Source organism: Prochlorococcus marinus XMU1406, assembly GCF_017696055.1.
In the GTDB taxonomy this organism is placed as follows: domain Bacteria; phylum Cyanobacteriota; class Cyanobacteriia; order PCC-6307; family Cyanobiaceae; genus Prochlorococcus_A; species Prochlorococcus_A marinus_W.
The window spans coordinates 341896-398425 of sequence record NZ_JAAORG010000001.1 but is presented as its reverse complement, the minus strand read 5'-3'; the positions used below and the strand labels follow the sequence as shown (position 1 = coordinate 398425).

The 56530-nt window shown below is 31.3% G+C and carries 73 protein-coding genes and 2 tRNA genes (2 of these 75 running past the window's edge); 28 read left to right on the top strand and 47 right to left on the bottom strand.

Annotation, left to right across the window (positions count from 1 at the left end):
* Positions 1–1920: the 5' portion of a type I DNA topoisomerase gene (topA, locus tag HA149_RS02290; RefSeq protein ID WP_209112641.1), read on the bottom strand. 687 nt of this gene lie to the left of the window's left edge; 1920 of the gene's 2607 nt are visible here — the first part of the coding sequence; the start codon lies at positions 1918–1920; the stop codon falls past the left edge of the window.
* A gap of 175 nt (positions 1921–2095) precedes the next feature.
* Here topA and HA149_RS02285 point away from each other — a divergent pair, with 175 nt between their 5' ends.
* Both HA149_RS02285 and HA149_RS02280 read left to right on the top strand, forming a co-directional pair.
* Positions 2096–3616: an NAD(P)H-quinone oxidoreductase subunit N gene (locus HA149_RS02285; RefSeq protein WP_209112638.1), complete on the top strand. Its 1521-nt coding sequence runs from the start codon at positions 2096–2098 to the stop codon at positions 3614–3616.
* Positions 3617–3632: 16 nt separating this feature from the next.
* The gene (locus tag HA149_RS02280) at positions 3633–4319 is read left to right on the top strand and encodes an ABC transporter ATP-binding protein (RefSeq protein ID WP_209112636.1); all 687 of its coding nucleotides are present in this window, start codon (positions 3633–3635) and stop codon (positions 4317–4319) included.
* Between the two features lie 2 nt (positions 4320–4321).
* Here HA149_RS02280 and HA149_RS02275 read toward each other — a convergent pair whose 3' ends face one another.
* Positions 4322–5071, bottom strand: a complete 750-nt coding sequence (locus tag HA149_RS02275; protein WP_209112634.1) for a biotin--[acetyl-CoA-carboxylase] ligase — start codon at positions 5069–5071, stop codon at positions 4322–4324.
* A gap of 75 nt (positions 5072–5146) precedes the next feature.
* On the opposite strand from HA149_RS02275, the gene HA149_RS02270 reads away from it, so the two are divergent.
* On the top strand, positions 5147–5632 hold the full coding sequence (locus tag HA149_RS02270) for a DUF721 domain-containing protein (RefSeq protein WP_245154651.1): 486 nt from the start codon (positions 5147–5149) through the stop codon (positions 5630–5632).
* Between the two features lie 5 nt (positions 5633–5637).
* On the opposite strand, the gene HA149_RS02265 is transcribed toward HA149_RS02270, so the two are convergent.
* Together HA149_RS02265 and hisF are read right to left on the bottom strand one after the other, a co-directional pair.
* Positions 5638–6339 (bottom strand): ubiquinone/menaquinone biosynthesis methyltransferase, encoded by a 702-nt coding sequence (locus HA149_RS02265; RefSeq protein ID WP_209112632.1) that lies wholly within the window; start codon positions 6337–6339, stop codon positions 5638–5640.
* A gap of 45 nt (positions 6340–6384) precedes the next feature.
* Complete coding sequence (hisF, locus tag HA149_RS02260) at positions 6385–7155, bottom strand: imidazole glycerol phosphate synthase subunit HisF (RefSeq protein ID WP_209112630.1); 771 nt, start codon at positions 7153–7155, stop codon at positions 6385–6387.
* Between the two features lie 59 nt (positions 7156–7214).
* On the opposite strand from hisF, the gene petP reads away from it, so the two are divergent.
* Genes petP through HA149_RS02245 form a run of 3 tightly spaced genes read left to right on the top strand, consistent with a single transcriptional unit; the run spans position 7215 to position 10166 of the window.
* The gene (gene petP / locus HA149_RS02255; protein WP_011375988.1) at positions 7215–7439 is read left to right on the top strand and encodes a cytochrome b6f subunit PetP; all 225 of its coding nucleotides are present in this window, start codon (positions 7215–7217) and stop codon (positions 7437–7439) included.
* Between the two features lie 8 nt (positions 7440–7447).
* Positions 7448–8395, top strand: coding sequence for a chlorophyll synthase ChlG (gene chlG / locus HA149_RS02250; protein WP_209112627.1), 948 nt, complete (start codon positions 7448–7450; stop codon positions 8393–8395).
* 1 nt (position 8396) lies between these two features.
* Entirely contained in the window at positions 8397–10166 is a 1770-nt protein-coding gene (locus HA149_RS02245; protein WP_209112625.1) for a transglycosylase domain-containing protein, read from the top strand.
* Positions 10167–10175: 9 nt separating this feature from the next.
* Here HA149_RS02245 and HA149_RS02240 read toward each other — a convergent pair whose 3' ends face one another.
* The 7 genes from HA149_RS02240 to HA149_RS02210 form a co-directional block, all read right to left on the bottom strand.
* Positions 10176–11492, bottom strand: a complete 1317-nt coding sequence (locus HA149_RS02240; RefSeq protein WP_209112623.1) for a 16S rRNA (cytosine(967)-C(5))-methyltransferase — start codon at positions 11490–11492, stop codon at positions 10176–10178.
* A gap of 213 nt (positions 11493–11705) precedes the next feature.
* Positions 11706–11885, bottom strand: a complete 180-nt coding sequence (locus HA149_RS02235; protein WP_209112620.1) for a hypothetical protein — start codon at positions 11883–11885, stop codon at positions 11706–11708.
* A gap of 105 nt (positions 11886–11990) precedes the next feature.
* Positions 11991–13481 (bottom strand): cryptochrome/photolyase family protein, encoded by a 1491-nt coding sequence (locus tag HA149_RS02230; RefSeq protein WP_209112618.1) that lies wholly within the window; start codon positions 13479–13481, stop codon positions 11991–11993.
* Positions 13478–13609, bottom strand: a complete 132-nt coding sequence (locus HA149_RS02225) for a DUF2256 domain-containing protein (protein ID WP_209112616.1) — start codon at positions 13607–13609, stop codon at positions 13478–13480. The genes HA149_RS02230 and HA149_RS02225 overlap by 4 nt, the downstream gene beginning before the upstream one ends.
* Before the next feature lie 3 nt (positions 13610–13612).
* Positions 13613–13849 (bottom strand): TIGR03643 family protein, encoded by a 237-nt coding sequence (locus HA149_RS02220; RefSeq protein ID WP_209112613.1) that lies wholly within the window; start codon positions 13847–13849, stop codon positions 13613–13615.
* Positions 13850–13851: 2 nt separating this feature from the next.
* Positions 13852–14244 (bottom strand): thiol-disulfide oxidoreductase DCC family protein, encoded by a 393-nt coding sequence (locus HA149_RS02215; protein ID WP_209112611.1) that lies wholly within the window; start codon positions 14242–14244, stop codon positions 13852–13854.
* Between the two features lie 177 nt (positions 14245–14421).
* On the bottom strand, positions 14422–14625 hold the full coding sequence (locus HA149_RS02210; protein WP_209112609.1) for a hypothetical protein: 204 nt from the start codon (positions 14623–14625) through the stop codon (positions 14422–14424).
* Positions 14626–14722: 97 nt separating this feature from the next.
* Here HA149_RS02210 and trmH point away from each other — a divergent pair, with 97 nt between their 5' ends.
* Positions 14723–15394, top strand: a complete 672-nt coding sequence (gene trmH, locus HA149_RS02205; protein ID WP_209112607.1) for a tRNA (guanosine(18)-2'-O)-methyltransferase TrmH — start codon at positions 14723–14725, stop codon at positions 15392–15394.
* A 2-nt stretch (positions 15395–15396) separates the two neighbouring features.
* Here trmH and HA149_RS02200 read toward each other — a convergent pair whose 3' ends face one another.
* The 3 genes from HA149_RS02200 to HA149_RS02190 form a co-directional block, all read right to left on the bottom strand.
* A complete protein-coding gene (locus HA149_RS02200; protein ID WP_209112605.1) occupies positions 15397–16152 on the bottom strand; it encodes an ABC transporter permease in 756 nt (251 codons plus the stop codon).
* Between the two features lie 169 nt (positions 16153–16321).
* Positions 16322–18130, bottom strand: a complete 1809-nt coding sequence (lepA, locus tag HA149_RS02195; protein ID WP_209112603.1) for a translation elongation factor 4 — start codon at positions 18128–18130, stop codon at positions 16322–16324.
* 55 nt (positions 18131–18185) lie between these two features.
* A complete protein-coding gene (locus tag HA149_RS02190; RefSeq protein WP_209112601.1) occupies positions 18186–19682 on the bottom strand; it encodes a malate:quinone oxidoreductase in 1497 nt (498 codons plus the stop codon).
* A gap of 70 nt (positions 19683–19752) precedes the next feature.
* Between HA149_RS02190 and HA149_RS02185 the strand changes: the two genes are divergently transcribed.
* Positions 19753–19998 (top strand): NifU family protein, encoded by a 246-nt coding sequence (locus tag HA149_RS02185; RefSeq protein WP_002805305.1) that lies wholly within the window; start codon positions 19753–19755, stop codon positions 19996–19998.
* A 20-nt stretch (positions 19999–20018) separates the two neighbouring features.
* Here HA149_RS02185 and HA149_RS02180 read toward each other — a convergent pair whose 3' ends face one another.
* The gene (locus tag HA149_RS02180; protein ID WP_011375974.1) at positions 20019–20276 is read right to left on the bottom strand and encodes a hypothetical protein; all 258 of its coding nucleotides are present in this window, start codon (positions 20274–20276) and stop codon (positions 20019–20021) included.
* A gap of 255 nt (positions 20277–20531) precedes the next feature.
* Here HA149_RS02180 and HA149_RS02175 point away from each other — a divergent pair, with 255 nt between their 5' ends.
* From HA149_RS02175 to HA149_RS02165, 3 genes are all read left to right on the top strand, one after another.
* On the top strand, positions 20532–20705 hold the full coding sequence (locus HA149_RS02175; RefSeq protein WP_071813219.1) for a DUF4278 domain-containing protein: 174 nt from the start codon (positions 20532–20534) through the stop codon (positions 20703–20705).
* Positions 20706–20781: 76 nt separating this feature from the next.
* Complete coding sequence (locus HA149_RS02170; protein WP_209112598.1) at positions 20782–21576, top strand: methyltransferase domain-containing protein; 795 nt, start codon at positions 20782–20784, stop codon at positions 21574–21576.
* 37 nt (positions 21577–21613) lie between these two features.
* Positions 21614–22789: an aminotransferase class V-fold PLP-dependent enzyme gene (locus HA149_RS02165; RefSeq protein WP_209112596.1), complete on the top strand. Its 1176-nt coding sequence runs from the start codon at positions 21614–21616 to the stop codon at positions 22787–22789.
* A 30-nt stretch (positions 22790–22819) separates the two neighbouring features.
* On the opposite strand, the gene HA149_RS02160 is transcribed toward HA149_RS02165, so the two are convergent.
* The 4 genes from HA149_RS02160 to yidD all read right to left on the bottom strand — a co-directional run bounded on the left by HA149_RS02160 (position 22820) and on the right by yidD (position 25694).
* Positions 22820–23524, bottom strand: a complete 705-nt coding sequence (locus HA149_RS02160; protein WP_209112594.1) for an SDR family NAD(P)-dependent oxidoreductase — start codon at positions 23522–23524, stop codon at positions 22820–22822.
* A gap of 81 nt (positions 23525–23605) precedes the next feature.
* Entirely contained in the window at positions 23606–25141 is a 1536-nt protein-coding gene (locus tag HA149_RS02155) for a UDP-N-acetylmuramoyl-L-alanyl-D-glutamate--2,6-diaminopimelate ligase (RefSeq protein WP_209112592.1), read from the bottom strand.
* Positions 25142–25150: 9 nt separating this feature from the next.
* The gene (locus HA149_RS02150; RefSeq protein ID WP_209112590.1) at positions 25151–25453 is read right to left on the bottom strand and encodes a glutaredoxin family protein; all 303 of its coding nucleotides are present in this window, start codon (positions 25451–25453) and stop codon (positions 25151–25153) included.
* Between the two features lie 4 nt (positions 25454–25457).
* Complete coding sequence (gene yidD, locus HA149_RS02145; RefSeq protein ID WP_025928090.1) at positions 25458–25694, bottom strand: membrane protein insertion efficiency factor YidD; 237 nt, start codon at positions 25692–25694, stop codon at positions 25458–25460.
* Positions 25695–25791: 97 nt separating this feature from the next.
* Between yidD and rpsD the strand changes: the two genes are divergently transcribed.
* The 4 genes from rpsD to cysK all read left to right on the top strand — a co-directional run bounded on the left by rpsD (position 25792) and on the right by cysK (position 30184).
* Positions 25792–26400 (top strand): 30S ribosomal protein S4, encoded by a 609-nt coding sequence (gene rpsD, locus HA149_RS02140; RefSeq protein WP_011817920.1) that lies wholly within the window; start codon positions 25792–25794, stop codon positions 26398–26400.
* Between the two features lie 76 nt (positions 26401–26476).
* Positions 26477–27640 carry a trans-sulfuration enzyme family protein gene (locus HA149_RS02135; protein ID WP_209112588.1) on the top strand — a complete coding sequence of 388 codons (1164 nt, stop codon included), beginning with the start codon at positions 26477–26479 and terminating at the stop codon, positions 27638–27640.
* A 3-nt stretch (positions 27641–27643) separates the two neighbouring features.
* Positions 27644–29113, top strand: coding sequence for a PLP-dependent transferase (locus tag HA149_RS02130; protein ID WP_209112586.1), 1470 nt, complete (start codon positions 27644–27646; stop codon positions 29111–29113).
* An 84-nt stretch (positions 29114–29197) separates the two neighbouring features.
* Entirely contained in the window at positions 29198–30184 is a 987-nt protein-coding gene (gene cysK, locus HA149_RS02125) for a cysteine synthase A (RefSeq protein ID WP_002805805.1), read from the top strand.
* Between the two features lie 2 nt (positions 30185–30186).
* Here the strand turns inward: cysK and queA are convergent, their stop codons facing one another.
* The 5 genes from queA to lipB all read right to left on the bottom strand — a co-directional run bounded on the left by queA (position 30187) and on the right by lipB (position 36010).
* A complete protein-coding gene (queA, locus tag HA149_RS02120; protein ID WP_209112584.1) occupies positions 30187–31311 on the bottom strand; it encodes a tRNA preQ1(34) S-adenosylmethionine ribosyltransferase-isomerase QueA in 1125 nt (374 codons plus the stop codon).
* Positions 31312–31317: 6 nt separating this feature from the next.
* The gene (locus HA149_RS02115) at positions 31318–32685 is read right to left on the bottom strand and encodes a dihydrolipoamide acetyltransferase family protein (RefSeq protein ID WP_209112582.1); all 1368 of its coding nucleotides are present in this window, start codon (positions 32683–32685) and stop codon (positions 31318–31320) included.
* Positions 32686–32903: 218 nt separating this feature from the next.
* Complete coding sequence (locus HA149_RS02110) at positions 32904–33347, bottom strand: YlqD family protein (protein WP_209105878.1); 444 nt, start codon at positions 33345–33347, stop codon at positions 32904–32906.
* A gap of 38 nt (positions 33348–33385) precedes the next feature.
* Positions 33386–35332 (bottom strand): AMP-binding protein, encoded by a 1947-nt coding sequence (locus HA149_RS02105; protein ID WP_209112579.1) that lies wholly within the window; start codon positions 35330–35332, stop codon positions 33386–33388.
* Between the two features lie 27 nt (positions 35333–35359).
* Positions 35360–36010, bottom strand: a complete 651-nt coding sequence (gene lipB / locus HA149_RS02100) for a lipoyl(octanoyl) transferase LipB (protein ID WP_209112577.1) — start codon at positions 36008–36010, stop codon at positions 35360–35362.
* Positions 36011–36054: 44 nt separating this feature from the next.
* Here lipB and hpf point away from each other — a divergent pair, with 44 nt between their 5' ends.
* From hpf to HA149_RS02080, 4 genes are all read left to right on the top strand, one after another.
* Positions 36055–36639: a ribosome hibernation-promoting factor, HPF/YfiA family gene (gene hpf / locus HA149_RS02095; protein WP_209112575.1), complete on the top strand. Its 585-nt coding sequence runs from the start codon at positions 36055–36057 to the stop codon at positions 36637–36639.
* Between the two features lie 7 nt (positions 36640–36646).
* Positions 36647–37306, top strand: coding sequence for a 2-deoxyribose-5-phosphate aldolase (locus HA149_RS02090; RefSeq protein WP_209112572.1), 660 nt, complete (start codon positions 36647–36649; stop codon positions 37304–37306).
* Complete coding sequence (gene recO / locus HA149_RS02085; protein ID WP_209112571.1) at positions 37307–38092, top strand: DNA repair protein RecO; 786 nt, start codon at positions 37307–37309, stop codon at positions 38090–38092.
* Positions 38093–38177: 85 nt separating this feature from the next.
* The gene (locus tag HA149_RS02080) at positions 38178–39344 is read left to right on the top strand and encodes a glycosyltransferase family 4 protein (protein WP_209112568.1); all 1167 of its coding nucleotides are present in this window, start codon (positions 38178–38180) and stop codon (positions 39342–39344) included.
* Here HA149_RS02080 and proC read toward each other — a convergent pair.
* From proC to aroQ, 10 genes are all read right to left on the bottom strand, one after another.
* Positions 39341–40153 carry a pyrroline-5-carboxylate reductase gene (proC, locus tag HA149_RS02075; protein ID WP_209112566.1) on the bottom strand — a complete coding sequence of 271 codons (813 nt, stop codon included), beginning with the start codon at positions 40151–40153 and terminating at the stop codon, positions 39341–39343. The two genes, HA149_RS02080 and proC, sit on opposite strands and share 4 nt — an antisense overlap.
* Before the next feature lie 7 nt (positions 40154–40160).
* Complete coding sequence (locus HA149_RS02070) at positions 40161–40736, bottom strand: cell division protein SepF (protein WP_209112564.1); 576 nt, start codon at positions 40734–40736, stop codon at positions 40161–40163.
* A gap of 150 nt (positions 40737–40886) precedes the next feature.
* A complete protein-coding gene (locus HA149_RS02065) occupies positions 40887–41522 on the bottom strand; it encodes a YggS family pyridoxal phosphate-dependent enzyme (RefSeq protein WP_209112562.1) in 636 nt (211 codons plus the stop codon).
* A 3-nt stretch (positions 41523–41525) separates the two neighbouring features.
* Positions 41526–41792 carry a PII-interacting protein PipX family protein gene (locus tag HA149_RS02060; protein WP_079332418.1) on the bottom strand — a complete coding sequence of 89 codons (267 nt, stop codon included), beginning with the start codon at positions 41790–41792 and terminating at the stop codon, positions 41526–41528.
* Between the two features lie 19 nt (positions 41793–41811).
* Positions 41812–42726, bottom strand: a complete 915-nt coding sequence (locus HA149_RS02055) for an energy-coupling factor transporter transmembrane component T family protein (protein ID WP_209112560.1) — start codon at positions 42724–42726, stop codon at positions 41812–41814.
* The gene (gene der / locus HA149_RS02050) at positions 42726–44099 is read right to left on the bottom strand and encodes a ribosome biogenesis GTPase Der (RefSeq protein WP_209112558.1); all 1374 of its coding nucleotides are present in this window, start codon (positions 44097–44099) and stop codon (positions 42726–42728) included. Before der ends, HA149_RS02055 begins: the two co-directional genes overlap by 1 nt.
* Positions 44100–44172: 73 nt before the next feature.
* Positions 44173–44658, bottom strand: coding sequence for a DUF1823 family protein (locus tag HA149_RS02045; protein WP_209112556.1), 486 nt, complete (start codon positions 44656–44658; stop codon positions 44173–44175).
* Positions 44658–45413: a precorrin-2 C(20)-methyltransferase gene (gene cobI, locus HA149_RS02040; RefSeq protein WP_209112553.1), complete on the bottom strand. Its 756-nt coding sequence runs from the start codon at positions 45411–45413 to the stop codon at positions 44658–44660. Before cobI ends, HA149_RS02045 begins: the two co-directional genes overlap by 1 nt.
* 16 nt (positions 45414–45429) lie before the next feature.
* Positions 45430–46038, bottom strand: coding sequence for a tRNA-(ms[2]io[6]A)-hydroxylase (locus tag HA149_RS02035; protein WP_209112551.1), 609 nt, complete (start codon positions 46036–46038; stop codon positions 45430–45432).
* Complete coding sequence (aroQ, locus tag HA149_RS02030) at positions 46039–46479, bottom strand: type II 3-dehydroquinate dehydratase (RefSeq protein WP_209113906.1); 441 nt, start codon at positions 46477–46479, stop codon at positions 46039–46041.
* Positions 46480–46580: 101 nt separating this feature from the next.
* Here aroQ and HA149_RS02025 point away from each other — a divergent pair.
* The 5 genes from HA149_RS02025 to HA149_RS02005 all read left to right on the top strand — a co-directional run bounded on the left by HA149_RS02025 (position 46581) and on the right by HA149_RS02005 (position 47682).
* Positions 46581–46662, top strand: a tRNA-Tyr gene (locus HA149_RS02025).
* A gap of 10 nt (positions 46663–46672) precedes the next feature.
* A tRNA-Thr gene (locus tag HA149_RS02020) sits at positions 46673–46744 on the top strand.
* A 167-nt stretch (positions 46745–46911) separates the two neighbouring features.
* Complete coding sequence (locus HA149_RS02015) at positions 46912–47103, top strand: hypothetical protein (protein WP_209112549.1); 192 nt, start codon at positions 46912–46914, stop codon at positions 47101–47103.
* A 228-nt stretch (positions 47104–47331) separates the two neighbouring features.
* A complete protein-coding gene (locus HA149_RS02010; protein WP_193742620.1) occupies positions 47332–47469 on the top strand; it encodes a hypothetical protein in 138 nt (45 codons plus the stop codon).
* 27 nt (positions 47470–47496) lie between these two features.
* Positions 47497–47682: a hypothetical protein gene (locus tag HA149_RS02005; RefSeq protein ID WP_209112547.1), complete on the top strand. Its 186-nt coding sequence runs from the start codon at positions 47497–47499 to the stop codon at positions 47680–47682.
* Here the strand turns inward: HA149_RS02005 and HA149_RS02000 are convergent.
* The 7 genes from HA149_RS02000 to HA149_RS01970 all read right to left on the bottom strand — a co-directional run bounded on the left by HA149_RS02000 (position 47679) and on the right by HA149_RS01970 (position 50688).
* A complete protein-coding gene (locus HA149_RS02000; protein ID WP_209112545.1) occupies positions 47679–47981 on the bottom strand; it encodes a hypothetical protein in 303 nt (100 codons plus the stop codon). The genes HA149_RS02005 and HA149_RS02000 overlap by 4 nt on opposite strands.
* A 409-nt stretch (positions 47982–48390) precedes the next feature.
* On the bottom strand, positions 48391–48798 hold the full coding sequence (locus HA149_RS01995; protein WP_432421767.1) for a putative quinol monooxygenase: 408 nt from the start codon (positions 48796–48798) through the stop codon (positions 48391–48393).
* Between the two features lie 145 nt (positions 48799–48943).
* Complete coding sequence (locus tag HA149_RS01990; RefSeq protein WP_209112543.1) at positions 48944–49093, bottom strand: hypothetical protein; 150 nt, start codon at positions 49091–49093, stop codon at positions 48944–48946.
* Positions 49090–49479, bottom strand: a complete 390-nt coding sequence (locus tag HA149_RS01985; protein ID WP_245154649.1) for a ribose ABC transporter ATP-binding protein — start codon at positions 49477–49479, stop codon at positions 49090–49092. Before HA149_RS01985 ends, HA149_RS01990 begins: the two co-directional genes overlap by 4 nt.
* A gap of 110 nt (positions 49480–49589) precedes the next feature.
* Positions 49590–49868: a DUF3764 family protein gene (locus tag HA149_RS01980; protein ID WP_209112541.1), complete on the bottom strand. Its 279-nt coding sequence runs from the start codon at positions 49866–49868 to the stop codon at positions 49590–49592.
* Positions 49869–49915: 47 nt separating this feature from the next.
* A complete protein-coding gene (locus tag HA149_RS01975; RefSeq protein WP_209112539.1) occupies positions 49916–50263 on the bottom strand; it encodes a hypothetical protein in 348 nt (115 codons plus the stop codon).
* Positions 50264–50394: 131 nt separating this feature from the next.
* A complete protein-coding gene (locus HA149_RS01970; protein WP_025965370.1) occupies positions 50395–50688 on the bottom strand; it encodes a hypothetical protein in 294 nt (97 codons plus the stop codon).
* 200 nt (positions 50689–50888) lie between these two features.
* Between HA149_RS01970 and HA149_RS01965 the strand changes: the two genes are divergently transcribed.
* The gene (locus tag HA149_RS01965; RefSeq protein WP_209112536.1) at positions 50889–51071 is read left to right on the top strand and encodes a hypothetical protein; all 183 of its coding nucleotides are present in this window, start codon (positions 50889–50891) and stop codon (positions 51069–51071) included.
* Positions 51072–51107: 36 nt separating this feature from the next.
* Here HA149_RS01965 and HA149_RS01960 read toward each other — a convergent pair whose 3' ends face one another.
* The 3 genes from HA149_RS01960 to HA149_RS01950 form a co-directional block, all read right to left on the bottom strand.
* Positions 51108–51485 (bottom strand): hypothetical protein, encoded by a 378-nt coding sequence (locus tag HA149_RS01960; RefSeq protein WP_025927361.1) that lies wholly within the window; start codon positions 51483–51485, stop codon positions 51108–51110.
* A gap of 67 nt (positions 51486–51552) precedes the next feature.
* The gene (locus tag HA149_RS01955; RefSeq protein WP_209112534.1) at positions 51553–52020 is read right to left on the bottom strand and encodes a cupin domain-containing protein; all 468 of its coding nucleotides are present in this window, start codon (positions 52018–52020) and stop codon (positions 51553–51555) included.
* Between the two features lie 82 nt (positions 52021–52102).
* The gene (locus tag HA149_RS01950; protein ID WP_209112532.1) at positions 52103–52246 is read right to left on the bottom strand and encodes a hypothetical protein; all 144 of its coding nucleotides are present in this window, start codon (positions 52244–52246) and stop codon (positions 52103–52105) included.
* Positions 52247–52428: 182 nt separating this feature from the next.
* Here HA149_RS01950 and HA149_RS01945 point away from each other — a divergent pair, with 182 nt between their 5' ends.
* Positions 52429–52614: a hypothetical protein gene (locus HA149_RS01945; protein WP_032515599.1), complete on the top strand. Its 186-nt coding sequence runs from the start codon at positions 52429–52431 to the stop codon at positions 52612–52614.
* Positions 52615–52632: 18 nt separating this feature from the next.
* Here the strand turns inward: HA149_RS01945 and thiD are convergent, their stop codons facing one another.
* Entirely contained in the window at positions 52633–53412 is a 780-nt protein-coding gene (gene thiD / locus HA149_RS01940) for a bifunctional hydroxymethylpyrimidine kinase/phosphomethylpyrimidine kinase (protein WP_209112530.1), read from the bottom strand.
* 49 nt (positions 53413–53461) lie between these two features.
* Positions 53462–54085, bottom strand: a complete 624-nt coding sequence (locus tag HA149_RS01935; RefSeq protein ID WP_209112528.1) for a TenA family protein — start codon at positions 54083–54085, stop codon at positions 53462–53464.
* A gap of 86 nt (positions 54086–54171) precedes the next feature.
* Here HA149_RS01935 and HA149_RS01930 point away from each other — a divergent pair, with 86 nt between their 5' ends.
* Positions 54172–55668, top strand: a complete 1497-nt coding sequence (locus HA149_RS01930) for an FAD-binding domain-containing protein (protein WP_209112526.1) — start codon at positions 54172–54174, stop codon at positions 55666–55668.
* A gap of 127 nt (positions 55669–55795) precedes the next feature.
* A complete protein-coding gene (locus HA149_RS01925) occupies positions 55796–55969 on the top strand; it encodes a hypothetical protein (RefSeq protein ID WP_209112524.1) in 174 nt (57 codons plus the stop codon).
* Between the two features lie 23 nt (positions 55970–55992).
* Here HA149_RS01925 and pip read toward each other — a convergent pair whose 3' ends face one another.
* On the bottom strand, positions 55993–56530 hold the 3' portion of the coding sequence (pip, locus tag HA149_RS01920; protein WP_209112523.1) for a prolyl aminopeptidase. Its footprint extends 413 nt past the window's final position; the window shows 538 of its 951 coding nt (coding positions 414–951); the start codon falls outside the window, past its right edge — the gene reads right to left on this strand; the stop codon is at positions 55993–55995.

The following is a 56530-nucleotide window of genomic DNA, read 5'->3' as shown; positions in this document are numbered from 1 at the left end:
CATTGGAAGATTACCTTTAGCTTGAATTTCATTACCAGATTCATCAATTTTTGTACCCTCTAGCCAAGGTCCGTTAGAGCCTATTCTGACTACGCAAGGAAGGTCTTCGAAATCAACTTGTCTATAAGCTTTACCATCAATACCACCCTCTGTTTTCTGAACTTTTACCTCCAAACCATTTTTACCTTTATAGAAAGTTTCTAGGTATGGTAGCCACTCAAGATTACCAGAAGATATTTCATCCAATGAAGATTCCATTTTTGCAGTAAAAGTAGTATCAACCAGATCAGGAAAATGTTCTTCTAGTAAAGCGGTAACAGCAAAAGCTGTAAACGTTGGAGCCAAAGTATTGGAGGATATATTGGCATAACCTCTATCCACAATTGTCCCTATGATGCTTGCATAGGTAGAAGGTCTTCCAATCCCTTCTTTTTCAAGGACCTTAACTAATGCAGCCTCTGTATATCTTGCAGGAGGTTTAGTTTCATGAAAAGTAGACTCATTATTAGTAACTTGAAGACATGTTCCAGTTGTTAAGTTTGGGAGAATAATTTCTTGTTGTTCAAGGGATGAACTTGGGTCATCACTCCCCTCGACATAAGCTCTGAAGAATCCCGCGAAATCAATACTTTTCCCACTCGATTTAAATATTCCATCTCCCACTCTAATTTCAGCATTAATCATTGTTAGCCTAGCTTCCGCCATTTGACTAGCTACAGTTCTTTTCCAAATTAAATCATAAAGAGATAAGTCTCTACCAGTTAGACTAGTTTCCTTTGGTGTTTTAAATACCTCACCTGCAGGTCTAATAGCTTCGTGTGCTTCTTGAGCATTTCTTGCAGTTGAATTAAATTGTCTTGGTGAGTCAGATAAATATTCTTTCCCATACATAGAACTGACACATTCTCTAGCAGCTCTTGTGGCTTGTTCGGAAAGATGAACTGAATCAGTCCTCATATATGTTATGAAACCTCTCTCATATAGCCCTTGTGCACATCTCATAGTTTCTCTTGCAGACAAACGAAGCTTCCTGTTTGCTTCTTGTTGTAATGTGCTAGTTGTAAATGGAGGGACTGGCTTACGAGTGGAAGGCTTTTTTTCGATTTTTGAGACTAACCAATCCTCTGAGGAAAAAGTCTTCAATAAATAATTTACTTTTTCTTCTCCAATTATTAAAGATTTATTTCCTTGCTTTAATTTGCCGGTCTGTTCATCGAAATCGGAACCATTAGAAATTCTTTGACCGTTTAAACTGAATAATTTAGTTTCGAAAGTAATATTATCTTTTACGAGGGAAGCTTTAATACCCCAGTAACTAGCTTTTTTAAAGGATCTTCTTTCTCTCTCTCTCCTAACAAGAAGCCTTACTGAAACTGATTGAACACGACCAGCAGATAATCGGGGGGCTACCTTCTTCCAAAGTAAAGGAGATAATTCATATCCAAAAAGCCTGTCCAAGATTCTTCTTGTTTCTTGAGCCTGAACAAGTTCCATATCAATTTCTCTAGTTTGGTCTAAAGCTTTATTAATTGCCTTTTTTGTAATTTCATGAAAAACCATTCTCTTAGTTGGTATTTTAGGCTTAAGTATTTGCAGGAGATGCCAACTTATACTCTCTCCCTCTCTATCTTCATCAGTTGCCAGTAATAGCTGGGTTGCACCTTTCAATGCATCTTTCAACTCTTTAACAACCTTTTTCTTATCTTTTGGAACTATATAAAGTGGTTCAAAATCTTCTGTTGTATTAACTCCTATCCTTGACCATTTTTCCTTTTTAACCGCAGCTGGTATTTCAGCAGCTCCTTTTGGAAGATCTCTAACGTGTCCCATTGAAGCGAGAACTTCATAATTTGAAGGCAAAAACTTTCTTATAGTTTTTGCTTTAGTGGGACTTTCAACAATAACGAGTGTGTGATCCAAGGTTTATTTCAAAAATTGGTGTTTTTGTTCAGTTAGGGCATATTATAATTATTTGAAGCTTTTTCAAGTAACTTCTTCTTAAAATTTCAAAAATCATACCCACAAATTATAATCAAATTAAGATTAACTCTTAGACCCTTACAATCAAACATCTAATTTAATCCAATTTAATAAAGTGCCCAACGAAATCTTTACAATTAATTTAAATGCTCAAGCCATTATTCCAGAGGCTTTTATTTTATTAGGCATTGTTGGAACACTTCTTGTAGATTTAGCTGGAGAAAAAACTGCATCAAAATGGGCACCAATAATTTGCTATTTATCAATAGGCAGCTCTCTCGTTAGTTTGGCATTGCAATGGAGTAATCCGGTAGAAATCGCATTCCTTGGGTCCTTTAATTCAGATAATTTGGCAATCGCATTTAGAGCAATAATTTCTTTATCAACCTTAGTATCTTTACTTATAAGTTGGCGGTATACAGAACAAAGCGGTAGCCCAATTGGCGAGTTTGCCGCGATAGTTCTTTCAGCCACCCTTGGAGCAATGCTTTTGTGTGGATCTACTGACCTTATTAGTGTATTTATATCTCTGGAAACTTTATCCGTAGCAAGTTACTTACTTTCTGGTTACCTCAAGAGAGATCCAAGAAGTTCAGAAGCGGCCTTAAAATACCTCCTTGTTGGATCAGCTGCTGCTGCGGTCTATTTGTATGGATCCTCTTTTCTTTATGGATTAAGTGGTTCAACAAACTTAGTGACCATAGGTTTAGAAATTATCAATAAGCCATCCTTTATTACTTCACTAGCTCTCGTATTTGTCTTATCAACAGTTGCCTTTAAAATTGCTGCAGTTCCCTTTCATCAATGGACTCCTGATGTATATGAGGGTTCACCTACACCTGTAGTAGCTTTTTTATCTGTCGGTTCAAAAACAGCGGGCTTTGCATTTGCAATAAGAATATTAAGCACAACTTTCTCTTCTTTTGACGAAGAATGGAAACTTTTATTTACAATTTTGGCCATATTGAGCATGGCTCTAGGAAATATTGTAGCTCTAGCTCAAACCTCTATGAAAAGGATGCTAGCTTACAGTTCTATTGGACAAGCCGGATTTGTAATGATTGGAATAGTATCTGGAACACAAGATGGTTTATCAGCAGCTGTTTTATATTTGGCTGCATATTTGTTTATGAATTTGGGTGCATTTTCTTGTGTAATACTTTTCTCACTACGAACTGGTTCTGACAGAATTCTTGATTACTCAGGACTTTATCAAAAAGATCCTCTAATTACATTAGGCTTAAGCCTTTGTCTTCTATCTCTTGGAGGTTTACCTCCAATGTTAGGATTTTTTGGAAAGATATACTTGTTCTTTGCAGGTTGGGCAAATCATCAATATCTATTAGTAATAGTTGGTTTAGTAACTTCAGTTATATCTATTTATTACTACATTTCAGTGATAAAAATGATGGTAGTTAAAGAACCACAGGAAGCTTCTGAAATAGTCAAATCATATCCTGAAATTAATTGGGGAATTGTAGGATTACCTCCCTTGAGAATTGCACTTTATACTTGTGTCGCAGTAACTGCTCTTGGAGGAATCCTGTCTAATCCTCTTTTTAAATTAGCTAATACAGCAGTTTCAGAAACTCCTTTCTTACAAGATATTATTGCTACAGCAAACAATATTTCCTAGAAGAATTCTTCAATAAATGTCTAAGAAAGTCGCGAGTTTAGAAAATATATCTAAAACATATGGGAAAGAAGATCTAACTGTTAAAGCCTTAGACAGCATAAACTTAGAAATTTTTAAAGGTGATTATTTAGCTGTAATGGGAGCAAGTGGCTCAGGCAAAAGTACAGCTATGAATATTATTGGATGTCTAGATAGACCATCTGAAGGTATTTATAAATTAAATGGTATTCCTGTTGAGAATTTATCTGATGATGAGCTCGCGGAAATACGCAACCAAAAATTAGGCTTCGTTTTTCAACAATTTCATCTTCTTTCAGACGCAACTGCACTTGAAAACGTAATTTTGCCAATGATTTACGCTGGTATTGAGCCTGAGCAAAGATTAGTTCGAGGTAAGAATGCCCTAAAAAAAGTTGGCCTTTCAGAAAGAATGAATAATCGCCCAAACCAATTATCCGGAGGTCAACAACAACGAGTTGCTATTGCAAGAGCTATAATCAATAATCCCGCAATTTTGTTAGCAGACGAACCTACTGGAGCACTAGATTCAAAAACCACTGAAGATGTATTAGATCTTTTTGACAAACTGCATGAATCTGGAATAACTATAGTTTTAGTTACGCATGAAGATGAAGTTGCAAATCGCGCAAAAAAAATAGCCAAATTTAAGGATGGAAGAATAGTTGAATTAAAAGTTAATTAAATTCAAAACCTTCTAATTACCTTCAGTTGAGTTTCATTTTCAATTCTTAAATTCCCATTCGAATCAATATCTTTAATTTTCCATGAATCAGAACAATAACCACTAGGTAAAAAACTTTTAGTAAGATACTTATTTGCAGATTTAATTACATATTCTTTTTTCTTGTTACATTCAATTGAATCATAAAAAGCTTTAAGAACTTTGGCTGTCCAATAATGTTGATTAATATTCTTAGTTTGAAGTACCTTTGATAATGAAATACCTTCTGATGGGGTGTAATTTAAAACATTCATGCCAAGTCCTAACCTTGCATAGATAATTTTTTTGCCTCTTGTTATCACCCTTGGTAAAAATCCAATCAACTTTTTTGAACCAAAAAAAATATCATTTGGCCATTTCAAATAAACATTTATATTCTCTTGTCTAAGCATTTCACATAACTTAATACCTAAAGACAAATTAAATATTTGATATTCAAATTCTTTCGAAAATATTGGGTAAGCTGCACTTAACCAAATCCCGCCTTTTGGAGAAACCCAAGTTTTTGAATTTTGGCCAACCCCTGAGAACTGTTCTCTTGCGATTATCGCTACTGGCTGGTTTTTCTTTATTTCAGAACATTCAAGCAAGTTTGTTAGCTCATTTTCGGTACTTTTACATTTTATTTTGTAATGAAGTGTCCAGGTTGGATATTGACCCTGAATTTTTTTTAAATAAAAAACTGTCTTAGCTGCAGGTCCAATAACTTTCACAAATTCTTTATTAAAACAACGAGCATCTTTTTAAAGATTAGATTAACTTTAGTCTTAATAAGTAAATTTTACAAATTGGACAAAAAGTATTTGCCAATAGTGAATAGAAGGAATCCACAGCCATTAAAAAATTGTCTTGATAATTTCAAAAAATCCTGCGGAGACTTAGATAAACTCACTAAAATCAACGAAAACTGGAAGAACTTAATCGGCTTAGAACTATTTCAAGAATGTAAACCATTAAATATTGAAAAAAAAATACTTACTATTGCAGTAAATCATCCACAATGGCGCCAAGCTTTAATCTACAACAAGCATAAATTAAAAGAGAGAATCGAGAAAATTGGAATAACTTTGAATGAAATAAAAATAATACAAAATTATGAAATTAAAAATAAAAATATCAAAGCTACTAATGCAAAGATAGTTTGGGCAAAGCATCCAAGCAGAATCAATCAAAATAATATGTGCATTTGTACTCTTTGTAATTCCCCTACTCCTGAGGGCGAAATCAAAAGATGGGGAAAGTGTTCTTTTTGTTGGAGAAAAATAAAAAACTAAATTCTTTATTTAGTTAAAATTAGTATTCCCATTTGCCCCCCCCCAATAGTCATATATTCAGCTTTTTTAAATCCAACTTCCTTAGCAATATTTATAAGCACATTTTTCTTTGGAAAATTACTAATACTTTTTTCAATATATGCGTACTCTGGACCTAAATTAAAAAGCCGCGAAATGGTTACTACAATTAATCTCAAATAAATTTTCTGAAAAATATTGGATAAAGAATTTCTTGTTGAGTGATTAAAATCCAAAAATCCTGCCCTTCCCTTATCCTTCAAAAGATCAAAAACTTTTTTTATTCCTCCTTCAACATTATTCAAGTTTCTAAGTCCATATGACATGCAAATCCCATCAAAATTTTTTGAATAATCATTAATTTCTAATACATCTTTAATTTCCCACTTAATAAATTTATTTTTTTTAAGCTCTGATTTTTTTTTTGCAATATTTAAGATATCCTCCGCACTGTCAATCCCAGTAATTGAACCCCTTGGACTAACTCTCTCAGAAATTAAGAATGCTAAATCTCCAGTTCCACAGCATAAATCTGCCCAATCTTCACCATTTAAAGGTTCCAATAAATTAACTAATTTCCTTTTCCATAATCTGTGCAGCCCAAAACTTAATAGATTATTTAAAAAGTCATATTTATAAGAAATTTTATTAAATATATTTTTGACTTCGATAGTTTTTGTGAATTTCATTTTTAAATTTTTAACTTATTTCTTTTTGGTATTAAATTAAATTTTTTATTCATATGGTCTAATAGGAAGTTTTTTCCCAAGGAGGAAAGTCTTTATTTCTCTTAAAGAAAGTTTCTTATCATGAAGTAATGATGCTAAAAGTGCGGCAGATGCCCTGCCTTCATTGAAAACATCATAGATATCTTCTAAACAACCTGCTCCTCCAGAAGCAATCACTGGAATATTAACAATATTGGTAACAGATTCAGTCAGATGTAAATCATATCCATTCTGCGTGCCATCACCATCCATTGAAGTAAGCAAAATTTCCCCTGCGCCTAACTCCTCAACTTTCTTTGCCCAACTTAATACATCTATTCCAGTATTTTCTCTCCCTCCTTTTACATAAACCTCCCATTCATCAGTCTTATTAACTTTTCTTTTAGCATCAATTGCTATCACGATACATTGATTACCAAATTCTCTAGAACTTTTAGAAATTAAATCTGGATTTCTAACAGCAGAAGAATTCAAACTCACTTTGTCCGCTCCAGCTCTTAAAAGATCATTAATTGAAGAAACAGAATCTATTCCTCCACCTACTGTAAATGGGATTTTTACTGATTTTGCGGTCCTAGAAACAAGGTCAACTAATGTATTTCTATTTTCTACACTAGCTCTAATATCTAAGAATACTAATTCATCTGCGCCTTCATCAGAATACCTACAAGCCAATTCAACAGGATCGCCTGAGTCTCTCAAGTTAACAAAATTTACACCTTTAACCACTCTGCCATGGGCGACATCTAAACAAGGAATTAAACGAAGAGCTACCATTTTAGTAAAAATTGTCCAAATGCTGTTAATCTTGCATAATAGCTTCCATTTTACCTCTTATGGCTGAAACAAAATTATTACCCAAAATCGGTAGTAAAATCAAAATTAACATTAACAAAGTAAAAGATAGACTACCAGCTAAATTAATCGATCAAATATCCTCGAATCCTAAAGCCGTAATAACAGGCTATAAAATGACAGACGGCAGAAGTATTGGGATAACCGCAAAATTTCAGAATGGTGAGCAAAATTGGTTTTTCCCAGAAGAAATTGAGAAAGGTTAAAGAGTAAAGTGAATGATCCAAAACAACTATTAGGAATTAAGGGTGCCTCTGAAACATCAAGTATATGGAAACTCCGTATACAGTTAATGAAACCCATAACGTGGATCCCTTTGATATGGGGAGTTATTTGTGGAGCAGCTGCAAGTGGGAATTTTAAATGGACATTTAGTAATGTTCTAGCTTCATTAGCATGTATGTTGATGAGTGGACCACTTCTGGCTGGTTATACCCAAACCATAAATGATTTTTTTGATAAAGAAATTGATGCAATTAATGAACCAAATAGACCAATTCCTTCTGGCAAAATTTCAATTAAAGATGTAAAAATACAAATCTGGGTATTACTTATAGCAGGTTTAATAGTTGCTTTTCTATTAGATTTATATGCGAAGCACAGCTTCCCCTCCGTATTACTTTTGGCATTAGGAGGTTCCTTTGTTAGTTATATATATTCTGCTCCACCACTCAAATTAAAACAGAATGGTTGGCTTGGAAATTATGCATTAGGAGCATCTTATATAGCTTTACCTTGGTGGGCAGGACAAGCCTTGTTTGGGAAATTAACTATCGTGACGGCGATACTAACACTTGCTTATAGCCTCTCAGGACTTGGAATTGCTGTTATTAATGATTTCAAAAGTGTTGAAGGAGACTCAAAGCTAGGCTTAAATTCTTTACCAGTAGTATTTGGAATTAAAAATGCAAGTAGAATAAGTGCAGGACTGATTGACATTTTTCAATTAGCAATGGTTATAGTATTAGTCATTATTGGTCAACATTTAGCCTCTGTAATTTTAGTTTTATTGGTAATTCCACAAATTACATTTCAAGATATGTGGTTACTAAGAGATCCTCTAAAGTTTGATGTCAAATATCAAGCAAGTGCCCAACCGTTCCTTATAACTGGAATGTTAGTTACAGCTTTAGCGATAGGACATAGTTTTTTAGTTGCTTAAGGTGCAAAAGATTAAATTCAAATCTTTTGTTTTAATAATTCCAATATTAATTTTTTCTGGAATATCTTTTTATTTTTTTAGTTTAATATTTAGTACGTTAAAATTTGACGTATCTAAAAATAAAAAGTTTCGGGAAACAAAATATTCTTATGTAATATCATCTTCTGATAATAAGATACTAAGCAAATTAAGCCGCAAATTTGAAATAGATAATAGTTATCATAAAATTCCACTTTTTCTTAAACATTCTTTTATATCTTCTGAGGATAAAAGATTTTATAAACATAATGGAATAGATTTAAAAAGTATTTCTCGTGCCCTTATTCAAAATATTAGAAGTGGTTATGTTAAAGAGGGAGGAAGTACGATTACACAACAAGTTTCTAGATTACTTTTTCTAAATAATGATTTAAGTTTTCAAAGAAAAATCAAAGAAATATTTATATCACTCATACTTGAATTGAGATATAACAAAAATCAAATTTTAAAATTATATTTAAATAATATTTATCTAGGATCAGGAGCATATGGGGTAGACGAGGCTGCCCAAGTTTATTTTGGAAAATTTATAGAAGAATTGACATTATCAGAAATCGCATTAATTGCAGGATTAGCTCCAGCTCCATCAATTTATTCACCTTATCAAAATTTAAAGCTAGCTATTAAAAATAGAAATAAAGTTCTTGAATCAATGTATGTTGATGGATATATTTCTCTTGCAAATAAGAATAAGGCTATTAAAGAAAAAATAAAATTAAATTATCAAACAGCTGATAATTTTTTAGATGATAAATTACTAATAAACTTTATTCTTGAGGAAACAGATAAAAAAATTGGAAGTAAAAATGATTATAAGTTTTTAAGAATTAAATCTTCTATCAATAAAGATTGGCAAGAAAAAGGTCAAAAAATATCAAGATACGCAGGGCCTAAAGAACTTGAATTTGGTCTGTTATCAATCGAATCAAACACAGGACTAATCAGGACAATGATAACCAGCAAAAATCCATCAATTAATGAATACAATAGAGTGATTTCATCTGTAAGACCTTTAGGTTCTACTTTTAAAATTATCCCTTATGCTGCTGCATTAATAGAAGGAATAAAATTAAGCGATGAATTTGAAGACTTACCAATATGCTGGGAAAGTTATTGCCCAAAAAATTTTTCAGAAGACTATAGAGGTTCAATATCTTTGATTGAATCATTTAAAAGTTCATCAAATATCGTTCCAATATCAATAACAAAAAAAATCGGCTTAAAAAATATTATTAATTTAGCGAATTCATTTGGACTAGGTTACAAGCAAGAGTTTGAGGAATTCCCATCATTAGCTATTGGCTCCTATGGAGATAATCTTTTAAACATCACAAATGCATATTCTGCAATAAACAATAATGGGAAGATTCAAAGCCCTGAAATCATAGAAAAAATAGAATCATTTAAAAAACAACCTATTTGGGGAAACAAATCTATTTCAAAGAAAATATTAGATTTAAAAGTAAACAAGAAAATGAATAAACTTCTTGAAAAATCTGTAAAAGAAGGCACTTCAAAAGCAGCCTCTATAAAAGGGAAGAAAATTTATGGGAAAACAGGAACATCTGATGGAAATAAAGATCTCTGGTTTATTGGTTCCATTGATAACCTTACAACAGGGATCTGGATAGGTTACGACGATAACAAGGAATCTGAATTATCTAGTGGGAATGCAGCTTATTTATGGAAGAAGTTCATATCTGAAATTTATAAAATTCCAATAAAAAAATAAATTATATTTTTAAGATTTATAAGAAATTATTGCAGAATAAAATCCATCACCAGGATAATCCAAGCTAGGTAAAATTTGCTTTTGGCTAACCAATTTTAAAGTTTTGTTTTTTTCAATAAATCGTTCAATTAATAGATTATTTTCATCGGGACAAATAGTACAAGTTGAATAAACTAAAGTACCCTCTTTTTTCAAAAGAGGAAAAATACTCTCCAAGAGTTTTTCCTGTAATAAAGTTAAAGATTTTATTTTTTCTTTACTTAAAGACCATCTAGAATCTGGATTTCTGGAAAGAGTTCCAATCCCAGAACAGGGAGCATCTAACAAAATCTTATCAAAATAAGATATAAACTTAGGATTTAATTCAATCAAACTCGTAGCATCAGCCTTAAGGGTATTAACAGATTTCAAATTTAACCTTTCTAAATTTGATTGCAGTATTTTCAATCTTTTTGCTGATCTATCTACGGCAATAATTTCAGCACTATCATTTGTTAATTCTGCAAGGTGGGTAGACTTACTTCCTGGAGCTGCACAAGCGTCTAAAATCTTTTCACCTTCTTTTGGATTTAAGAGAGGTGCTATCCACTGAGAAGATCTATCTTGAATTGTCCAAAGTCCATCACTATATCCTGGTAAATTTTTTATAGATCTTGGATTAGATTTTAAAGTAATTCCATTATGTAAATCTTTAATAATTTCAGCATCAATTTTATTTTCATGAAGTACTTTCAAAAATTTATCTAAATTAGTTTTTAATTGGTTAATTCTCAAATCAATTGATGGTTTTTTATTAAATGCCTTAATGATATTTTCACCCTCGCTATTCCCGACCCATTTATAAAGATCCTTCACAAGCCATAATGGAAATGATTCAAGATATGAAATTCTTTCTTTTCTATCAGAAGATAATTCCGGAAAAATTTTTTGTTCTAATTTTCTTGATGCATTTCTCAATATCGCATTTACAGTTCCCGCTAAACCATTTAAATCTGTTTTTTTAGCCACTTCTACAGTGGTAGAAATAGCAGAAGGAAATGGAATTTTATCCATTTTCAATAGTTGATATAAACCTATATGTAGAAGCCATCTTAACTTTGGAGGCTGCTTTTTATGAGTAATTTTTGATGTATGATCCGTCCAAAGATCAAGAAATTTTCTATACCTTATGCATCCAAAAGATAATTCCGTAATAAAAGCTATATCAAGAGGATTAAATTGATAATTTTTTAAAACCTTTTCAAGTGCATGATCAGAAAAATCACCAGAACTAACTTTTAATAAAATTTCCCAAGCTGCCTTTCTTTGTAAATATCCTATGCTCAAAATATAATTTATTTTTAAAGATAACTTTAATATACAAAAAATTCAAAAATTTAAACTACTTTTTCAATTGCAGTATTAAACAAAATAAAACCTAAGATAGAAATAAGTGACAGATTAAATCCTAAAAAAAGAAAGATATTTAAAGAGTGGATTCTTTCCCGAAAAAATATTTTTTTTTCTTCTTGATACTTCATTATTAAAATAAAAACTTAATCAGGATTTCAAACGGCAACCAATATTTACAGATCCTGAATCAAGCATTCTGCCTAATTTAATAGCTATGAATTCCTCCAACCTTGTGAAGTTAGATTGATGGGTAGTTATCCAATCTAATTCAGAAAAAGTGATAATACCTGTCGAATTACTTCTTAAAAAAAGTGTCCCAATTTCCATTAGATAAATCTAATTTTCCCTAAGCTAACATCCTTACTTAATATTTCGTCATAAAATAATATTCTTTTAATTTTTCAAAGAAAACTGTAGGTTATTACTCTTAATTTATTGAATATCTCTTAAAAACTTATCGGCCGTTTTTAAGTGATTATTTAGTTTTTCTTCTGACATTTTATCAAGATTTCTCGTTAACATTGCCAGACGATATTGCTTTCTAAAAAAGGTTTCATTATCTTTAATAAATTTCCAAAATAAGCCATCCCATATTTCACACCATGGACCACTTTTAAAATTAGACATTTTTTTTACATAATTAGAGCTTGATATATATGGTTTTGTTGAAAAGATACCTCCATCACTAAACTGACTCATTCCGTAAACATTTGGGACCATAACCCAATCATAGGAATCAATAAACATTTCCATAAACCATTTATAAACTTGATTGGGATGAATTCTACATAGAAGCATGAAGTTACCAATAATCATTAACCTCTCAATATGATGACAATAACCATATTTAATAATATTTTTTATAACAACATCTACAGGTTCAATTCCTGTATTTCCTTGATAAAAAGATTCTGGAATTGGCTTATCTTCAAAATTCCAAAAATTACTGTTTCGCATCTTTGTTCCATACTTTTTATAGATGAGACAAATAAATTCTCTCCATCCAATAATTTGACGAATAAAACCCTCTAAAGAGTTAATAGGAACATTATTATTTTTTGCAAAAAGTAATGCTTTATTTACTACTACATCTGGAGTTAATAAGCCGCTATTTAAAAGAGGAGAAAGTAAACTATGCCATAAAACAGAATTTTCTCTAGAAATAGCATCCTCATAATCTCCAAACAAGAAAAATCTATGTTTAAAAAAATCATTTAACCATTCATCTGCCTCTTCAAAATTAGTTGGATATAAAAAGTTATTACTTTCTCCAATAAATTCAATATCAAAATTGGCTAATGACCTTTCTGCATTAAAAACAAATTTATTTTTTGGTAATTTAAGTGTACCAGGTATGCTTATTTTTTTTGGTAATTTTTTTCTATTCATCTCATCGAAACTCCACTTACCGCCTTCTGGTGTGTCATCCGAATTAACTAATATCTTTTGGCTCTTTCTTTGATTTTCATAAAATCTACCCATAAGAGGTTTTTTTGTACTTGCTTCAAATAACTCTTTTAACTCTTCACTACTCATAAACATAGGAGAAGGCAAAATATTTAAAGCTAAATTATTACTTTCAACAAAATTATTAATCCTCTTCATTATTAAAAAATCATGAGGGTCTACAAGATTTATTTTCTGATATTTATCTTTAATAAATTCTGATAAGTAGTCAACTGTAGAAATATTATTCTTGTTTTCGATATATAAAACTTTAAAGCCAGATATTTCTAAATAATTTTTATAAGCGAGCATAGATGCTCTATGAAAAACTAACTTGTTTTTATGGTTAATAAATTTATGAAATTTATCATTTCCAAAAAATAATGAGTCTTCCAAAATCAAAATTTCACAATTTATTTTTAAGATTGGGCTTTCTCTAAAAAGTTGATTCGGGAAAATAATTGATACTTGTTTCATCTTTGCGACTTCCTGTTACTGCATCTTTTTGAACAGTAAATAACATCATCCCAACAGTTTTTCCATTTCTTACGCCACGCGAACGGCCTTTTGCAAACAGGACAAGTTTTAGTAGAAAGATTTTTCAAAATTTATAATTTTCTTTTATGAGTAGATTTAAATCTAGTTGAATCTTTAAGCGCCATATGTTTTGTATTTCTTCCCGAAACTCTCTTTCTCCAGACTTTGAAGGATTTGGGTTTAAGATTTTGACGCATAATTTTTATCGCATCTTCCTCATTTAAACCAAATTGATACTCAATAGCTTCAAAGGGTGTTCTATCTTCCCAACACATTTCTATTATTCTGTCTATATCGATATTTTCCATATTTATTGTTCACATTGGGAGTTACAAAGTTTTTCAATATCGGATCTACCTGTAATTTGAAGTCTATATTTTGCCCAATATCTGTATACCAGTCTTAATATGGGGGATAATAATTTAATCTTTAAGGGATAATAAATCCAACCTAAACCAACTAATTCATAAGAATATGCAAGTACATCTAGTCCCCTAACAATTTCACCATTTTCCATAATCCCATGCAGATTTGACATAGCTTCTGAATATGAGATGTTTTTAAAAAGACTTTGATCATAATCCTTACTATTAATATCTATAAATGAAATTTGATTTGTGATATCTCTCTTTTTTAGAAAATTTGTTTCTCTCAAACAAAGTGGACAACCACCATCGAATAAAAAAGTTAATTTATTTTTCATATTTTTATTCAAATATAGAAATTAAATAACTTTTTTGTGGGATAAAAAATTTTTTTTACAGTACAAGCTTTATAAAGCCTTAATAATTGCCAGTTTTAATTTAGTGAAATTATATTATCTTATAAGTTAATAAGCCATTGATTAAGGGATACATCAATGGTTTAAAAATATTTATGATCAGTCATCTAAGAGATGAACTCCTTCTCCTACGTCAGGAGTAAATTTACAATATTTTTCAAAAACAATTCCAACACCTCTCATTTTTTCTCCTAATTCATCGTTAAATTTATTCCATTCTTCCGATTCACGATCAGGTAAATCCCACCCTTGTTTCTCTACCATACTTGTTATTACTGTATAGTCCCATTCTATGTATGCCATTGATTTAATTCAAACTACTAAAATATTATAAACCAAGAGATTTAATAGGTAATCATTATTTTTTGAATATAATTTAGAAGTGTGAAAAAAATTATAAATGTCAATTTTGCCAAGAAGATTTGAACGAATCAAAAGTGTTTTAGATTGCAGAATGAAAAACTTGACTGTTTTAGTTGAGGATGTCAATAAACCACATAATCTATCCGCGATATTAAGGACATGTGATGCAGCAGGAGTTTTCGAAGCAAATTTTATTGGCAAAACGAATGCCGTTAAGACTTTTAATAGTACTGCTCAAGGAAGTCAAAAATGGGTAAAACTAAATAATCATGAAAACACTATCACAGCAATATCTGATTTAAAGAATAAGGGTTTTAAATTATATGGAACTACTCTTAATACTGAATCAGTAGATTATAGAAATTTTGATTATTCTCAAAATACATGTTTTGTTTTAGGAGCAGAAAAATGGGGACTAAGTAATGAACTTATATCAATGGTTGATCAATCAATTTTTATACCTATGAGAGGTATGGTTCAATCCCTGAATGTTTCAGTTGCTGCTTCCATATTATTATTTGAAGCTATTCGCCAAAGAAAAAATAAAGGTATATTGCCCGATAATGGAGAAGGTTTAAATATAGATGAATATCAAAAAACACTTTTTGAATGGTGTTACCCAGAATTAGCTGCGATGTATAAAAAATCAGCTAAAGAATATCCAAAGTTGAATGAACAAGGAGAACTTGATCCTATTAAAGATAACTAAATTTATTCAGAATTTTGAATATCAAAAATTTCTTCAAGATCCTCTCCTATAAAAGAAAGACCTAAAACTAAAAAAAACATTGCCAAACCTGGGAACAAAGCCGTCCACCATATACCTGTAGGTAAAGCGGCAAGAGCAAGATTTAAATCACTTCCCCACTCTGGGACATCTGCAGGAACACCAAGGCCTAAAAATCCTAAACTTCCTAATACCAAAACAGCATCCGCAGCATTTAGGGTAAGCAGAATAGGCAAAGGTGTTATTACATTTGGGAGAATATATTTAAAAATAATTGTTTTAACATCAGCTCCTGAAACTTGAGCTGCTTCCACAAAAGTTTCGGATTTAACCAATATTGTCTGATTTCTGATTAATCTAAAATACTGAGGAGAGTAAACAATACACAATGCCAAAGCTGCGTTAAGGATACCCTTACCCAATACAAAAGCCACAACAACTGAAAGCAAAATTACAGGTATTGAAAAAATAGTATCCATTATTAGTGATAAACATTTATCAAAAAAACCACCAAAATATCCACTTATTAATCCCAATGGCAAACCCAAACTTAATGAAAAAATAATAGCTAAGAATACAACTTCTATCGCTAAGGATGATCCTTGCAAAGTTCTTAAGCAAACGTCTCTTCCTAATCTATCTGTGCCACAAAAATGATTAAGCGAAGGAGGGGCAAAGATATCATTGCTTAACATTGAAAATGAATAACCAAAAAAATTATTGGCCTCTAAAAATTTCATTATTAAAACAATAAGAAGATAAAAAAGTACAATTAGAAATCCAGCTTTTCTGATATTTGCGCCGACACGATTAAATGAGTTAATATCCAAAATCTTTTTTTACAGATATGACTGAAATATACCCAATTCTTTTAAAAATAAATAGCCATAAATTTTAAATTTGAAAAAATTACTGGTTTAATTTCAGGACTGCCATAAAAGCTTCTTGAGGGACTTCAACTTTACCCATTGCCTTCATCCTCTTTTTACCTTTGGCTTGTTTCTTTAAAAGTTTCTTTTTCCTAGAAATATCTCCTCCATAACATTTAGATAAAACATCTTTTCGCAAAGCACTAATACTTTCACTTGCAATAATCCTGCTACCGATTGATGCTTGAATAGGTATTTTAAATTGTTGTTTTGGAATAAGTTCTTTTAATTTCTCAACTAAACTTCTGCCAATTCCATAAGCCTTATCTTTATGAACAATAGAAGTTAATGGATCTGCTCTTTCTGAATTTATTAGGACATCTAATCTAACAAGGTCATTCTTTCTATAGCCAATCAAATGATATTCCATTGATGCATAACCTTGGGTTCTACTTTTCATTTGATCAAAGAAATCTGTAACTACTTCTGCTAATGGAATTTCATAAATCAAGGTAACTCGATCGGTTGTTATATATTTCATATCTATAAATACTCCCCTTCTTTCCTGACATAAACCCATTAATGTTCCATTAAATTCATTGGGAGCATAAATTTCCATTTTCACATAAGGCTCTTCTATTGATTCTCTAAGTTGTGGATCAGGAATTGTAGAAGGATTATCAATAAAGATATGTTCCTGCTGATTTAAATTAACCTTATAAATAACTGAGGGTGCCGTTACGATTAGATCCAAGTCATATTCTCTTTCTAATCTTTCTTGAACAATCTCCATATGAAGAAGTCCTAGGAATCCGCACCTAAATCCGAAGCCCATTGCGCTACTGGTTTCGGGCTCATATTTTAAAGCTGCATCAGATAATTGTAATTTTTCAAGGGATACTCTTAAATCTGGGAATTGATCAGCATCAGTCGGGAATAAGCCACAAAAAACCATAGGATTTGCTGTCTTATAACCAGGCAAAGGGTCATTTGCAGGGGAATTTAAAAGAGTAATAGTATCTCCCACTCTCGCATCAGCAACTGATTTTATAGAAGCAGCTAAATAACCAACTTCTCCTGCATGTAATTCATCAACTTGCTGCTGATCAGGTGCCATTATACCTATCTCATCCAGTTCATAATTTTTTTTACTCGCCATTAATAATATCTTTTCTCTCTTATTAAGAGACCCAGATATCACCCTGAAATAAACAATAACACCTCGGTAGGGATCATAATAAGAATCAAAAATGAGTGCCTTTGTAGGGAGTTTTATTTCATCTTGAGGAGCAGGTACTCTTCTCACGATTGCTTCCAATATATCTTTAATACCAACTCCAGTTTTTGCTGAACAATTTATTGCATTAGATGTATCAAGTCCAATAATTTCCTCTATTTCTTGTTTTATTTTTTCAGCATCAGCCCCTGGTAAATCAACTTTATTTAAAACAGGAATTATTTCAAGATTATTTTCTAAGGCAAGATAAACATTAGCTAAGGTTTGAGCTTCTACTCCTTGACTTGCATCAACAACTAGTAAAGCGCCTTCACAAGCTTGAAGTGATCTACTGACCTCATAAGAGAAATCAACATGCCCTGGAGTATCTATTAAGTTCAAAACATATTCCTGAGAATCGTCAGCTTTATATTTCATCCTAGCGGCCTGTAACTTAATAGTAATTCCTCTCTCTCTTTCAAGATCCATACTGTCCAAATATTGTTCTTGCATATCCCTTTGTTGCACAGTACCAGTATCTTGAAGCAACCTATCGGCAAGGGTAGATTTACCATGGTCAATATGAGCGATTATGCAGAAATTTCTAATTTTTGAAACCGATATATCAGTCATATAGAAAGAAAAATTCTCCTCTTATTACATCTTGATTAATACTAGCTAATTAGAATTATGGATGGAAACCAAAAATGGAATTATTTCTTTTTTTGATGTCTTTTATGTAGGTACTGTTATTCTCAGATTCCGATAGTTCTGGATAAATTAAGTCATTTATTTTTTTCTGAAGATTATGCTTGTCATTTAAAAATAAAACAGATTTTTTTAGAACCTCAACCATAATTGAAACTGCAGTACTTGCTCCGGGTGATGCTCCTAACAAAGCAGATAATGATCCATCAGATGAATTCACAATCTCCGTTCCAAATTTCAAAGAACCACCACCTTCAGTTTTTTTAATTATTTGGACTCTTTGTCCAGCATTCTTTAAATACCAATCAGAAGGATTAGCTGATGGCATCATATTCTTTAAATTTTCAACTCTTGAATTATGGTTCTTTAATGATTGTGATATTAGGTAATTAATTAAATCGTTGTTCTTGAAACCAACGTCTAACATAGAAAAAATATTATTCTTTTTAATTGAACTAAATAAGTCAAAGTATGAACTTTGCTTTAGAAATTTCGTTGTAAAACCAGCAAAAGGTCCATATAAAAGAAGTTTTTTATTATCAATCCATCTTGTGTCTAAATGAGGCACAGACATTGGTGGAGATCCGATATCAGCTTTACCATAAACTTTTGAGTTATGTTTTTCTGTTAGATCTTTTTTCTCGCAAATAAGCCATTTCCCACTAACAGGAAATCCACCATAACTCTTTGCTTCTGGAATTTTTGATTTTTGCAAATAATTAATTGTTTTTCCACCAGCACCAAGAAAAACATAGCCAGTTCTAATTGAAGTTTTTCTACCCTCTGAACTAATTTCTAGTTCCCATTTTTTTTTATCAATTTTCTTTAAATCTACTAATTCTGTTTTGTATCTAATTTCAGTATTTTTATTTAAAGAAACTAATGACAAATACTCTTTTGTGAGAGCCTCAAAATTAATATCTGTTCCTCTACCTATTTTGGTAGCAGCAATTTTAGTAAATGGATTCCTATCTTTTGTTATTAGAGGAGCCCATGATGAAATTTCATCAAAAGATGTAGAAAATTCCATATCAATAAATTCAGGATTTTCGCTCATTTTCTGAAATCTTTTTTTTAAAAAAGAAATATTATCCTGACCAGACACAAAACTAATGTGAGGAATAAATTTTAAAAAATTTTTAATATCAATTTTCCCTGCTTCATACAATGAGGCCCATAAAGACATGGATCTTTCAAAGGATCGATTTATTGTGAGCGCTTTATCTATTTTTATATTTCCTTTTTCATCTAAAGGTGTATAGTTTAATTCGCAATTAGCAGCATGTCCTGTACCTGCATTATTAAAAGCGCCAGTACTTTCACTTCCTGGAGCATTTAATTTTTCTACAATAAGAATATTTATATCGGGTAAAACTTCTGTAATTAAGAGGGCTAAAGTACTGCTCATTATCCCTGCTCCTACTAAGACTGCATCAAAGTAGCTATTATCGTTAGTGGCATTTTGAAATGAAGTCACAACAGAAAATTATCTTTTTTGCAATTAATCAAATTTCTTTCTAGGCTTATTATAAAGTTAATCCAAAATTATGAGTACTGAAACACTCTCGCTGACAAACGAAAATGTAGAAAAAGTCCTTGACGAGCTAAGACCTTTTTTAATATCTGATGGAGGTAATGTAGAGATTGCAGAAATAGATGGTCCAATTGTCAAAGTCAGACTTCAAGGGGCATGTGGTAGTTGCCCAAGTAGTACTATGACCCTAAAAATGGGTATTGAGAGAAAGTTAAAAGAAATGATTCCTGAAATAAGTGAAGTTGTCCAGGTTTTATGAAAATTTTAAACTGATATATATTATTTAGTTTTTAATTCCTTCAATAAAGATGATTCCATATCAAGGCAATCAATTGGAAGTCCTTGACCAATAGCGATTAAAAGAGGCGCAAGAATTCCTAAAGTAAAAACTAAATTTGATTGGCTTACATCATATTTACTCAAAGTAAAAGTTATCAAATAAATAATTGAAAAATATGCATGTAGTGAAAAAAATTCTTTTGGCTTTAGAACTGGCCACCTTAAAGTATTTCCCAAGAAATATAAAAAACCTGTCATAAATAAATAGTTACATGAAGATTAAATCAAATATAAACATAATCCTTTTTAGAGACTATTTATAAAAAAATTTACCTAAGATAATAATTAAAAAAATATTAAATCTTCGTTTCTATTTGTAAAAGCTAGACATCCATAGGGAAATAGGCTTATAATGATTTGGTAGCAATTGCTACTTTTTCGTTCACCCTCAATTGAGGGCGCAGTTCGAGTCATACCATGGAACGGGGGATGGCCGTGTTGTCACATCGAAACATGACTACTTTAACTTACAGAGGTAAAAACTACGTTCAAAACAAAGAAGCTGCTAAAAAGCAACTTGTTGAACTTACCTACAGAAGAAACGTATACACCAACAGAATGGATGACGCTTCTTCAAGTAATGAAAAAGCAGAATTAAATTACAGAGGTGTTAATTACACTAAATAATTTAATTAAACAAATTAGAAGCCCCTTTTTAAGGGGCTTTTTTTTGGCTATATTTATCAAGAGTTCTTTTAAAAATATGTCTGAAAGTTGCTGTAATACAAACACATCGAATAAAGCACCTAGTCAATTCGATCATAAAGATGCGATTCAAGAAAGATATGGCTCAGCCGCTCAAGAAAAAGAGAGTTGTCTTTGTACACCAGTTGGATTTAATCCCGTTTTACTTGAAGGAATTCCTCAAGAGGTTATAGAAAGAGATTATGGGTGTGGCGATCCAACAAAATATGTTCAAAAAAATGATATAGTCCTAGATCTTGGAAGTGGTAGTGGCAAAAATGCTTTTATTTGTGCCCAAATTGTTGGGAAAGAAGGGAAAGTTATTGGAGTTGATCAGAATCCTGACATGCTTTCTTTATCTAGATCAGCCTCTAAAGAAGTTACAAAAAATATAGGTTTCAACAATACAGAATTTCTAGAAGGTTCAATTGAAAAACTTGATGAATTAGATAAAGATTTAAATCCATTAATCGCAGATAAATCAGTTGATATTATTTTAAGTAATTGCGTTTTAAACTTGGTAAGTCCAGAATCTAGAAATAACCTTCTAAATAATATAAAAAGAGTTTTAAACGATAATGGAAGAATTGCAATTAGCGATATCGTCTCTAACAAAAAAGTTCCTTTAAGGTTGCAAAATGATCATGATCTATGGACAGGATGTATTAGTGGAGCATGGTATGAGCCAGAGTTTATAAGTGATTTTAAAGAACTAGGATTTAAAAATTTAGAATTTGCAGAAAGGAGTGCTGAACCTTGGAAAGTAATTGAGGATATTGAATTTAGAACAGTAACTTTAGTGGGCAATATTTAAAAAAAATTCAAGAGTTGAAAATAAAATATAAATTTCCATGAGAAATAATCTAAGAGATCAAATACCAGCATTAAAAAATAAGTATTATTTCAACTATGGTGGTCAAGGACCATTACCAAAATCTTCTCTAGAAGCAATAGTTAAAACTTGGGAAATTATCCAAGATTTAGGACCATTTACCAATGATATGTGGCCTTTTATTTACAAAGAAATATTGACCACAAAAAGAATCATTGCGCAAAAATTAGGTGTAAATTCAAAGAATGTAGCTTTAACCGAAAATATCTCTTCCGGTATGATTTTGCCCTTTTGGGGAATAAAAGTAGAAGAGGGAGAAGAGATGTTAATAAGTGACTGTGAACATCCTGGAGTAGTGGCTGCAAGTCGAGAATTTTGCAGAAGAAATAAATTAATATTCAAAATTTTGCCAATCCAAAAAATTAAAAATCTAAACGACGAAAATATAATTTTAGAGATTTTGAAAAATCTCAATAGTAAGACTAAGATCCTAATTATTTCTCATATTTTATGGAACTTTGGATATAAAATTCCTTTAAAACAAATTTCTATCGAATTAAAAAATAATCGAGAAAATTCTTATTTACTTGTTGATGGTGCTCAAACCTTTGGGCACATAAATATTGAAAAAGAAGTTTTTTATTCTGATTTATATTCAATAACTTCTCATAAATGGGCATGTGGACCAGAAGGACTTGGAGCCATTTATGTTTCAGATAGATTTATTCATGAAACAGATCCAACAATAATTGGTTGGAAATCATTAAAAAAAGAACAAGGGATTTATGAGCCTTCAGATAATCTTTTTCATGATGATGCAAGGAAATTTGAAATAGCTACCTCTTGTATTCCTTTACTTGCTGGTCTCCGGAATTCTTTAGATCTTTTTGATAAAGACTGCCATGAAAAAGAAAAAAACAAAAATATCAGAAAATTAAGTGGAAAACTTTGGGATGAATTAAATCAATTAAAGGGCGTTGAATTAGTTTTAGAAAAAAAATATTTAAATGGGATTGTTAGTTTTAATATCGAAAATATTAAAGATAAGGATAAATTTGTAAAGAAACTTGGAGAAAATAAAATTTGGATTAGAGTTTTAGAAGATCCAAAATGGTTTAGAGCATGCGTACATCAAATGACTACAGAAGCCGAGATTGATTTACTAGCTAAAGAAATAAAAAAAACATTGACTTAAAGATCTATTGATATAAAGAAAAAATTTAGTTTACCAAGGTATCTCCGAGTTGTCCCATGCAATAAATTTTCCTGTAGATTCTGATGATTGATTTTTAATAATATTGATCAAGAATTGGGAGGATTTTTCTTTACTAAATAATTTATGTTCTGGAACAAATTTATGAAAAGGTCTAGATAAATCAGTATCTACTGTTCCTGGATGAAGCAATGTGATAGTAGCCTTTGGGAAACGTCTAGCCCATTCAATACTTAAAGATTTAAAAAACTGATTTTGCGCAGATTTTGCAGCTCTATATGAATACCAACCTCCAGTTTGATTATCTCCAATACTTCCCACTCTTGCACTTATACTTGCAAAATTAAAATCGAAATCTTTTGGTATAAATTCTTCAATCGCTTTAGCTAATAAAATAGGAGAAAAGGCATTTATTGAAAAACTTTCCATCATATTTTTTTGATCAAGATGTTGTAATCTTTTTTCTGGTTGAAGAGAATCACTATGAAGTCTACCTGTAGCATTAACAACTAGCCTTAATTTTGAAGGATGATTTGATATTTTATTTTTCAACTGCAAAAGGGATTGAGAATCCTCTATATCTAATTCCCAAAAAGAATTAAATTCACTTTTTCTTCCACACAAAACAACATCTAAATCTTTTTCACTTTCATTAAGATCTTTAGCTAGTTGTGTTCCAATTCCACCTGCGCCTACAACTAAGGCTAAGCCTTTCATTTTATTAAAAATAGCTTCATTTATTCTAAGAAACTTATCTTGTGATTTGCGTAAAGATCTTTCTTATTTAATTAAGAAGTTTTATTGAGATTTATTTTTTTCTTTTAATAATTTATAAGCTATTTTTCTATCATCAAAATTAATAACTTTATCATTGAGAATTTGGTAGTCTTCATGTCCTTTTCCTGCAATTAAAACAATATCTTCTTTATTAGCAAATTTAATAGATTCATTTATTGCTTTAAATCTATCAATCTCAATTGTTATTTTTTCTCTTTTTTTTATACCCATCAAAATATCATTTACTATCTTTTGAGGTTCTTCTGATCTTGGATTATCTGAAGTTATAAAAAGTTGATCAGAAAACTCTTCAGCTATTGATCCCATTAAAGGCCTTTTACTACGGTCTCGATCTCCTCCACAGCCAAAAACAGTTATGAGTTTCCCTTCACAAAGTTTTTTAATTGATTGCAAAACTTTTTTTAATCCATCAGGAGTGTGGGCATAATCAACAATTACTGTTGGAAGTGATCTTAAAACGACGTCATTATCAATTTGTATTTTCTCCATTCTCCCAGGAGCACCAGGAAAAGATTTTATTAACTTTGATAGATCTTTTAAAGAAAAATTAAGTTTATACAAAATTGTTATTGCTTGAATCGCATTCATTAAATTAAATTCACCAACAAGTGGAACAAAAAGTTGAATTTTTTCCCTAGGTGTATGAAAAATACAGGTGGATCCACTTTCAGTAAATTTTTTATCTGTTACGAAAAAAAAATCATCATTTTCAAATTCACTTTCAGTAATTTTTGTAGAGACTAATGAAGATCTTTTTTCAAGATCAGATGATAATTTAGATATCCAATGGTCATCATGATTTAATACACAAATTCCATCTTTTTCTTTTAAGTAAGGTGGGAAAAATAATTTTCTTTTTGTTTGAAAATATGATTCCATATCTGAGTGATAATCAAGATGATCTTGAGTTAAATTAGTAAAAATAGCCGCCTCGAATTCGCATCCCGATATCCTGTTTTGAGCAATAGAATGAGAACTTACCTCTAATATCGCGAATTCAGATTCTACCTCAACAGCAGCATATAATTTCTTTTGAAGTTTATCGGCGAAATCAGTTGTATGAGAAGCCACTTCTGAGAAGCCAGGCCATCTATTGAGCAAGGTCCCAAATAATGCAGTTTTTTTCCCTAATTTTTTTAAAAGATATTCCAATAAAAAAGTAGTTGTCGTTTTTCCATTTGTACCAGTAACACCAATAAGTTTAAGTTTTCTTGAAGGCCTATTCCAAAACTCAGCGACTATTTGACCAAAAATATAATCTAAATTATCCTCTATAACCAAAATCCTTTCTCGATCAATAGATCCAATTTTCTCTTTTGCAGCAGACCCAATAATGGCAGCCTCCGCGCCATTTTCAATTGCCTCAATACAATATTTTCCTCCATCAACATTTAAACCAGGGATACCTAAAAATAAAGTTCCTTTTTGAACTTCTTTAGAGTTAAAAGAAATATTATTTATTTCATGATCGATTAAATCTAATGAAGGAATAATTCCTACCAAATCTAAAAGTTTATGTAATTTTATAGATCTCATTTAAAAAAATTATTTCTCCAGAATCGTACTAATATTTTTTTGAAACCAATTCTTTAATTGATCATCTTTTAATCTTGGAGAAATTCGAGGCAATTCTATAATCTCCTCTGACCAAATTCCTTCAACAGCAATAACTGGTACTTCATAATCATATTTTTTATATTTATCTTTATATAAATCGACCCTATCAATATCAATTTCTTTGAGCTCCTCTAGATTAGGGAATAACTCATTAAGATTTATTTTTGCCAGTTTGTTTTTTAATGAATCACAAAGGCAACATCCCTGCCTAACAAAAATAAATATTTTCATTCATTTAGTCAGGCACAGGGTCACATCCACAGGGAGTTAAAGGATGACATCTGCTTAATCTTCTTAAAGTTAACCAGCCTCCCTTCCAAGGGCCATGTCTAGTAATTGCCTCATATCCATAAGAGCTGCAACTTGGAATAAATCTGCATCTTGGTCCGAAAAAAGGAGAAAACCACTTTTGATAAAACGAAATCATAAAAAGAAGTATAGAAGTAATTGATTTATTAATAGTTTTGAACACTTTAATGATGTAAAATAATAGTTCCAGTAGTAAATAGTTTAATTGAATTTAATCAATTATCCAATTTTTATTGCAAATTTCTATTTAATTTAAAATTATGTCAAGATACCGCGGCCCCAGATTAAGGGTTACGCGTCGCTTGGGAGAACTACCAGGTCTCACCAGGAAAGCTTCAAAGAAGTCTAATCCTCCAGGTCAGCACGGCCAAGCCCGTCGCAAGCGATCAGAATATGCAATTCGTCTAGAAGAAAAGCAGAAACTTAGGTTTAATTATGGAGTTTCTGAAAAACAACTAGTACGTTATGTAAAAAAAGCTCGAGCTCAAGAAGGATCTACAGGAACTAACCTACTAAGACTTTTAGAAAACAGGCTTGATAATGTTTGTTTTAGATTAGGTTTTGGAGGTACCATTCCAGGCTCAAGACAATTAGTAAATCATGGCCATGTAACCGTTAATGGAAAGGTTCTTGATATTGCTGGTTATCAATGCAAATCAGGCGATGTAATCGGAATTAAAGAAAACAAAGCAAGCAAAAAACTTGTAGAAGGTAATATAGAATTCCCTGGTTTAGCAAATGTCCCACCTCATCTTGATTTAGACAAACCTAAATTAACGGGGAAAATAAATGGGAAATGCGATAGAGAGTGGGTGGCTCTTGAAATAAACGAACTACTAGTTGTTGAATATTATTCAAGAAAAGTTTAATACTACTTTTCTTTGGATTATTAAATCTCTCATTTTTTAAAAGAGAGATTTAATTTAATTCTTTTTTTTTAAAATAATGGGAAATAAGGAAAATAATATAAAAAAGCCAGGTTTTAAGACCTTATCTATTCACCATGGGGAAACATTTGCAGAAGAAACTGGATGCGTTATGCCTCCTATTTTTTCTACATCTACTTTCAAACATGGAAATAAAGATAATTTCGACTACACAAGATCAGGCAATCCAAACTTTAGAATTCTAGAAAGCGTCCTTAAATCAATAGAAGATTCTAAATACTGCACAGTTTTTGGATCTGGAATTAGCGCGGTAACTGCAATTTCATCAACACTAAAATCAGGTGACAAAATACTCTGCGAGTCAAATCTCTATGGTTGTACAGTGAGGATGTTCGAAAAAGTTTTCAAGAAATTTGGACTAGAAGTTTTATACACAGATTTTACAAACGAAAATAATATCAAAAAGATTTCATACTTCGAGCCAACCTTGATATGGCTAGAAAGTCCAACTAATCCACTTTTGAAGGTACTTGATATTAAGGCGATTTGTGATGAAGCGAATAAACTACAAATCCCAGTGGTTGTGGACAATACTTTTTCAACGGCACTTATTCAAAAACCATTGGACCTTGGTGCAACACTATCACTAGTAAGCACAACAAAATTCATTAATGGACATAGTGATGCGCTTGGTGGAGCAGTACTGACAAATAATGAGGTATGGAATAGTAAGATGCTTTTCTCTCAAAAAGCTCTAGGCCTTCAACCATCTCCTTTTGATAGTTGGCTCATTACAAGAGGAGTAAAAACTCTTCCTTTAAGAATCGAACAACAAACGCAAAGTGCAAAATTAATTTCTGAAGAATTAGAGAATCATAAAATAATTAGTAAAGTAATTTATCCTTTTAATCAAAAACATCCGCAATTTAATTTAGCAAAATCGCAAATGATATCTGGAGGTTCGATGATCACCATAAAATTAAATCTTAAAAAAGAGGATACTTTTAAATTTTGCAAATCTCTCAAATATTTCTCGCTAGCAGAAAGCCTTGGAGGAGTTGAAAGTTTAATTTGTCACCCCGCAACAATGACTCATGCTTCTGTTGATGATGAAACAAAAAATCTTTTAGGGATTGATGATGCTCTTGTCAGATTATCGATTGGATGTGAAGAAACAAACGATTTAATCTCAGACATATTATTTGCTTTAAATAAATTCTGAAAATTGAGAGATTTACTTAAAAACCCTATATGGAAAAATTTAGAATTGGGATATTCTATTCCTGATAGTATTCATGCTGTTTCTGTAGCATTACCAACTTGGAATGATGTAATAAATTACGAAGAAAAAAATCAAGAATGCATGAATTTATTGAAGTCCATTTACCCAAGATTCGGGCTAAACCCAATAGTGAAAAGATTATGCGAAAAAGTAAAAAAAGAAAATCACTACAACAATAAAAGTATCTGGCCATATCCGAATGAAAGTATAGCTTTTAAAGCCAAAAAATTCATTGATAGAAATACTTCTGAACAATTCTCATTAATAGAAAAAAGAGATAATTTAGCTCTCTTAATAACTGAAGAAGAAGGAAGTATTTATGCAAAATCTTTTTGGCAACATACTGGTCTTGGCATATCTTCAAGAGCTGCTGCTATAGAACTAGGTCTTGAAGATTGCCCTCCAAAATCTTACGTAAATGAATGTTCTCAAAGAATAAAAAATAGAATTTCTAAATCTACAAAAATTAACTCTAATGATATTCACTTAACTTCATCTGGGATGTCTGCATTGCATACATCATTAGAAATCATATATAAATTATTTCCAGCTAAACCAACACTCCAAATTGGTTTTCCATATGTAGATGTACTTAAATTACCAATGAATATCTTTCATGGAGCCAAGCTAATTACAGAAGAAAATTGCGAGGATATTGAATTAGAAATCAAAAGCATAAATCCATCAGCATTAATTATTGAACTACCGAGTAATCCAATGCTCAAATGTGTAAACATTAAAAAAATTTCAGAAATAGCAAAAAAATTAAATATTCCTATAATTGTTGACGATACAATTGGTTCAAATTTAAATATAAATTCCCTAGAACATGCAGATATAGTTTTTACTTCACTTACAAAAATTTTTTCAGGTAGTGGTGATATTCTTGCAGGATCATTAATACTAAATCCAAAAAGCAAATGGATTGATCAATTTAGAAATGCATTAAACGAGATTAATCTTCCAACACTTTCCGATGGAGATACAGTTTATCTAGAGAAAGTTAGTAGAGATGTAAATCAAAGAGTTTTTGAACAAAATAAAACATGTTTAGAATTAAAAAAAAGATTAGAGACCCATAGCGAGATTAAAAATATTTTCCATCCTGAAAATTGTCCAAATTTTAATTCTTTACTTACTTCTGATGGAGGATACGGCTGCTTATTATCATTTGAATTAAATGGAGGATTAAACAAAGCTAAGAAATTTTATGATTCTCTACAAGTATCTAAAGGACCTAGTTTAGGTACAAAATTTACTCTAGTTTGTCCTTATGTTTTACTAGCACATTATGACGAGTTGGATTGGGCTGAAAGTTTTGGTATACCCTCGCACCTTATTAGAGTATCAGTTGGATTAGAAGACCAAGATCAATTATGGAAAAACTTTTCTGAAGCACTAAATAATTTCTAAATTCCTAGTATTTACCGTATAGAAACTTATATACTCTTTTTCTGAATAATAGTTAGTATTAATATATATTTTCTCAATATATAAATGGCAAAAATTTATGAGGACAACAGTTTCGCTATTGGAAACACTCCATTAGTAAAATTAAAATCAGTTACTAAAAACGCGAAAGCTACAGTACTTGCAAAAATTGAAGGTAGAAACCCCGCTTATAGTGTCAAATGTAGGATTGGTGCAAACATGATCTGGGATGCAGAGAAAAGTGGGAAACTTACAAAAGACAAAACTATTGTTGAGCCAACTTCTGGAAATACAGGTATTGCCCTAGCTTTTACTGCTTCAGCAAGAGGTTATAAACTGATCCTTACAATGCCAGAATCCATGTCAATTGAAAGAAGAAGGGTTATGGCAGTGTTGGGTGCTGAAATTGTTTTAACAGAGGCATCTAAAGGTATGCCTGGAGCAATAGCTAAGGCTAAAGAAATTGCAGAAAGTAATCCTTCTCAATATTTCATGCCAGGTCAATTTGATAATCCAGCAAACCCTGAAATTCATTTCAAAACTACTGGACCAGAAATCTGGGATGATTGCGATGGTGAAATTGATGTTTTAGTTGCAGGGGTTGGAACTGGCGGCACAATTACAGGAGTTTCAAGATACATTAAGCAAGAGAAGGGTAAAAATATTACTTCTGTAGCTGTAGAACCCTCACATAGTCCTGTTATTACACAGACAATGAATGGAGAAGAGGTTAAATCTGGACCACACAAAATTCAAGGAATTGGAGCAGGATTTATTCCTAAGAACCTTGACTTGTCAATTGTTGATAAGGTTGAACAGGTAACAAATGACGAGTCAATCGAGATGGCTCTTAGATTAGCAAAAGAAGAAGGTCTATTAGTTGGAATATCTTGTGGAGCTGCTGCTGCTGCTGCTGTTAGATTAGCTGAACAAGATGAATATGCGGGGAAAACTATTGTAGTTGTTCTACCTGATTTAGCAGAGAGATATTTATCATCAATTATGTTTACTGAAGTTCCAAGCGGAATCATTCAAGAACCAGTCAAAGCCTAAATCTATTTTTTCTCCAGTAATGAATCTGGTGAAATATACATAGCATCGCCATAAGAGAAAAATCTAAATTTTTCTTTTATGGCTTTTTTATACAAATCTAATAATCTTTCTCTACCAATCATTGCACTTACTAATAGTAATAATGAACTTTTAGGAAGATGAAAATTAGTTAATAATCCATCAACTACCTTAAATTTATAACCTGGCTTAATTACTAAATCCACGTATTTCGCTATAGGAATAAAGTCATTAATTTCGTGAGAATAACAACTTTCAAGAGCTCTCACGCTAGTTGTCCCAATTGCAATTATTCTTCTATCTGTTTTCTTTATTTTTTTTATTTCCCCCACTACTTCCTTATTAACACTTACCCATTCTTTATGCAGTTTTAAGTCACTTAGATCTTCTTGATTAATTGGTTTAAATGTTCCATAGCCTACGTGCAAAGTTATCGGCAAAATTATTACTCCTTTTTTTTTTAGATTGGAAATAAGACTTTTGCTTAAGTGTAAACCAGCAGTTGGAGCGGCAACGGCCCCTGGATTAGTTGCATACTCAGTTTGATAACTATTCTCATGAAAAGATTCTTCTTCGGAATTTTTTATATAAGGCGGGAGAGGTATTTTCCCGTATTTATCAAGAAGGTCATTCATTGAACTAAGATCAATTATATTTTCTGGAAATTTAATAAATCTTCCTCCAGTTTCTTCATCAACCCCATCAACCATCAAATTAATATCTTGTGCAGAAGGAGATTTTAATATTATTTTTCTATTTATTTTTAACTTTTTCGCTGGCTTTGCCAAACATAACCAAACACATTCATGGGATCTTTCTAAGACTAATAATTCGACTAACGTCCTATTTTCTAATTCAACCTTTAACCTTGCCTTCATTACTTTAGTATTATTGACAACCACAAGATCACCTTTTCTAAATTCCTCTAAAAGATTCTTGGTAAATTTGTTAGTTAAGCAATTCTCTTCTAAAACACTATTTCTAACTATCATCAATCTTGATTCATGCCTTATTATAGAAGGCTTACTAGCAATTAATGAAGGATCTAGAAAGTAATCATAAGCTTCAAGCTTATAATCTCTTCCTTCATTATTAATTTGAGAAATCAATTAAATTTAAGATATAAGTGTCTCTGGCTCATTTTCAATCAGGTAGGCCAAGTCTTTCAAGAATGAAGCACCATCAGCTCCATAGATCACTCTGTGATCAGCTGTAAGATTTACTTGCATTATTTTTTTAACAGATATTGCACCATCACTATTAGCTGCAACAGTTGGTTTCGATGATGCTATCGCTAAGATCGCACCGGTCCCTGGGGGTAATATTGCGTCAAATCTATCAACACCAAACATACCAAGGTTAGATAAGGTAAATGTTCCCGTTGAGTATTCATCTGGTTCTAATTGTTTTGATCTCGATCTTTTTACGAGATCTTTCCATTCCCTAGATAATTCAAATAAATCAGTATTGCATGGTTCTTTTAATACTGGAGTTATTAGTCCCCCATCTTCCATCGCAACAGCAACAGCAATATTTATATTTTCTGGATAAGAAATTCCATTTTCTGAAAAGCTTGAGTTAACTTGAGGATGTTTCTTTAGTGTCTTTGCAACTGCCTTTACAAGTAAAGCAGTCATAGTTACTCCGTTCTGTTTTACCTTTTTGTAGAAATTATCTAATTTATCTGTGTTGATTGAGTATCCCACCCTAAAACATGGAACATCTAAACTAGATTCCATATTTTTATTTACCGCTTTTTGAAGAGTATTAAATTGAACTGTTTCTCCAGGATTACCAAAACTATTTCCTGAAGTTTCTGGTTTACTTTCAACTCCCAAAGTTGCACCAGGAATATTTGCGGGAGAACTACCTTCTCCTATCCATGGTATAGAGACAGGTTGGCCATTAGCTTTCAAAATATCATCGGCTTGAATCCTTCCGTGAGGCCCAGATCCATGAACCTTTGCTAAATCAACGCCCATTTGAGAGGCTAGTTTTTTAGCTCTTGGGGATGCAATTATCCTCGAAGAAACATTACTTGTAGCGGCATTAATTTGATCAGTATTAAAAGATGGTACAGGCTTTTCACTCTTTAAGAGGACTTCTTCAGCTTCTTTATTGATACTTTCAGTCTGGACTACTGGTTTTTCTTCAGTTTTATTGCTTACCAATTCAAGTTGGTCAGAAGTAGAGACTTCGGGTTGATTTCCTTTATTTTGTTCTTGAACAGAAGCTATCTCATCCTCATTTTCTACAATGAGTCCAATAGTTTCTCCAACAGGTGCAGTGCTACCGGCAGGCATTAAAACTGCTGCAAGATATCCATCTTGAAAAGATTCAACATCCATATCTGCCTTGTCAGATTCAACAACCAAGACAGATTCGCCTCTTTCAACCTTATCTCCTGGATTTTTCAACCATTCCACAATCTTGCCCTCCGTCATAGTAGAACTCAAGGCAGGCATGAATATTTCGTGAGACATAAGAAAATTGTTATTGCATAAGTTTTAAGGGATTTTTATCAAACTTTCAAAAGTTTTTATGATTAAGAACCCTTTTAACTCTTGATATAATTATACGAAATCATATTCACAGTGGAAACTCTTAAAACTTAAGAAAGTAATAATTTAGATCGATTAGAATTTAAAACTTTTCGCAATTAAGATTTACTTATTTTTATCAAAAATACTAAATGTTTCTTTTAATTATTATCTATAGATTGAATAACTCCATCTTTAACAGTAATTGAGACTTGCATTTTTTCAATAAGATTGTCGCCCACAGTGACATCACAGAAACTATCCACTTGTCCTTGATCAACAATTTCGTCCATTTTTAATTCGCGAACTTGATTCTGTTGTTGAAGTAGATTTCTTTTTTGTTCTTCAATTTCATTTCGTTTTGCTGCAACTTGTTGTTGCACCTGACTAACCTGTTCTTGAACTCTAGGATCTAGAGGGTTAACCGATTGGGATCTAATATTATTTACTATTTGCTGCCCCTCCTGCTCAAGTTGAGATAATTGTTGGTCAATGTTTGAAATTGCTTTACTTAATTCTTTTTCAGCATCTTCCTTCCAAGTAGGAGTAACTACAGCTTTAATAGCTATTGAGCGCTTTATAGATATTGAGTTTTTTGTTTCCATAAAAAATTAAATTACCTTTTCAATATAGAAAGAACAAATCAATTTTTCTTACTAAATTTCTGTTCATACATATTTTCTATTTGTAATGAATATTTTTTTTCTATTTCTTTTCTTTTTTGTTTAAGAGTTTGTGTTAACAAACCATTTTCTAAAGTAAAGGCATCAACAAAATAACAATCTAATATTTGTTCTTCTGATCTTGCTCCTAATCGACTTTTAAGCAAATTATTAATGTGCGATTTAAAAAATGTACCAATATCCCTATTAAGGTTTAATTTTGAAAGGTCTTCTTCCAAAAACTTGTTTTTTACTAATTCGAAATCAGGAACTACAAGGGCAGTTAAACATTTCTTATCTTGTCCTACTAGTTGTATTTGATTAATAAATTCAGAACTAAGGATTTCGGTTTCTAGCGGATTCGGTTCTATATTTTCACCACTTGATAGCACTATTGTATCCTTGGCTCTCCCTGTTATAAAAAGGGAACCATTTGGTATTAGAAAACCTAAATCACCAGTATCAAACCAACCTTCTTTCGATAAAACATCTTTTGTAGCTAATTCATTATTAAGATAACCTTTCATTACTTGTGGTCCCTTAACAAGAATTTTTCCGACTTCTCTGAACTTCAGAATCTTTTTTTTATCATCAGTCACTATTTTGATTTCGGTAAATGCTAGAGGCTGACCAGATGATCCTCTAACATTTAATTCTCTTCTCCTACAAGTTAATACTGGACTAGTTTCTGTGAGTCCATATCCCACCAAAACATCTACACCTAAAGATTCAAAAAAAAGATCCACATGTTCTGGCAATGCACCTCCGCCGTTAATGGGAAATTTCAGTTTTTCTCCGCATAGTTGTCTAAGAATATTCGGCCATAAAAAAATAGTAGACAATTTATGTAAAGGATATCGGCAAATAATAGAACCCAGTAAGGGGATTTTTGATTTAAAGGTTATTTGATTGATATCTAAATTTCTTATCTTTCTAAGACCTCTTTTGAAAACTGAACTATTACTTATCAAAAACTTAATAAGTTTTTGCTTTTTGGAAGGCATTTTTTTCAAAGCCTTAAAAAAACCATCATGTATTGCCTCCCATAGTCTTGGTACAGTAGCCATGACAACAGGTTTTATTTGTGTAATATCATCTTTCAAGAATTTAGGAATTGTATAGTATTGAGAACAACCACATGAAAAAAAGAAGTATTCAGCACTCCTCTCATAAGAATGCCAGATAGGCAAAACGCTTAATACAGAGGTCCCAGGTTTTGGATCAGCGATATAGGCTAAATTGATTATTTGATGTAAAAAATTTGCATGAGTCAAGGGGACGCCTTTAGGTTTTCCTGTTGTCCCAGAAGTGTAAAGAATAGTAGCAACATCATCAATTTTTGGATTAAATGTTGCAATATTAGTTTGTGAATTTTCTTTTTCTGAATCTGATGCTCTTATAAATTGATTCCAACTTATTAAACTTTCAAATTGTTCATCTTCTAAATTAATTATAAATTTCAGTCTTTTTTTTAATTCTTCTTTGTTGTTTAACTTTAGCCAAATCTCCTTAGATTGAACTATTAGGCCTACTGAATCAGAATGCTCAATAATATAGTCTAATTCTACTGAAGGAGAATTAATACCTCTCACTGCATTTATAGCTCCTAAACGCATTAAGCCTTGATCAACTACTAACCATCTTGGAGAATTTTCAGATATTACAGTAACTACATCCCCCTTTACTAAACCATAATTTTTAAAAGAAAAAGAGACTTTTGTTATTAAATCAGCCAGGTCAGAATAAGAAAATTTTTCTTTTTCTTTACCTCTCAAATCGCAAACAGCTAAAGTATCACCACATTTAAATTTTAATTTCTCCCAAATTTGATCTATATGATGAAGGTTCTTAATAAAATCTCTATTTTTAGCAAATTTATCTTTTTTAGAAAGAGGTTTGGCTGAAGGCCAGTATGCTAAATCACGCATATTAAATTGATTTTTAAATTTTAATTTCTATTTTGATACAAAATCAAAATTAAATTCTTCCTGAATGATTTTTTTAACAATTCTCTTGACTTCTTGAATATTTAAATTTTTGTTGTAATCAATCATATTTGCCATAAGACAATTTTCTATTCCGCAAGGAACAATTTTATTAAAATTTTCTAATTCGCAGTCAATATTGATTGAAAATCCATTTATTGTAACCCATCTTTTACAACCAATTCCAATTGAAGCAATTTTCTTATTTCCTATCCAAACTCCAGTGAGCCCCTCTCTTGAATGACAATCTATATTAAAAGTTCCAATAATTTTTATAATAATTTCTTCAATTTTTCTTAAATACCAATTTAAATCTTTATTAAAATTTTTCAAATCTAACACCAAGTAAGTTACTAATTGTCCTGGCATATGACAAGTAACCTCACCACCTCTATCAATCTTAAAAACATCATAATTATCATCATTGAAAGAAAATAATAAATTATCGTAATTAGATCCTCTACCCAAGGTATAACAGAGTTGATGCTCACCTATCCAAATAAAATCAGGGTTAGAGTTATCTAAAATCAATGCCTCCTGATATTCTTTTTGTAATTTATAAACATCATTGAAAAAAGAAATATTATCAGGTTGTTTAATTATTGCTGTTCTATTAACCATATTTAAGTAGATTTAGAAAGTAAGTAAATATTTTTAGATTTTTTATGAAAATTTTAATCCATGGGAAAAATCTTGAGCTCACTGGAGCATTAAAAGAATATACTGAGGCAAAGATAGAAAAAGCAACACATCACTATAAGGATATCGTTAAAGAAGCCGACATACACCTTTCAATAGAAAAAAATCCAAGAGTCTCCTTCCAGACTGCAGAAGTTACTATTTTTGCAAATGGTACTGTAATTAGAGCCGAAGAGAAAACTGAAAATCTATACTCAAGCATTGATTTAGTTTCTAATAAACTTTGTAGAAAATTACGTAAATACAAAGAAAGAAACAATAAAACAATCCATAATAATCAATTTAAAAATAAAGAGTCTTTCCCAATTGAAAATAAAAAATCAAGATTTTTAGATGAAGCTCTACTTAAAGAAGGAATAGAAGCAAGTCTTCCTGAGCCATCTATAAAAAATAAATACTTTGAAATGAATCCAATTTCATCAGAAGAAGCAAGAAAACAATTAGATCTAATTGATCATGATTTTTATGTTTTTCGAAATAAAAAAAATAATGAACTTCAAGTTATATACAAGAGGAATCATGGAGGTTATGGACTGATTCAATCCAAATAACTTTTAAATGCCCAATATTGAATATGAATTAAACGAAAAAATTCATGCAATTATTATTAACCCGTATTTAACTTGGGAAGATTTCTGTGCGAATTGCGATTTAATAAAAAAATATAATATTAAGAATATTTCTACTTCACTTAATTATTTAGATGATTTTAAAAACCGTTTGAGCAATTACAATGCAAACATAAACACACTCATTTCTTACCCTCTAGCAGATTTACCAGTTACATTTATTGAAGAATTAGTTAATTTTGCAAAAGATAAAGGTGCAAACGGAATTGAATATATCCCAAACTTTATCAATTTATCCAAAAGAAACTTAGAAACTTTCGCTGCTGAAATTGAGCAAGTGAAGTTATCTGGATTACCAGTTTCAATAATCATAAATAAATCAAAACTACAAAAAGAAGTTTTGTACAATGCGATAGAAATATCTTTGGAATTAGGAATAAAAAATTTTCAATTCGGGGACGGGTTTGGACCCCCTATTACATTAAATGACATAGCGGAAATATTAAAAATAACGGGCTCCCAAAATCACATCAAAGTTGTAGGTGGTATAAAAAAACTGACACAAGTTATTGATTTGCTTGATAATGGAATTAGTTGCGTAGGGACTTCTAATTTTTGTGAGATTTTTCAAGAAGTCAAGGTTATTTAAATGTCTGGTTCTGGTGAGTGCAGACTAGAAGGTCTCTGCATTAAAGCTTCTCCATTAGGCGAGAATGATAGATTAATAACTATTCTTACTGATGAGCAAGGTATTGTTCGATTAGCGGTACCTGGTGCTAGACGTCCTAAAAGTAGTCTTGCCGCAGCTACTCCATTAACATATTTAAGTCTGCAGATTTTTGGGAAAAGAAATCTTAAATCTGTACGTCAAATTAAAATATTAAAAAGCTATTCTGGTCTAGGGAAAAATATTGAATGTCTTGCAGCCGCGCAAGCAATAACTGAATTAACTTTTTTATTAGTAGGTAATAATGACAAGCAACAAAACTATTTATCTTGTGTTCTTGCACATCTAGATAGGATTTATTTGTATGAAGAATCCAAAGAAGAGGATATTAAAATTCTCTCAATGAGTATTCAATCTTTAATCCATCTATTAGCCATCGGAGGTATAAATTTACCAATTCATCATTGTTGTAAAACTGGAGAACCTATTATTCCGCCTTTAGGGAATTGGGAATGGAGTTGTTATTATTTACCAATTGAAGGGTTTTCATCCGTGGAAGATCCTCAAAGTAATCTAAAAATAAATGCATCCGAAGTTGCTCTATTACAGAGACTCCTTTTCCCCGAATTACCAATAAAATCTAATGGAGAGTTATTGGGACCTAAAAAAGTCTGGCTTAAAATATTATTTATTATTGAAACTTGGATCTCTACTCAACTAGAGAAAGATTTATCTTCACTAAAAATGTTGAGAGAAATATATAGTTAACATTTTCATAAACTATGAATAAATTTAAAAATTATGATCTTGGGTGCTCTGACTGTTAATTTAATAAATAGTTCATTCAATAAATGTGGTTCATGTTGCCTGGTTGGGTAAGAAATCTCCTTTTTGTGGAAATGTAACTTATGGTAATTCAACTACTGAGAAATTAAAGACCAGAGGCCATAAAATTAGTTTCATTCATTTCGACAATCCTTCTAGTTCAAATTCATCAAAGCCATTATTTCTGGCAAATGATCCTGATGTAAGTCTTCCATATTTAATTAAGTCCCAAGTTTATACAATCCCCTCACCAAGAGCAGAAAAAGAGCTAAGGCTATCATTGGAAAGATTAAAGCCTGACTTAGTACATGCAAGCTTAACTTTATCTCCTTTAGACTTTAGACTTCCAGAGATTTGTGATGAAATTAATCTTCCACTAATAGGAACGTTTCACCCACCATTTGATGCAAAAAATAGAAATTTAACTGCTAGTACTCAACAATTAACATACCAACTTTATGCTCCCTCTTTATCAAAGTTCCATAAAATAATCATTTTTTCCGAACTTCAAAAAAATGTTCTTTATAAATTAGGAGTACCTAAAGAAAAACAAATAATTATCCCAAACGGGGTTGATGAGAATATTTGGAAACCTTTTTGCGAAAAAAATAAAAAATATGCTCAGGTAAAAAACAAACTTGGAAATGAAAGAATCTTTTTATATATGGGTAGGATTGCCAATGAGAAAAATATCGAGGCACTTTTACGTTCTTGGCGCCAAACAAAAACTCAAAATTGTAAATTAGTTATTGTCGGAGATGGACCACTGAAGCCAACACTTGAAAATAGTTTTTCTAACCTTGCAAATGAGAAATTAATTTGGTGGGGTCCCGAATTAGATTTAGAAACTAGGGTAGCAATAATGCAAATAGCAGAAGTATTTTTCTTACCAAGCTTAGTAGAAGGTTTATCATTATCACTATTAGAGGCAATGTCTGCTGGTACTGCTTGTGTAGCTACAGATGCAGGAGCTGATGGAGAAGTTTTAGATAACGGCGTAGGAATAGTAATTTCAACTGATAATGTAGCTGCACAATTAAAAACTATAATCCCAATTCTTGTAGAACACCCTTCATTTACAAAAGATCTTGGAGAAAAAGCTAGAGAACGTATACTTGAGAGATACACAATTAATAAAAATATAAATTCACTCGAAAAAGTTTATATGAACTTAAAAGATAATTTTAAAAACTAACGAAACTCTTTACTTCGATTACTAGCTGAAACTATTGATTCAATTAATGCTGACCTTACACTTTTTTTTTCTAAAACTCTTAAAGCAGAAATAGTTGTTCCACCTGGAGAGGTTACTAAATTTTTAAGCTCAGAAGTCGTAAGTTTATTTTCCTTTATTAGACAAATAGTCCCTAGTATCATTTCCATAACAAGTTCCTCTGAAATTATTTTTGGCAATCCCCCGCTTAATCCTCCATCACTTAATGCTTCTATAATTAAAGCAATAATTGCAGGACCTGATGAAGTTAAAGCTAAAAAAATATCAAGGTAATTTTCAGTAAATTCATAAATTTTACTTGTATTTACAAATAATTTTTTTGTAAATTTTTTCTGATTTTCCGTAATTTCTTCTCCCCAAGAAATCCCAGTTAAACCTTTTCCAATAGTTATTGGAATATTTGTAACCACCCTCACACATTTATGATTAGGGAACTTTTGAGTAAGTCTATTTATTGAAACTCCTGCAAGAATTGAAATTATTAAATTTTCCTTGTTTTTTATATGATGGGCCTCGCTTATATCATTAAATTGTTGGGGTTTTATGGAAAGAAGTTTATATTGACAATCCCAAATTATTTTTGACTCTTTAGAACCTGATCTATAAACATTTATATTATGCTTATAATTTTTTTTTATATTTTCTAAACTTTTTTCTGAATTGACAACACAGAAAACATTCTCTGGCTGAATTAATTTTTTATCTAATAGAGGGGTAACTATAGCACTTGCAATATTTCCAAAACCAATAATCGCAATTTTATCTGTCACAGATTAATCATGAATAAGCACTTAATTTAGAATTACCCCACGCTGGTTCAGGAGTAGTATTTTTGCCCAAACTATATTGTGGTGTGTTTTCTGTAGGCAAAGAAGAAGGAGAAGCTTCTTCTGGTGATGAACTAGTTACATTTACACAACTTGGAGCAAAAAGAAAAATACTTTCACCGACTCTTTCTTGATGTCCATCAATTGCATATGTGCCCCCAGCAATAAAATCAACCGCTCTTTGAGCTTGATCAGGATCCATCATAGTTAAATTGAGAATTACGGTTTTTCTCTCTCTTAGTGCTTGTATAGCTTGAGGCATCTCATCAAAACTTCTTGGTTCCATTAAGCTTACTTCTGAGGATGAATTTGCGATCCCAGGCATACCCACTACTTTTGATGATCTGTTGTTATTCATAAAATCGAATGGATTTGAATTTGCAAGGGCATTTGCATTCTTTGGATTTTGTTTGAAATTATTAATATCATTTAATTCATCCTCTGAAGCATAATCCAACTCATCAAAATCATCATCGAGATACTCATCACCGGCAACAACTGCCTTTAATCTAGAAATAAGTGACACCTTTTAAATCCTCTTGAAATTGATTAATAAGGTTTAAGAACCTTAAGTGATAGATTCATTTTTTAAATGAATAAACTACCTATACTTAAATAACGTTAGTTGAACTTTACTGCAAGTTTATAGATAAGATTTTTATAAAAAAATAACTAATTAAGATCTACCTCCAAAAATCAATGATCCTAATCTTAACCAAGTTGATCCAGCATCAATAGCTTCCTCCCAATCACCTGACATCCCCATGGAACAATCTGGTAGTTGCAGTGAATCAGCGAGAGCACGACATTTTTTGAACAACCCTGAATTTTCTTTAGAGCTAAGTCCTTTAGGATTGATAGTCATCAAACCGGTTAATGAAATATTTTTCAACTCTTGAATTTCTCTCCATTTCAATATTAAAAATTCAGGATTAAATCCTCCTTTAGTAGGGTCATCACTGAACTTAACCTGCAACATTATTAATGGATTTTTCTTCTCTTCACGTGAAATATTAGCAATCTTTTGCAACTTTTCAAATGAATCTACTGAATGAATATATTTAAAATTTTGAACTATTTTTCTTATTTTATTACTTTGTATTCTTCCAATAAAGTGCCAATTTATTTGTTTAAGTTCTTTTAAGATTAATTGTTTTTCAAAAGCCTCTTGAACCTTACTTTCACCAAAATCGTTCTGACCTATATTTTGAATGGTCTTGATTTCTTGACTTTTAAATCCTTTACTTACTGCAAGAATATTTACATTTGATGGTATTTTATTTTTTATTTTTAAATAATTTGCAGGGTTCACCTTTTATAAGAAAGTTTGCGTAAATAAATTTTCCCATTTAGATAGTTCTTCAGATCCTTTTCTTCTAGTTTTTTGAAGGTTTAATTCGGCCTGATTTCGGGCATCTAAATAAGGTATAACTTCAAAAAAAACTTCTCTCTGTCGAACTTCTACCAAGAAAAACATTTTTTGAGCGTATAAAGTCGCATAAATATCCCTCCCATCATTCCCAGGAGAAACTTGGTATAACATACCAAATGTTGGATGGTTTAAATAACGCTCAGAACTCAAACCTAAAATATTGTGTTATTTATAATGCACCATACAGTTTTCTAAGAAAAATTGCTATGCAAATAAAACAAATCGATAATGTATTAACAATTACATTGAGAGATTTTGAAGGATAAAGAGTTCTAAATCTATTAGTTTTTATAATAATTTTTTTCTTTGAGAGTAATGATTCTGCTCCATGATCAATTCTCAGAAATATATTTTGAAATAACCTTTCCAATAAGATTAATAAAATATTAAAAGATTTCTTTAATCCTAAATTTCGAAAGTTTATTGATCTAACTGACACTGATTTAATGATATTTTGAAGTTCTTCCTGCACTAGAGGAATAAAACGTAATGCAATTAATAACTGAAAAAGCCACTTACTAGTAGGTAATCCAATCTTTCTTAATGGATACATAAACCAACTTAATCCCCATACAATGTCTTCCTGCAATGTGGTTAAAAGCATCAAATTCACACTATGAATAACGGTAAAGATCAAAGTGGAGGTTTTTATTCCTAGTTCAAAGGCTTTTCTTGATAAGTTATAGGGACCAAAATTAATAAACCATATCTTCTGCGAAGGAATTTGTAAAATATTCCATTCTTTTTGGCTTTCCAGTACTACTTGCAACTCATTGGGATTTCTTAAGTAGCCATCAAGAGATTGAATATCAGACGAGGCAAGTATTGATATACAGCCAATTAATAGTGATAAAAATGAAAGAAAAAATAATGATCGCCACCATACTCTAGATGGCAATAAACTTAAAAAAGTAATTAATAGTAAAAAACCAACTAAACTCAATCTCCATATTGGACCTGCCCAAATTGGAGTGATTAAAAATATCATTACGATAATTATTTTTAATCTACTATCTATAATTCTTAGCCAACTTCTATTACCATGAACGTATTGACCAACAGAAAATTTGGTTAGCAAATTCATTAATCTTTTTGAATTAACTCAATATTTTCTCTTTCGACTTCTTTATTTAAAGCTCTTTGCTGTTTTCCTCTCCAAAGTAAAATGAGGGGTGTGCCTTCAAAGCCTAAATTTACTCTAATTTGTTTTTCAATATATCTTCTATAAGTTATTCCAAATAATTTAGGGTCATTTACAAAAAGAGTAAAGGTGGGAGGTTTGTTCTTTACTTGAGTACCGTAATAAAGCCTACCTTGCTTGCCGCTTCTCTTCGTTGGAGGACTTTTCCAACTGAGTGATTCTTTAAGTACTTCATTAACTACAGATGTTGTAACTCTTCTTCTATGTTGATTTACAGCATTAAGAGCATGCTCAAAAATATTATCAACTCTTTGACCTGTTAATGCAGATATAAAAATCATTTTTGACCAGTGTAAAAAATAAAGTTTAGATCTAAGTTCTTTTTCTACTTGATAAATTGTTGAACTATTTTTTTCTACAAGATCCCATTTATTAACAACAATTATACAAGCTCTGCCTTGTTCTTCTATGCGCCCAGCCAGCTTCTGATCTTGATCAGTTACTCCATCTATAGCATCTATAACTAAAAGACAAACATCACTTCTATCTATAGATTTAAAAGCCCTATTAATACCAAAAAATTCAGTGCCATATTTAACATTTTTCTTTCTTCTAATCCCTGCAGTATCAATAATTTTCCAATGATTATTACCTTTTTTAATAAGCGTATCTATTGAATCAGTTGTCGTACCACTAATATCACTAACTATTGCTCTTTTTTCTCCACAGATTGAATTTAACAAACTAGATTTACCAACATTAGGTCTACCAATAATGGACATCATTATCTTTTCTTCATCATCCTGGATATTATTTTCAGGAAGTTCGCCAATAACGAGATCTAAAAGATCTCCAGTACCTGAACCATGAATAGCCGAAACAGGGTTAGGTTCGCCCAATCCTAATTTCCAGAACTCTGAAGCTAGGGATATTCCTAGAGTAGTCGATTCGCATTTATTAACAGCAACAATTGTTTTACAGCTTGAGTTTCTTAACCATTTTGCTATTGATAAATCACCATCAGTAACGCCTTGATTCCCATCTACCACCAGTAACGCGAGTGAAGCCTCTTCTAGAGCCAAGAAAACTTGGGTCCTTATCTCTGGGAGAAATTCACTATCATCGTCAAAAACTAAACCTCCAGTATCAACTATTTGAAATTCCTTACCTCCCCATGAAGCATTTTGATAAGTTCTATCTCTTGTAACACCAGGCTTATCAAATACTATTGCATCATTACTTTGGCAAAAACGATTAACTAAGGTAGATTTACCAACATTCGGCCTTCCGATAATTGCTATTGTAGGAAGAATCAATTCTTCTCTCCAAAGAAAGTACTATTCATTACAACTATACCTTTAATAGAATCATTTATCTTTTTGAAAAACCTTATTTAATTTCTGGATCGCCAAAATGTCCTTTAACTGGATTAACAGGTGGTGAACTAGGACTTGGCATTAATCCATTATCTTTTGAAAAACAATCATTTTCAATCGCCCAATAAATCAACCAGTTTACTACCGTTGCTCTTCTAGTTCTTCTTGGATAGAGTTCATTAATCTTATAACCTTTAAAATTAAGAAAATTTTTCAATCCCTGTTTATAGTCTTTTGGAATTGATCGAGTCAAATGTACTGAGGCTGGTCGCTCTGAAATAATTTGAGGAGCTTTTTCAAATTTTTCTGACCAATAAGAAGGAGTTAATGCGCTAAAGGTCCAATCATTTATAGATAGTTCTTTAGTATAAAAAAGTCTTTCCCAAACTAATTCACAAACAAATACATCACTAACCTTATCTTCGAGAACAAGAAATAATAGATCCTTACATATTGGCCATGTAAATTGATTTTCAACTAATTTTTCTTTTTTATACATTAATCAAACCTTATCAAAATCAAAGAAAAATAAGGCATAAATCCCTTTTTATATTGTGATGCATATTGAATAATTTGATCAGGCATCCCAACACTTAAAGCTATTAATGTTGTATTGATGATATCCTCTTTTTTTAAAATTTCCCTGACTAAATTCCATCTTTTGCCAACTTTCATAATGGCCAATACCGTTTTATTTGCCTTACTTTCCCTAATTAGGGTTGTTAATTCAGATTCTGAAGAAGAGCATTCTTTGATGATCAATGTCTCGCCTTTTTTTACTAAATCAAAATCATTCAAAGCTGCTGCTGCTGAAATAGAGGAAATACCAGGTATGGTTTTGGTAATAATTTCAGCATGATTATTTTTTATTAACCTCAAAATATTAGAAGAACTTGCAAATAGTGAAGTATCTCCAAGACAAAGTAAAACAACTGATTCGCCATTTTGTATAAATTTAACAATTTTTTCTACAGCATCAGACCATATTTCATCAGGATCAAAATCCTTCCTAGCCATTGGAAAGATGATAGGGATATTTTTTTTAAATTTGGTGTATTTCTTGACTATTTCCGCAGCGAAACTTTTTTTATTATCAGCTGATATTGGGAAAACTATAACTTTCGCTTTTTTTATTGCATCCACAGCAGCAATTGTTAAAAGCGATGGATCTCCAGGGCCTACACCAACTATGGTGAATGTTGGTAAATCAGTTTTATATCGATTAAGTAAACTTAAGAATTTGTTAATTATCATTTTTATTTTATTAACTTTAGCTATGTACCCTTGGCAATATAAAAGTTTCAGCTAGTATTGCTGACTCAATTTCAGACAATTCCTCTAACCTTTTGAAAGTTTGATTTTTAGAGAATTTAGTTTGCGCTAGTTTCCAGTAAACTCCAAAATGTCTTGCCTCACTCTCTAGCAGAGACTTATAAAGGGATTTAAACGATTTATCTTCAGAATTCAGCGCAAGCAAGCTTAATCTTTCATGACTTCTTGCTTCAATAAGTCCTGCTATTAAGAAACTATCAAGCATTCTATTGGGCTCCTCCTTTCTTATATTCTTGGCCAATTCAGCTCCATATGGAGGCGGTTTTAAGGACTCAAGAGAATGACCAAGATCCTTTAAAAAATAAAGTATTTTTTCAAAATGCTCTAATTCCTCTCTCGCTATTGGACTTAGAACTTCTGCCAGATTTGGTTCTGATGGATATCTAAACATCAATTGAATAGCTACTCCTGCTGCTTTTCTTTCACAATGAGCATGGTCAATAAGAATATCTATTGGATTAGATAATGCGAGTTTGATCCACTCATCTGAGGTCAATGACGATAAATATTTAATATGAGAAGTGGGCCTTGTAAAATCGACAAGCATTTAATCTTTAATACTCAAATATCCAATGATTCCTTCAAGAGCTAAGGAATAACTTGATATGCCGAATCCACTAATAATTCCTATAGCTTTATCTGTAAGAAAAGATTCTTTACGAAAATCTTCTCTACTGAAAATATTTGAAATATGTAACTCTACAAAAGGAATTTTTGATCCAATTAAAGCATCACGAATAGAAATCGAGGTATGAGTAAAAGCGCCTGCATTTATAAGAATACCTTGGATACTTTTTACAGACTCCTGAATTTTATCTACTATTTCTCCTTCGTGATTACTTTGAAAACATTCAAGATTAATACTTTTTTCTTGGGCAACTTTAGTTAAATCTTTTTCTATATCACTCAATGTTTTATTACCATATATTTCAGGTTCTCTAGTGCCCAAAAGATTTAGATTTGGTCCATTTATTAATAGTATATTCATCATCAATAAAGTCTTTTCAATTAAATGCTATCTAGAAAGAAACAAAAAAACCAAAACAATTTCACACAAAGTGACCATTAACTGATAAGTTCAAATAGTGGGGGTCGGTGCCCGAGTGGTTAAAGGGGGCGGACTGTAAATCCGCTGGCTCTGCCTACGTTGGTTCAAATCCAACCCGGCCCACTTTAAAATTGCCCTTGTAGCTCAGCGGTAGAGCACTCCCTTGGTAAGGGAGAGGTCTCGGGTTCAAGTCCCGACGAGGGCATGGCCAAAAGTATTGCAACGAGAAAAAAGGTAAGTAGTAAAAAAATATAAATATTGTTTCTTTGATTAGACAGGGGATCCTTGCAGAATTGATCAATATAAATGGGATCTCGTAGATCAGCATTTTATCCAAAATTTAGATATATTTGATAAAACTTTTATTCAGTAATGTCACTATCGTCATACCGTATGCACAGAATTTATCTTGCAGCGGCCATGAATTATGGTCTTGGTTCTAATGATCCTGAAGAGTTGGCCTACTACAATAAAATCAGAAAAGAGATGGATGATATGAAAAAAGAACCTTTTAAAAGAGGGATACCTCTTAATTGGGATAACCCCGAAGAAATATATAAATGAATCTAAATACTTTTTTATTAATTGATGGAAGTCTTATGCTTATTGGTCTGCCTTTACTGATGATTTTTAAAGGGAAAAAAACTAATCGAAATCACCCAAGATTTTAACCATATTCAAATTCAATTGTTGATCCTTTATCCGTATAAGGTAGTTCCTCAAACCGTACATATTTATTAGCCGGATAGCTTGCCTGACTAGTTAGAACATGATTGTAGTCGCCATGAGCAAATGTCTACCAAATCTACTCTAAAAGAAGATCATAAATCTGAGATTGAAGAAAGATCAGAAGAAGAACTTCTTGAGGAAGAAATCAGGAATCAGCAAACATTGGATAGCTTTGTTGAATCTGATAAGAACTGGAGCTGATTAAAACTTATTTATTAGGAGAAAGTTATGAACTTAAAAAGATCACCATTCTCAATCTTGAATAAAGAGAGTAGAGAAATTGACTATATCAAAGGAGTTTACAAGAGAAAAATTCAAACTGAAATTGAATCTTATAAAGATCCCGAAGATGAAGATAAGAGAGATACAATCCAAGCTCAAGATCTATTGATGCTTGATAAGATCTCAATTTAGTTATTCTTTTTTTTCTTCTTCTTATCCTTTTTTTTCTTCTTTACCTTTTCATAAACCTCATCCGCCTTCTGTTCAATATTATCCAGCTTATTTGAAAGTTCCTTTAAGGTTTCTGCTTTTCCTTCTTTAACTAAGGTATTTTTTAGCTCAACAATTTTAACAGGCTCTTCTTTAACTACAGTATCTTTTGTCTCTTCAGTTTTAATTCCAAACTTACCTTTTATAAAATTGGCTATAAAGATAAGAACAGGCACATGGGCTAGACCACCTATTAATATTCTTGTTTCTGAATAAGCCATTTAATAGTTAAAAGTTCTGAGATATTTAAGCATAAATTTAATTTTTAAATTCGTTTTATTAAGCCAATAAATATTCGTAATCATTTCTTGATTCATAGATCAAAAATCTTGCTATTAATTAAGCAGAGACTTTTTTATTAAATGCCATTAGACGTATTTCTAATGAACATGTGTGTTGTAGTTATAGCATTGCTTATCAGAAGAGAAATCAAACTTAAGAAGGCGAGATAAATTATGAAAACAAAAATTTTAAAAGAGCATTACATTCCAAATATCCATGCTATTACTATTTTACTAATACTTCTTCTATGTCTATGGTTACCTCTAGCACTCAGATTATTATTAATAATTTAGTCGAATTAATTAGTTAATACTTTTATCCTTAAACTCTTCTATATCCTAATTTTGTTTAAAAGATCTTATATGGAACTCCTGTTCCCTTCATGGCTTCAATAACTTTATCTCCCACAGTTCCGTAAAATTCAACAGATAAATCAGTTCCTATTTCAGCATGAGCCTCAAGATAAACACCTAATGCTGGATTAGCTAAATGAGCTAGTAAAGCATCATCATTTTTATAAACTTCTGACCATTCGCAACGAAGAGGATCATCAGAATCTTGATCAAAATTATGATGGAGCATTCCTGGTTCGTCAGCTTCAATAGCTTTATCTGTCATATCTGCAATTTCTAAGTATTCTGCAACCTTATCTTCCTTAATTTTTAAGTTTTGCAAGAAGCATAAATGTTGTATCTGATCCAAAACTAGACATAAAAAAAGACTCTTGCGAGCCTGAGTGATGGGGATTTCTATCATGACAAATTAATTAGAAACAAACAACTCCACCAATAGTAAATTTTTATTACTTACAAACACTATATATAGTGCTAGGATTTTAAAAAAGGCCGGGTGATGGGGATTATCCTGCTTTTTGACTGGGGCAAAGCTATCGCCCTTTTTTTTATGGGTATAACTTTCTAATAGCTTCTTGTTGTTCTTGTTTTTTTATTTCTTCAGCATCATAAACAGGACAATTATTCTGATTAAGTGATGAGAAAAAAGCACTTTTTTTAAAACGTTTGAATATAGGAGTCAATAGTAAAAGTTTCATTGCTTATATTTGCTAAATTGCTCAAACATACTTAAATACTGCAGAGGAAACACTCTGGTTAAATTTTCTATTCTCTCTTCATCCAATACAACACCCTCTGGTAATTTCTTAATTAACTTTGGAATAGCTTTTTTTGTTTCCTCTCTGCAGAAATTAATTCTATAAGTAGCTTCTTTTTTGATATTCGTTTTAATTAATCCATCTTTTTCAAGCATTGATTTTAAATCAAGATTATTTCCTTTCAAAAGAGCAATTAAAACAGTATCTGAAATTTTTAAAGCTTCCGCAGGTTCTTTATCTTTATTTATTCCAAATATCCAGGTACAGGCACCAACTCCTAATGCTCTTGCAATAGAATCATCATTTCCAATTTCATCACAAGGCAATCTAAAAGACTCTTCAATTTTTTTAGATCATATCCATTCTCACCTTCTGGAAAACCAGCTTGAGCAGAAAAAGGAAATTATAATATTGCAGGAAGAATTAAGCTTTTCACTTAAAAATAACTGTATATAACCGTTGAATCGTAAATATGACCTGCACTCTCAATTAATGGTTTCACTGCTGGATCTTCAAACATAGCTATTGATTTACCTTCTTCACCCTGCTCAATAAGAATTACACTTGTTGGATCATCTTTCTTTACACCTTTGTATAAGCAAATAATTCCGCGCTCTTTATTCATTTGTATATTTTCTTCGCTGTCATAAACCGCAGCCCATTCTTCAAAAGGGACGCTAATTTTGAATGTGAAAACGGTAGTTTCAAGAGACATAATAAAAAAGAGCTAGTTGCTCCCTATTCTAGATAGACAGTCAATAATCAAGAAAAAACTGGTGGATAAGGTGTTTGTCCATTCATTAATAATGTATCAATTGGTTTACAGATATTCATCAGAGCATCTTGTCCGAAACCTGGACCAGAGGGACCGTCTATAAACTCCTGAAACTCCTCAGCTGAAATACCCTCTTTTACTTCCCAAAAACAATATACAGGACCAGTTTTAGTTACGGCATTTGCAGAATGGTTAAAAAATCCTTTTTCTTTATTAGCTTCTACCGCATCATCCCATCCACCACCTGGTGACATTGCCGCATAAGCTGTTTCCCACCATTTTTCGGCCTTTCCTACCTTAAATTCATGTTGAACAATATAAAAAGTTGATGCCATAAAAATAATATTTGAGCTGATAATAAAGTTACTTGATATAAGTAAAGGGAAGATTAATTTATTTTGAATTCCTAAATAAAAAAGTTGGTTAAAAGCTCCTAGCCATCTACTGTCAATATATACAATCTAAATCAGAATCCAGATATTGCTTCATAGAAATCAGCGTCTGGCAGTATTTCCTTCAAGGGTTCAATCTCCTTGGCAGGGCCTTGGACCTGCACAGTAATATCTGACACTTCAAAAAGCTTGGGAATCATATGTCCCATATTTTTGAGATGAAATAAAGCGGCGGCACCATCTTTATATGCCTCTCTTACATAAGCCTTATCTGAACCGCATGTAGTGATATTAAAAAAAAGGCAGTCAGGTTCATTAGCTTTTGTCAGTACCAAAATTTCTTCTAAAAGAGCTATGCACTGGTCCATCTTCTCATCCTTGATTGTGAAGTGGGGATGGATAGAAACCATGGTTGTATCTAGAGACATTAATTTATAGATATTTCTCCTATCTTATTAGCAACTATTCTTTATGAACAAGTTAAAAATATGGATTATCTAAAAATTAAGAATGTTAATTTGGTATCGCATGTACCGTTTATATGTTTTTTGAAAGCTATTAATTGGATATGAGTTATTTTGCTGAAGCAAACCATATTGAATATGATGCATGGTTCGATGAAAACATCGACCCATTGGATCTTGTGAATTACTCAGATGAAAAGGAGTTCAGTGATTCGGTGCACTTTAAGTTCCATAAGATTTCCACTAGAAATTTAACGATTGGTTCTTCTGATAATTTTCACTGGTAAGTAAAAGATTTTTTACTCCATAAATATTTATGAATCTTAAGCAGAATATGTTCCATCACTTTCTCTTCTTGCCTTAGCTAATACAATTTCATCTACAACTTTTTCAATCATGTAAGCACTTTTTTTACCAAAACATTTTTCTTTTTTAATACTCTCAAAATCATTTGGGATTAAATCATTATATTCACAACAATCGCATTTAATATCAATTTTCTTTCCTCTGAAAACCTCTAAAGCTCTAGAAAAAATCCATTGCTGAACTGAGATACTTTCCCAACTATCAAAATTCGACCATTCATCAAAATCCCTATTAAGGATGCCTTTTAATCCATCAGCCTGATTTACATATACTAAGTATGAATCTTTTCTTGGTTCATCATTAATACCAATTGTTTTGACAGAATTTTGATTCATTAAATATAGATTGATTGAGTAGCCTTATAAATCTAGAGGATAATTTCAAAAATATAAAAAAAATGTCTCAAATAAGATCATTAATTGCTTTATCTAATCTAGAAATATGATTAGTATTTCTGAGTAATTCAAAATCCTTAAAATCAAAGCCCGGGCCAACACAACAACTCACTAAAGTAAATTCGCCTTTACTTTTTGCAGCTTGCCAATGTCCAGAGGGGATCATTTCTACTGGATTATTGGAATCTAAAATCAAATTTTTTATTAACTTATTATCATTATCTAGGCACCATAAATTCAGAGGGTCGCCCCTTAGATAAATCCAAATTTCATCAGCATTTTTTACTCTGTGCCAAGCACTTTTTGCATCTCTCTCCAAAAGATAATAAATTCCCGTGATAAAGTTTCTATTTTGGCCATCTTCCCTTATTAGAGAATTCTCACTCCTTACTATCTCTCTAAACCATCCACCCTCTGGATGAGGAGATAAATTAAATTGTTTAATTATTTCTGTGTTTTTTTTATCAGGATTCACATCACAAAAATATCTTTTAAATTTCTCTTATTGTTAAAAGCTAACTGAAAATAAATCAAAATAAACTATATTTTCTAAAAAATTAAGCACAAATAACTGACAAATCTACGAAATTTTTATCTTCATCTGCCAGTTCAGTAATGATTCTATTGAGCCATTCAGAGGTCGTTTCACAATAGCCTACATTTAAAATAGTTTTTTGCTTTGCTGTTTCTTCTTTATTCATAGTTAAAGTATTTTCATATAAATTAGTCTTTAATTAAATCTATGTGAATAAGTCTTAATTACTATCTATTTTAAAAAGTTGTATTTAATACAAATTTAAGAACTACTAGTAAACAAATAAAATTAAATCGTTGACAAGAAAATGTATACAAGTAAGAGTAGAAAAAATTTATGATTTAACCTATGAATAACATCAAGATTGAGGAATTGATGAAAGTAAGGTTCGATGGTATTGCTAATAGAATTGGGCAATTAAGCAAAAGGGAAAGTGAGTCTTTATTACTTGAGCATCTTGAGTGGTTGGAGGGAGGATGGGAGACTGAAGAAATCTTATTTTTAAAAAAGCCCTACAGAAAATGGTGGTTCTAACTCCACTTCTATAAATAATTAATGATGGCCTAAGGGACCAGGGCCAGATCCTATTTTATAAGAATTGTCTAAAGATTTCTCAACAAATAATTTCGCTTTTTGTATGGAATCAAATAGATCAAAACCTAAAGCCTTGTAACCACAAATAGCAGCACTCAAAGTACAGCCGCTACCGTGGGTATTTTTTGTATTTATAAAATTATTAAATAGCCACTCTTTTCTACCATTTAAGTCAAGAAAAAAATCCTTCCCTTTCATGTCTTTTAAACCGCCGCCTTTTATAAGTACCGCTTTAGCTCCAAGAGCAATAATTTTTCTTGCTGAATTTTCGATATCTTCTTTACTCCTTATTTCTAGACCAGAAATTAGATTTGCTTCATAAATATTAGGAGTTACCAAATCAGCAATTGGTAATAAGAGTTTTTTATAAGCATTAACAGCAGAATCTTCCAGTAATTTAGAACCAGTTCTTGTAACCATTACTGGGTCAATAATTTTGGTTATTTTGTATGTATTTAATTTTGAAGCAGTATCATTAATTATCCTTTCATTTAATAACATTCCAGTTTTTAAGGCATCAATACCAAAATCAGCAAATAAAGTATCTAACTGATTTAATAAAGTATTGTTCTCTACTGGTTGAACGCATGTAACCTCTATACTATTTTGTGCGGTAATACATGTAATAACAGAACATCCATGTACTTTAAGTGCCATGAAAGTTCTCAAGTCAGCCTGTATGCCTGCTCCACCCCCGGAGTCACTACCGCCTATTGAAAGCGCAATTTTAGAATACATAATTTATTAACTCGTTTTTGAAAGTACTATAAATAAATTTTAATTTAAATCAGAAATCTGAATATGCATTAAAAAAATTTAACTCCAATTCCATAGCTCTCCTGTATAAATATTTGGCCTGATTAATATCATAAGTTTCTTTATTAGTCTCAATAAGATTTTCAAGTGAATCTGCTAGCTTTTCAAAGCTCTCATCAGAATAAGTAATTATCCATTCTTTATATTTAGTGTCAAAATCCTCCTTATACAAACTTTTTCCTATCCAAGAATAAAGTCGCATACATGGAGTCATTGCAAACATTATTTCAACGGAGCTAAGTCTTTTGGAAGTTTCATCAAGGAAATCTGTATAATTTTTAGTAGCTTTTTTTATATAGTTATTAGACAAATCAATATCCCATTCTTTTGAATAAGTTTCATGAAGTATTAACTCCTCTGAAACGCCCATTAACAGTTCACTTAACTTCCTTATTGAGTACTTATCTTTTGATTTGGAAACAGCAAGACCATAAGCCTTAGCAAAAGTCTCTAAAAAGAAATAATCTTGAGCTAAATATTCTTGAAATATATTTTTAGGGAGACTTCCATTCATTAAACCTTGAACAAATTTTGTATTTAAACTTTGTAAAGCAATCTCATAATTATCCTCCCAAAGTCTTTTTGTTATTTTCATTTTTTTGATTTTTAGTTATTCTAAAATTTTTTATATTTTTTACCTACAAACTTAATCTTATTTTTCTAGGATTAAAAGAAAAAATTATGAAAGAAATAAATATCTTATGGTTTAAGAAAGATTTAAGAATTTTTGATAACGAAGCTCTTTGTGAGGCTATAAAAGATAATGATATCTTACCTCTCTATATTATTGAGTTAGATATTTGGAGCCAAAATACTCATTCATATAGACAATGGCAATTTTGCAAAGAAAGTTTAATAGATTTAAGAAATGCACTTGCTGAGATTGGACAACCATTAATTATTAGGACTGGCAATGTTATTAATATTTTTGATGAAATTAGTTCAAAATTTTTAATCAAGGGCATATATAGCCATCAAGAAACAGGAGATTGGCTTACTTATAAAAGAGATCAAAAAATAAGAAAATGGGCTTTAAGCAAAAATATTATTTGGAAGGAATTTCTGCAATTTTCAGTTTTTAGAAGAAATTTTGATAGGAATAATTGGTCTAAAAAGTGGAAAGAAAATTCCGAAAAAAACTTTTTTAAGGCTCCATTGAGAATAAATTCTATTAACTTTGATGCTGGAGAAATACCCTTAGACGGAATTTTTTCCTTTAAAAAAGAAAAGTGTCCAGGAAGAATGCAAGGTGGAAGAAAGAAAGGTTTAGAGAGAATGCAATACTTCTTTAGTAAGAAATTAGATTTTTATTCAAAAGATATTTCTAGCCCAGAAAAATCATTTGATAGTTGTACAAGACTATCCCCATATATTTGTTGGGGATGCATTTCATTAAAAGAAATTTTTAATAAGGCAAATATATCAAATAACAATAATTCCAGGATGTTAAAAAGTAGATTAACTTGGCATTGTCATTTTATTCAGAAACTTGAAAGTGAACCGGAACTAGAGTTTAGGGAATTTCATCCTTTTTTTAAAAATATTAGAGAAAAAAATAATGAATTACTATATTTATGGAGTTCAGGTAATACTGGCTTTCCTTTTATAGATGCATGTATGCGCTCATTAAATTTCAATGGATGGATTAACTTCAGGATGCGAGCTATGTTAATGTCTTTTGCTAGCTATAATTTATGGCTTCCATGGCAAGATTCAGGTTCTGAATTAGCAAATAAATTTGTAGATTATGAGCCTGGAATACATTGGAACCAATGCCAAATGCAATCTGGAACTACATCTATAAATACTAATAGAATTTATAATCCTATTAAACAGGGAAAAGATCATGATCCTCAAGGAAAATTTATAAAAAAATGGATACCAGAATTAAAGGATATATCACTTAACTTCATTCATGAACCATGGCTATTATCTAAATTTAATAAAGAAGAATATGAACAAATTAATTACATAAGACCAATAATTGACATCCCAAAAAGCACTAAAACTGCAAAGAAGAAAATTCAGGAAATCACTAAAAAGGATGGATATTGGGATATCTCAAAAGAAATTTATTTAAAACATGGCTCTAGAAAAAGACTTAGAAAAAATTTAAATAATAAAAAAATTGTTTCTAAGGAAAAGGATATACAATACGAACTGAAATTAGATTTCTAAATTTTATTTTCAGAAATTTCCAGATTACTTTTAGTGCATAGGAAAGTTTTTTAAATTTTGAAATTAAATATATAAATCCACGATGAATTAATGCAAGCTTTAATGTATCTATTAGATTTTATTAATTATGTCTGAAAGATTTGAATGGGACGATACCAATAGTTCAGGTATATGGTGGAGTACTAATGTAAGTATTATAGACGAGTGCATTTTGCTTAAAGAAGATACTCAATGCGAAGATTCTGAAATCGTCGAACTTCTTAGGAGTATTGCACAAAATATTGAAGATAATGGCCTTTAATTTTTAAAAGAATATTCTCTCTTTTAGAGATTTTGAATTCCTTTTACAGCTTTTATTAATTCGATACTAATACCTTTTTCACTCATTGAATGACCAGCATCATTAACAATAATTAATTCAGAATTCTTTAATTTCTTATTTAGATCCCAAGCACTCCTAACAGGACATACTACGTCGTACCTCCCTTGAATTATTTTTGTTGGAATCGATTCTATTATTTTTATATTTTTCAAAATAAAATCATCTTCTAAGAAAATATTATTAACAAAATAATGGCATTCGATCCTTGCAAATGCATCTGAAAAAGAATTAACTTGGGACTTATCAAAATCGAATTTTTTATTTATTAAATGACTAGTTGAGAGTTCCCATTTTGTCCAAGCTCCTGCTGCTTCTGATCTAAGATTTGCATCTGATGATGTTAGATATTTATAAAAAGAACTTATCAAATCATTTCTTTCTTCTTTTGGTATTACAGAAATATATTCTTCAAATTCATCAGGGAATATCTCACTTGCACCATATTGATAGAACCACAATAATTCAAACTTTCTACATAAA

Coding starts and splice junctions, on each gene's coding strand:
- HA149_RS02280 (WP_209112636.1), top strand. CDS start 3,633: ATGTCTAAGAAAGTCGCGAGTTTAGAAAATATATCTAAAACATATGGG.
- HA149_RS02265 (WP_209112632.1), bottom strand. CDS start 6,339: ATGAAATTCACAAAAACTATCGAAGTCAAAAATATATTTAATAAAATT.
- hisF (WP_209112630.1), bottom strand. CDS start 7,155: ATGGTAGCTCTTCGTTTAATTCCTTGTTTAGATGTCGCCCATGGCAGA.
- petP (WP_011375988.1), top strand. CDS start 7,215: ATGGCTGAAACAAAATTATTACCCAAAATCGGTAGTAAAATCAAAATT.
- HA149_RS02235 (WP_209112620.1), bottom strand. CDS start 11,885: ATGGAAATTGGGACACTTTTTTTAAGAAGTAATTCGACAGGTATTATC.
- HA149_RS02230 (WP_209112618.1), bottom strand. CDS start 13,481: ATGAAACAAGTATCAATTATTTTCCCGAATCAACTTTTTAGAGAAAGC.
- HA149_RS02220 (WP_209112613.1), bottom strand. CDS start 13,849: ATGGAAAATATCGATATAGACAGAATAATAGAAATGTGTTGGGAAGAT.
- HA149_RS02215 (WP_209112611.1), bottom strand. CDS start 14,244: ATGAAAAATAAATTAACTTTTTTATTCGATGGTGGTTGTCCACTTTGT.
- HA149_RS02210 (WP_209112609.1), bottom strand. CDS start 14,625: ATGGCATACATAGAATGGGACTATACAGTAATAACAAGTATGGTAGAG.
- trmH (WP_209112607.1), top strand. CDS start 14,723: ATGTCAATTTTGCCAAGAAGATTTGAACGAATCAAAAGTGTTTTAGAT.
- HA149_RS02200 (WP_209112605.1), bottom strand. CDS start 16,152: ATGAAATTTTTAGAGGCCAATAATTTTTTTGGTTATTCATTTTCAATG.
- lepA (WP_209112603.1), bottom strand. CDS start 18,130: ATGACTGATATATCGGTTTCAAAAATTAGAAATTTCTGCATAATCGCT.
- HA149_RS02185 (WP_002805305.1), top strand. CDS start 19,753: ATGAGTACTGAAACACTCTCGCTGACAAACGAAAATGTAGAAAAAGTC.
- HA149_RS02180 (WP_011375974.1), bottom strand. CDS start 20,276: ATGACAGGTTTTTTATATTTCTTGGGAAATACTTTAAGGTGGCCAGTT.
- HA149_RS02175 (WP_071813219.1), top strand. CDS start 20,532: ATGACTACTTTAACTTACAGAGGTAAAAACTACGTTCAAAACAAAGAA.
- HA149_RS02170 (WP_209112598.1), top strand. CDS start 20,782: ATGTCTGAAAGTTGCTGTAATACAAACACATCGAATAAAGCACCTAGT.
- HA149_RS02165 (WP_209112596.1), top strand. CDS start 21,614: ATGAGAAATAATCTAAGAGATCAAATACCAGCATTAAAAAATAAGTAT.
- HA149_RS02160 (WP_209112594.1), bottom strand. CDS start 23,524: ATGAAAGGCTTAGCCTTAGTTGTAGGCGCAGGTGGAATTGGAACACAA.
- HA149_RS02155 (WP_209112592.1), bottom strand. CDS start 25,141: ATGAGATCTATAAAATTACATAAACTTTTAGATTTGGTAGGAATTATT.
- HA149_RS02150 (WP_209112590.1), bottom strand. CDS start 25,453: ATGAAAATATTTATTTTTGTTAGGCAGGGATGTTGCCTTTGTGATTCA.
- rpsD (WP_011817920.1), top strand. CDS start 25,792: ATGTCAAGATACCGCGGCCCCAGATTAAGGGTTACGCGTCGCTTGGGA.
- HA149_RS02135 (WP_209112588.1), top strand. CDS start 26,477: ATGGGAAATAAGGAAAATAATATAAAAAAGCCAGGTTTTAAGACCTTA.
- cysK (WP_002805805.1), top strand. CDS start 29,198: ATGGCAAAAATTTATGAGGACAACAGTTTCGCTATTGGAAACACTCCA.
- HA149_RS02115 (WP_209112582.1), bottom strand. CDS start 32,685: ATGTCTCACGAAATATTCATGCCTGCCTTGAGTTCTACTATGACGGAG.
- HA149_RS02110 (WP_209105878.1), bottom strand. CDS start 33,347: ATGGAAACAAAAAACTCAATATCTATAAAGCGCTCAATAGCTATTAAA.
- HA149_RS02105 (WP_209112579.1), bottom strand. CDS start 35,332: ATGCGTGATTTAGCATACTGGCCTTCAGCCAAACCTCTTTCTAAAAAA.
- lipB (WP_209112577.1), bottom strand. CDS start 36,010: ATGGTTAATAGAACAGCAATAATTAAACAACCTGATAATATTTCTTTT.
- hpf (WP_209112575.1), top strand. CDS start 36,055: ATGAAAATTTTAATCCATGGGAAAAATCTTGAGCTCACTGGAGCATTA.
- HA149_RS02090 (WP_209112572.1), top strand. CDS start 36,647: ATGCCCAATATTGAATATGAATTAAACGAAAAAATTCATGCAATTATT.
- recO (WP_209112571.1), top strand. CDS start 37,307: ATGTCTGGTTCTGGTGAGTGCAGACTAGAAGGTCTCTGCATTAAAGCT.
- HA149_RS02055 (WP_209112560.1), bottom strand. CDS start 42,726: ATGAATTTGCTAACCAAATTTTCTGTTGGTCAATACGTTCATGGTAAT.
- HA149_RS02045 (WP_209112556.1), bottom strand. CDS start 44,658: ATGTATAAAAAAGAAAAATTAGTTGAAAATCAATTTACATGGCCAATA.
- cobI (WP_209112553.1), bottom strand. CDS start 45,413: ATGATAATTAACAAATTCTTAAGTTTACTTAATCGATATAAAACTGAT.
- HA149_RS02035 (WP_209112551.1), bottom strand. CDS start 46,038: ATGCTTGTCGATTTTACAAGGCCCACTTCTCATATTAAATATTTATCG.
- aroQ (WP_209113906.1), bottom strand. CDS start 46,479: ATGAATATACTATTAATAAATGGACCAAATCTAAATCTTTTGGGCACT.
- HA149_RS02015 (WP_209112549.1), top strand. CDS start 46,912: ATGTCACTATCGTCATACCGTATGCACAGAATTTATCTTGCAGCGGCC.
- HA149_RS02010 (WP_193742620.1), top strand. CDS start 47,332: ATGTCTACCAAATCTACTCTAAAAGAAGATCATAAATCTGAGATTGAA.
- HA149_RS02005 (WP_209112547.1), top strand. CDS start 47,497: ATGAACTTAAAAAGATCACCATTCTCAATCTTGAATAAAGAGAGTAGA.
- HA149_RS02000 (WP_209112545.1), bottom strand. CDS start 47,981: ATGGCTTATTCAGAAACAAGAATATTAATAGGTGGTCTAGCCCATGTG.
- HA149_RS01995 (WP_432421767.1), bottom strand. CDS start 48,798: ATGATAGAAATCCCCATCACTCAGGCTCGCAAGAGTCTTTTTTTATGT.
- HA149_RS01990 (WP_209112543.1), bottom strand. CDS start 49,093: ATGAAACTTTTACTATTGACTCCTATATTCAAACGTTTTAAAAAAAGT.
- HA149_RS01980 (WP_209112541.1), bottom strand. CDS start 49,868: ATGTCTCTTGAAACTACCGTTTTCACATTCAAAATTAGCGTCCCTTTT.
- HA149_RS01975 (WP_209112539.1), bottom strand. CDS start 50,263: ATGGCATCAACTTTTTATATTGTTCAACATGAATTTAAGGTAGGAAAG.
- HA149_RS01970 (WP_025965370.1), bottom strand. CDS start 50,688: ATGGACCAGTGCATAGCTCTTTTAGAAGAAATTTTGGTACTGACAAAA.
- HA149_RS01965 (WP_209112536.1), top strand. CDS start 50,889: ATGAGTTATTTTGCTGAAGCAAACCATATTGAATATGATGCATGGTTC.
- HA149_RS01960 (WP_025927361.1), bottom strand. CDS start 51,485: ATGAATCAAAATTCTGTCAAAACAATTGGTATTAATGATGAACCAAGA.
- HA149_RS01950 (WP_209112532.1), bottom strand. CDS start 52,246: ATGAATAAAGAAGAAACAGCAAAGCAAAAAACTATTTTAAATGTAGGC.
- HA149_RS01945 (WP_032515599.1), top strand. CDS start 52,429: ATGAATAACATCAAGATTGAGGAATTGATGAAAGTAAGGTTCGATGGT.
- thiD (WP_209112530.1), bottom strand. CDS start 53,412: ATGTATTCTAAAATTGCGCTTTCAATAGGCGGTAGTGACTCCGGGGGT.
- HA149_RS01935 (WP_209112528.1), bottom strand. CDS start 54,085: ATGAAAATAACAAAAAGACTTTGGGAGGATAATTATGAGATTGCTTTA.
- HA149_RS01930 (WP_209112526.1), top strand. CDS start 54,172: ATGAAAGAAATAAATATCTTATGGTTTAAGAAAGATTTAAGAATTTTT.
- HA149_RS01925 (WP_209112524.1), top strand. CDS start 55,796: ATGTCTGAAAGATTTGAATGGGACGATACCAATAGTTCAGGTATATGG.